The sequence below is a fragment of the Enterococcus quebecensis genome, assembly GCF_001730365.1.
GTDB lineage: Bacteria > Bacillota > Bacilli > Lactobacillales > Enterococcaceae > Enterococcus_L > Enterococcus_L quebecensis.
This window is the reverse complement of the sequence record NZ_MIKB01000014.1, coordinates 57,672-115,342: the sequence shown is the minus strand read 5'-3', so window position 1 is coordinate 115,342 and position 57,671 is coordinate 57,672. Positions and strand designations below refer to the sequence as shown.

General features: G+C 36.9%; 52 protein-coding genes and 1 other annotated feature (2 of these 53 cut by a window edge). Of the genes, 44 read left to right on the top strand and 8 right to left on the bottom strand.

What is annotated here, in order from left to right; translation table 11 throughout:
• A protein-coding gene (locus BCR23_RS08595) for a glycoside hydrolase family 65 protein (RefSeq protein ID WP_069635081.1) crosses the window boundary here: on the bottom strand, window positions 1-1,017 show its start. It extends 1,701 nt beyond the left edge of the window; 1,017 of the gene's 2,718 nt are visible here — the first part of the coding sequence; the start codon lies at window positions 1,015-1,017; its stop codon lies beyond the left edge, outside the window.
• Between the two features lie 206 nt (window positions 1,018-1,223).
• Here BCR23_RS08595 and treR point away from each other — a divergent pair, with 206 nt between their 5' ends.
• Genes treR through BCR23_RS08580 form a run of 3 tightly spaced genes read left to right on the top strand, consistent with a single transcriptional unit; the run spans window position 1,224 to window position 3,210 of the window.
• Entirely contained in the window at window positions 1,224-1,937 is a 714-nt protein-coding gene (gene treR / locus BCR23_RS08590) for a trehalose operon repressor (RefSeq protein ID WP_069635080.1), read from the top strand.
• A 36-nt stretch (window positions 1,938-1,973) separates the two neighbouring features.
• Window positions 1,974-2,759, top strand: coding sequence for a sulfite exporter TauE/SafE family protein (locus BCR23_RS08585; protein WP_069635079.1), 786 nt, complete (start codon window positions 1,974-1,976; stop codon window positions 2,757-2,759).
• 22 nt (window positions 2,760-2,781) lie between these two features.
• Window positions 2,782-3,210 carry a GNAT family N-acetyltransferase gene (locus BCR23_RS08580; protein WP_069635078.1) on the top strand — a complete coding sequence of 143 codons (429 nt, stop codon included), beginning with the start codon at window positions 2,782-2,784 and terminating at the stop codon, window positions 3,208-3,210.
• A gap of 45 nt (window positions 3,211-3,255) precedes the next feature.
• Here BCR23_RS08580 and mscL read toward each other — a convergent pair whose 3' ends face one another.
• Entirely contained in the window at window positions 3,256-3,705 is a 450-nt protein-coding gene (gene mscL, locus BCR23_RS08575) for a large conductance mechanosensitive channel protein MscL (protein WP_069635077.1), read from the bottom strand.
• A gap of 205 nt (window positions 3,706-3,910) precedes the next feature.
• On the opposite strand from mscL, the gene yfmF reads away from it, so the two are divergent.
• From yfmF to BCR23_RS08550, 5 genes are all read left to right on the top strand, one after another.
• A complete protein-coding gene (gene yfmF / locus BCR23_RS08570) occupies window positions 3,911-5,179 on the top strand; it encodes an EF-P 5-aminopentanol modification-associated protein YfmF (protein WP_069635076.1) in 1,269 nt (422 codons plus the stop codon).
• Window positions 5,172-6,464, top strand: coding sequence for an EF-P 5-aminopentanol modification-associated protein YfmH (gene yfmH, locus BCR23_RS08565; protein ID WP_069635075.1), 1,293 nt, complete (start codon window positions 5,172-5,174; stop codon window positions 6,462-6,464). The genes yfmF and yfmH overlap by 8 nt, the downstream gene beginning before the upstream one ends.
• A gap of 358 nt (window positions 6,465-6,822) precedes the next feature.
• Window positions 6,823-7,755 (top strand): helix-turn-helix domain-containing protein, encoded by a 933-nt coding sequence (locus BCR23_RS08560; RefSeq protein WP_240482540.1) that lies wholly within the window; start codon window positions 6,823-6,825, stop codon window positions 7,753-7,755.
• 217 nt (window positions 7,756-7,972) lie between these two features.
• On the top strand, window positions 7,973-8,551 hold the full coding sequence (gene pgsA, locus BCR23_RS08555; RefSeq protein WP_069635073.1) for a CDP-diacylglycerol--glycerol-3-phosphate 3-phosphatidyltransferase: 579 nt from the start codon (window positions 7,973-7,975) through the stop codon (window positions 8,549-8,551).
• A gap of 286 nt (window positions 8,552-8,837) precedes the next feature.
• Window positions 8,838-9,497: a hypothetical protein gene (locus BCR23_RS08550; protein WP_069635072.1), complete on the top strand. Its 660-nt coding sequence runs from the start codon at window positions 8,838-8,840 to the stop codon at window positions 9,495-9,497.
• Between the two features lie 186 nt (window positions 9,498-9,683).
• Here the strand turns inward: BCR23_RS08550 and BCR23_RS08545 are convergent, their stop codons facing one another.
• The gene (locus BCR23_RS08545; RefSeq protein WP_069635071.1) at window positions 9,684-11,102 is read right to left on the bottom strand and encodes a DUF1958 domain-containing protein; all 1,419 of its coding nucleotides are present in this window, start codon (window positions 11,100-11,102) and stop codon (window positions 9,684-9,686) included.
• Between the two features lie 267 nt (window positions 11,103-11,369).
• On the opposite strand from BCR23_RS08545, the gene BCR23_RS08540 reads away from it, so the two are divergent.
• The 4 genes from BCR23_RS08540 to BCR23_RS08525 all read left to right on the top strand — a co-directional run bounded on the left by BCR23_RS08540 (window position 11,370) and on the right by BCR23_RS08525 (window position 14,537).
• Complete coding sequence (locus tag BCR23_RS08540) at window positions 11,370-13,082, top strand: patatin-like phospholipase family protein (RefSeq protein ID WP_069635070.1); 1,713 nt, start codon at window positions 11,370-11,372, stop codon at window positions 13,080-13,082.
• Window positions 13,060-13,278, top strand: coding sequence for a YdbC family protein (locus BCR23_RS08535; protein WP_069635069.1), 219 nt, complete (start codon window positions 13,060-13,062; stop codon window positions 13,276-13,278). Before BCR23_RS08540 ends, BCR23_RS08535 begins: the two co-directional genes overlap by 23 nt.
• 16 nt (window positions 13,279-13,294) lie before the next feature.
• The gene (locus tag BCR23_RS08530; protein WP_069635068.1) at window positions 13,295-14,179 is read left to right on the top strand and encodes a YicC/YloC family endoribonuclease; all 885 of its coding nucleotides are present in this window, start codon (window positions 13,295-13,297) and stop codon (window positions 14,177-14,179) included.
• Window positions 14,180-14,249: 70 nt separating this feature from the next.
• Complete coding sequence (locus tag BCR23_RS08525) at window positions 14,250-14,537, top strand: hypothetical protein (RefSeq protein ID WP_069635067.1); 288 nt, start codon at window positions 14,250-14,252, stop codon at window positions 14,535-14,537.
• A 58-nt stretch (window positions 14,538-14,595) separates the two neighbouring features.
• Here the strand turns inward: BCR23_RS08525 and BCR23_RS08520 are convergent, their stop codons facing one another.
• Entirely contained in the window at window positions 14,596-16,044 is a 1,449-nt protein-coding gene (locus tag BCR23_RS08520; RefSeq protein WP_069635066.1) for a DUF1958 domain-containing protein, read from the bottom strand.
• A 426-nt stretch (window positions 16,045-16,470) separates the two neighbouring features.
• Between BCR23_RS08520 and gmk the strand changes: the two genes are divergently transcribed.
• The 11 genes from gmk (at window position 16,471) to BCR23_RS08465 (ending at window position 28,157) form a co-directional block, all read left to right on the top strand.
• Window positions 16,471-17,085 (top strand): guanylate kinase, encoded by a 615-nt coding sequence (gene gmk / locus BCR23_RS08515; protein WP_069635065.1) that lies wholly within the window; start codon window positions 16,471-16,473, stop codon window positions 17,083-17,085.
• Window positions 17,086-17,089: 4 nt separating this feature from the next.
• Entirely contained in the window at window positions 17,090-17,395 is a 306-nt protein-coding gene (gene rpoZ, locus BCR23_RS08510) for a DNA-directed RNA polymerase subunit omega (protein ID WP_069635064.1), read from the top strand.
• A 205-nt stretch (window positions 17,396-17,600) separates the two neighbouring features.
• Window positions 17,601-20,033 carry a primosomal protein N' gene (gene priA / locus BCR23_RS08505; protein WP_069635063.1) on the top strand — a complete coding sequence of 811 codons (2,433 nt, stop codon included), beginning with the start codon at window positions 17,601-17,603 and terminating at the stop codon, window positions 20,031-20,033.
• A 59-nt stretch (window positions 20,034-20,092) separates the two neighbouring features.
• The gene (def, locus tag BCR23_RS08500; RefSeq protein ID WP_069635062.1) at window positions 20,093-20,587 is read left to right on the top strand and encodes a peptide deformylase; all 495 of its coding nucleotides are present in this window, start codon (window positions 20,093-20,095) and stop codon (window positions 20,585-20,587) included.
• Window positions 20,580-21,521 carry a methionyl-tRNA formyltransferase gene (fmt, locus tag BCR23_RS08495; RefSeq protein WP_069635061.1) on the top strand — a complete coding sequence of 314 codons (942 nt, stop codon included), beginning with the start codon at window positions 20,580-20,582 and terminating at the stop codon, window positions 21,519-21,521. The genes def and fmt overlap by 8 nt, the downstream gene beginning before the upstream one ends.
• 5 nt (window positions 21,522-21,526) lie before the next feature.
• On the top strand, window positions 21,527-22,891 hold the full coding sequence (rsmB, locus tag BCR23_RS08490; protein WP_069635060.1) for a 16S rRNA (cytosine(967)-C(5))-methyltransferase RsmB: 1,365 nt from the start codon (window positions 21,527-21,529) through the stop codon (window positions 22,889-22,891).
• Window positions 22,892-22,906: 15 nt separating this feature from the next.
• Window positions 22,907-23,656, top strand: coding sequence for a Stp1/IreP family PP2C-type Ser/Thr phosphatase (locus BCR23_RS08485; RefSeq protein ID WP_069635059.1), 750 nt, complete (start codon window positions 22,907-22,909; stop codon window positions 23,654-23,656).
• Window positions 23,653-25,833: a Stk1 family PASTA domain-containing Ser/Thr kinase gene (gene pknB / locus BCR23_RS08480; RefSeq protein WP_069635058.1), complete on the top strand. Its 2,181-nt coding sequence runs from the start codon at window positions 23,653-23,655 to the stop codon at window positions 25,831-25,833. Before BCR23_RS08485 ends, pknB begins: the two co-directional genes overlap by 4 nt.
• Before the next feature lie 103 nt (window positions 25,834-25,936).
• On the top strand, window positions 25,937-26,836 hold the full coding sequence (rsgA, locus tag BCR23_RS08475) for a ribosome small subunit-dependent GTPase A (RefSeq protein ID WP_069635057.1): 900 nt from the start codon (window positions 25,937-25,939) through the stop codon (window positions 26,834-26,836).
• Window positions 26,837-26,865: 29 nt separating this feature from the next.
• Window positions 26,866-27,516, top strand: a complete 651-nt coding sequence (gene rpe, locus BCR23_RS08470; protein WP_069635056.1) for a ribulose-phosphate 3-epimerase — start codon at window positions 26,866-26,868, stop codon at window positions 27,514-27,516.
• Window positions 27,516-28,157 carry a thiamine diphosphokinase gene (locus tag BCR23_RS08465; protein ID WP_069635055.1) on the top strand — a complete coding sequence of 214 codons (642 nt, stop codon included), beginning with the start codon at window positions 27,516-27,518 and terminating at the stop codon, window positions 28,155-28,157. The genes rpe and BCR23_RS08465 overlap by 1 nt, the downstream gene beginning before the upstream one ends.
• Window positions 28,158-28,201: 44 nt before the next feature.
• Here BCR23_RS08465 and rpmB read toward each other — a convergent pair whose 3' ends face one another.
• Window positions 28,202-28,390 (bottom strand): 50S ribosomal protein L28, encoded by a 189-nt coding sequence (gene rpmB, locus BCR23_RS08460; protein ID WP_010761898.1) that lies wholly within the window; start codon window positions 28,388-28,390, stop codon window positions 28,202-28,204.
• 266 nt (window positions 28,391-28,656) lie between these two features.
• Here rpmB and BCR23_RS08455 point away from each other — a divergent pair, with 266 nt between their 5' ends.
• From BCR23_RS08455 to BCR23_RS15005, 16 genes are all read left to right on the top strand, one after another.
• Window positions 28,657-29,019: an Asp23/Gls24 family envelope stress response protein gene (locus tag BCR23_RS08455; RefSeq protein WP_010761897.1), complete on the top strand. Its 363-nt coding sequence runs from the start codon at window positions 28,657-28,659 to the stop codon at window positions 29,017-29,019.
• Between the two features lie 65 nt (window positions 29,020-29,084).
• Window positions 29,085-30,758, top strand: a complete 1,674-nt coding sequence (locus BCR23_RS08450; protein WP_069635054.1) for a DAK2 domain-containing protein — start codon at window positions 29,085-29,087, stop codon at window positions 30,756-30,758.
• 106 nt (window positions 30,759-30,864) lie between these two features.
• A complete protein-coding gene (recG, locus tag BCR23_RS08445) occupies window positions 30,865-32,901 on the top strand; it encodes an ATP-dependent DNA helicase RecG (protein WP_083241922.1) in 2,037 nt (678 codons plus the stop codon).
• 220 nt (window positions 32,902-33,121) lie between these two features.
• On the top strand, window positions 33,122-34,120 hold the full coding sequence (plsX, locus tag BCR23_RS08440) for a phosphate acyltransferase PlsX (protein ID WP_069635052.1): 999 nt from the start codon (window positions 33,122-33,124) through the stop codon (window positions 34,118-34,120).
• 143 nt (window positions 34,121-34,263) lie between these two features.
• A complete protein-coding gene (acpP, locus tag BCR23_RS08435; protein WP_069635051.1) occupies window positions 34,264-34,503 on the top strand; it encodes an acyl carrier protein in 240 nt (79 codons plus the stop codon).
• A 228-nt stretch (window positions 34,504-34,731) separates the two neighbouring features.
• A complete protein-coding gene (locus BCR23_RS08430) occupies window positions 34,732-35,739 on the top strand; it encodes an ABC transporter ATP-binding protein (RefSeq protein ID WP_069635050.1) in 1,008 nt (335 codons plus the stop codon).
• On the top strand, window positions 35,739-36,683 hold the full coding sequence (locus BCR23_RS08425; protein ID WP_069635049.1) for an ATP-binding cassette domain-containing protein: 945 nt from the start codon (window positions 35,739-35,741) through the stop codon (window positions 36,681-36,683). The genes BCR23_RS08430 and BCR23_RS08425 overlap by 1 nt, the downstream gene beginning before the upstream one ends.
• Entirely contained in the window at window positions 36,683-37,645 is a 963-nt protein-coding gene (gene opp4B, locus BCR23_RS08420) for an oligopeptide ABC transporter permease (RefSeq protein WP_069635048.1), read from the top strand. Before BCR23_RS08425 ends, opp4B begins: the two co-directional genes overlap by 1 nt.
• A 30-nt stretch (window positions 37,646-37,675) precedes the next feature.
• Complete coding sequence (locus BCR23_RS08415) at window positions 37,676-38,578, top strand: ABC transporter permease (RefSeq protein ID WP_069635047.1); 903 nt, start codon at window positions 37,676-37,678, stop codon at window positions 38,576-38,578.
• A gap of 17 nt (window positions 38,579-38,595) precedes the next feature.
• A complete protein-coding gene (locus tag BCR23_RS08410; protein ID WP_083241921.1) occupies window positions 38,596-40,371 on the top strand; it encodes an oligopeptide ABC transporter substrate-binding protein in 1,776 nt (591 codons plus the stop codon).
• A gap of 220 nt (window positions 40,372-40,591) precedes the next feature.
• Window positions 40,592-40,993 (top strand): nucleoside-diphosphate kinase, encoded by a 402-nt coding sequence (gene ndk / locus BCR23_RS08405; RefSeq protein ID WP_069635046.1) that lies wholly within the window; start codon window positions 40,592-40,594, stop codon window positions 40,991-40,993.
• 323 nt (window positions 40,994-41,316) lie between these two features.
• On the top strand, window positions 41,317-42,009 hold the full coding sequence (gene rnc, locus BCR23_RS08400) for a ribonuclease III (protein ID WP_069635045.1): 693 nt from the start codon (window positions 41,317-41,319) through the stop codon (window positions 42,007-42,009).
• Window positions 42,010-42,032: 23 nt separating this feature from the next.
• A complete protein-coding gene (gene smc / locus BCR23_RS08395; protein WP_069635044.1) occupies window positions 42,033-45,611 on the top strand; it encodes a chromosome segregation protein SMC in 3,579 nt (1,192 codons plus the stop codon).
• A 27-nt stretch (window positions 45,612-45,638) separates the two neighbouring features.
• Window positions 45,639-46,466, top strand: coding sequence for a Cof-type HAD-IIB family hydrolase (locus BCR23_RS08390; RefSeq protein ID WP_069635043.1), 828 nt, complete (start codon window positions 45,639-45,641; stop codon window positions 46,464-46,466).
• A complete protein-coding gene (gene ftsY, locus BCR23_RS08385) occupies window positions 46,467-47,684 on the top strand; it encodes a signal recognition particle-docking protein FtsY (RefSeq protein ID WP_069635042.1) in 1,218 nt (405 codons plus the stop codon).
• 368 nt (window positions 47,685-48,052) lie between these two features.
• Window positions 48,053-48,139 (top strand): type I toxin-antitoxin system Fst family toxin, encoded by an 87-nt coding sequence (locus BCR23_RS15005; RefSeq protein ID WP_420809725.1) that lies wholly within the window; start codon window positions 48,053-48,055, stop codon window positions 48,137-48,139.
• Window positions 48,140-48,668: 529 nt separating this feature from the next.
• On the opposite strand, the gene BCR23_RS08380 is transcribed toward BCR23_RS15005, so the two are convergent.
• Together BCR23_RS08380 and BCR23_RS08375 are read right to left on the bottom strand one after the other, a co-directional pair.
• The gene (locus BCR23_RS08380) at window positions 48,669-49,547 is read right to left on the bottom strand and encodes a YitT family protein (protein WP_069635041.1); all 879 of its coding nucleotides are present in this window, start codon (window positions 49,545-49,547) and stop codon (window positions 48,669-48,671) included.
• 184 nt (window positions 49,548-49,731) lie between these two features.
• Window positions 49,732-50,214, bottom strand: coding sequence for a cysteine hydrolase family protein (locus BCR23_RS08375; protein ID WP_069635040.1), 483 nt, complete (start codon window positions 50,212-50,214; stop codon window positions 49,732-49,734).
• A 214-nt stretch (window positions 50,215-50,428) separates the two neighbouring features.
• Between BCR23_RS08375 and gshAB the strand changes: the two genes are divergently transcribed.
• The gene (gene gshAB, locus BCR23_RS08370; protein ID WP_069635039.1) at window positions 50,429-52,714 is read left to right on the top strand and encodes a bifunctional glutamate--cysteine ligase/glutathione synthetase; all 2,286 of its coding nucleotides are present in this window, start codon (window positions 50,429-50,431) and stop codon (window positions 52,712-52,714) included.
• A gap of 50 nt (window positions 52,715-52,764) precedes the next feature.
• On the opposite strand, the gene BCR23_RS08365 is transcribed toward gshAB, so the two are convergent.
• Window positions 52,765-53,211 (bottom strand): YueI family protein, encoded by a 447-nt coding sequence (locus BCR23_RS08365; protein WP_069635038.1) that lies wholly within the window; start codon window positions 53,209-53,211, stop codon window positions 52,765-52,767.
• A 199-nt stretch (window positions 53,212-53,410) separates the two neighbouring features.
• Here BCR23_RS08365 and fitA point away from each other — a divergent pair, with 199 nt between their 5' ends.
• The 4 genes from fitA (at window position 53,411) to fitD (ending at window position 57,487) form a co-directional block, all read left to right on the top strand.
• The gene (gene fitA / locus BCR23_RS08360) at window positions 53,411-54,358 is read left to right on the top strand and encodes an iron chelate ABC transporter permease FitA (RefSeq protein WP_069635037.1); all 948 of its coding nucleotides are present in this window, start codon (window positions 53,411-53,413) and stop codon (window positions 54,356-54,358) included.
• Window positions 54,355-55,323, top strand: a complete 969-nt coding sequence (fitB, locus tag BCR23_RS08355; protein ID WP_069635036.1) for an iron chelate uptake ABC transporter family permease subunit FitB — start codon at window positions 54,355-54,357, stop codon at window positions 55,321-55,323. Before fitA ends, fitB begins: the two co-directional genes overlap by 4 nt.
• Window positions 55,320-56,078, top strand: coding sequence for an iron chelate ABC transporter ATP-binding protein FitD (gene fitC / locus BCR23_RS08350; protein WP_069635035.1), 759 nt, complete (start codon window positions 55,320-55,322; stop codon window positions 56,076-56,078). The genes fitB and fitC overlap by 4 nt, the downstream gene beginning before the upstream one ends.
• A 446-nt stretch (window positions 56,079-56,524) precedes the next feature.
• Window positions 56,525-57,487, top strand: coding sequence for an iron chelate ABC transporter substrate-binding protein FitD (gene fitD / locus BCR23_RS08345; protein WP_069635034.1), 963 nt, complete (start codon window positions 56,525-56,527; stop codon window positions 57,485-57,487).
• A gap of 109 nt (window positions 57,488-57,596) precedes the next feature.
• Window positions 57,597-57,671, top strand: a binding site (T-box leader); it runs 159 nt beyond the window's last position.

Genomic DNA, 57,671 nt, shown 5'->3' with positions numbered 1-57,671 from the left:
ATTCTCAAAAAAATCTCCTGTTATGTTGGCTGTCTGTCGCACATTTATCTTTGATTGATTGGTTTGAACTTGGATTGTTGACTGGTTATTTTCTGCATGCAACTGAGTGACATGGAAATGTTTGGCTGTTAAATTACGGTATCTTTCGACATTGAAATTATAGACAGAACCATCTGTTACAGTCTTTATTGTGATATTTTTAGAAAAATTAACCGGTTCGATTGAGTATTTGAGACTGTAGTTATTCATCTTAGCCATGTTCACTAGTTTATGGGTAGTTATCTTTAATTGGTGTTGATGTTTATCCTCAATAATCATATGTGAGGTAAATAAACCTGTTTTTAAATCTAGGTTTCTGTGCAAGTAGTGTAAAGTGGCGTTTTCTAGCGATAGCCATTCGTCGGTTCCTTCAACTTGAATACTAATATATTGATTATTCGGTGTATTGACGAAGTCTTCATTTTCTACAATTTGACCAGCAATTTCTGATTTTTCTTCATTGTAGAGTCCTGCGATGTAAGTGGCAGGATAATGATCTTTTGACAGAGTCATTTCAGGCAGCGTACCTCGTAAACCCATAAAGCCATTGCCAATCGTTAATAATGACTCGACAGAATATTCTTCTTTTCCTGGTGTGTAGCCAAAATAATCCAAATTCCAAGTTAATTGTTCTTCTTTTTCCTTAAATGCTGTTATTAAATCTACGGATGATTCTAGCTCAGAATTTGTAATGATTGGAAGATTCAACCCTTCTGAAAAGTACTTGATTAAGCTATCTATACTAACGTTTAATGATGTTACTAGAGCATTTTTAGTATAAAAATTAGTTGGTATTTTGTTAAAAATGGCTCCTTTTGCCGTTGGAAATAGTTTTTTGATCTGTTCAGTTAAAGAATCGGCAGTTTTTGGGAAATCAAAATCAGAGAATGGCAAATCGTGTTCGGAAAGTATTTTTTTTCCTTCTTTTTCTTGAATATGTAATGTATTTTGGGTAAGTGTAAATAGTAGAAAATTCATTATCAGGTCTCCTAACTTAGATTTATTTAACTTGTATAGACATGTTCGTGTTTTCGTTTTCATTATAGTATGGATTGCTTGTAAATACAAGTGTAATCGTAGAAAAGGAATGTGGGTGATAGATGTTTTACTTGAGGAGAACGCTATTTTTTTAAAGGAGAGTGTGCTATCATTTTCTTTGAGTATCATAGGGTGGAGGGGTTGACATGAATAAATTTCATGATATATTTTTAGAACTTGAAAAATCAATTTTAGAAGGGGAATATCAGCCAGGAACGTTGCTGCCAAGCGAAAATCAATTGGTTGAACAATATTCAGTTTCAAGGGAAACAATTCGTAAAGCTTTAAATTTACTGATCAACGCAGGATATATTCAAAAGAAACAAGGCAAAGGATCAATTGTCTTAAATGTCAGAAAATTTGATTTACCGATTTCAGGTGTGATCAGTTATAAAGAGTTACAAGAAGCACAACAAATACATAGTTTGACGAAAGTAGTCGAGCTAGAGGAAGAAAAAGTCAGTGAGACATTAGCGCGATTGACTGGTTGGAAAAAAGATGCTGCGGTGTGGCGTTTAGTTCGTCAAAGAGAAATCAATGGAGAAGTAGTTATTGTAGATATTGATTATTTATTAAAAGAAATCATACAGGAGTTGCCAGTAGAGCGAGCAGCAGATTCTATCTATGATTATTTTGAAAATGATCTAGGATTAGCTATCAGCTATGCTCAAAAAGAAATTACAGTTGAAGCCGTGACAGAAGAAGATCAACGTCTGATGACCATTCAAGAAGATACACATGTGGTAGTTGTACGCAGTGTAGTATGTTTGGAAGATACTCGTTGTTTTGAATATACAGAATCTAGACATCGATTGGACAAATTCAAGTTTGTTGACTTTGCTAGACGAAGAAAAGCGTAAGAAAAAGAGTGGTTATTTCAAGGAGATGAAAAAATTATGTATATCGGTGTAGTCTATTTCATTGTTATTATCTTAGCCAATACAGTTGGAGCAATTTCTGGTATGGGCGGCGGAGTAATCATAAAACCTGTATTGGATACACTGCATTTTCATTCTCTGGCGGCTATTTCGTTTTATTCTAGCGTGGCTGTTTTTACGATGTCCATTGTTTCTACTTTAAGGCAGATGAAGAATGGATTGAAACTAAAAATTCCGATTGCTGTATTTGTATCCTTAGGTTCAGTGATAGGCGGGATTTTTGGGAATATAATTTTTGAGCTATTGCTGCAGCTCTTCTCTGAGGAAAAATATGTTCAGCTCATTCAAATTATTTTAACTATCGTAACTCTCTTATTTGCTTTTTTCTATACAAAAATTGGAAATGAGCGTTCATTTGATTTGTCCCACCCAATTTGGTACGTGACCGTTGGTTTGTTTTTAGGATTTATTTCCACGTTACTGGGGATTGGTGGTGGACCAATCAATGTCGCTTTGTTAATGTTGTGTTTTGGTATTCACATCAAGGAAGCTACAGTCTATTCGATCATTACGATTTTTTTCTCACAGGCAGCGAAATTATTTACGATTGCTAATATAACTGGCTTTGATCGGTTTGATTTATCGATTTTATTTTATGTAATTCCAGCGGCGATTGTTGGCGGTTTTATGGGGGCATTAATTAGTGGTAAAATTTCCTCCGAACGAGTGGTACAAGTTTATCAGCTTGTGATTCTTCTAGTGTTATTACTTAATTTATGGAATGGTCTGCGGTTATTTATATGAATCGTTGAGAGGAATGAATAAAATGGAGTATTATGTAAAGAAATTTTCGGAATTGACGACCAAAGAATTTTTTGAAATCGTTAAACTTAGGATTGCTGTATTTGTAGTGGAGCAAAATTGTCCATATCAAGAAGTTGATGATAGCGATGAAAAAGCTTGGCATACTTGGCTTAAAGAAGAGGCTGATATTGTCGGTTATACTCGGATTATTGATAAAGGAGCAACAGTTTCTTTTGGCAGAGTCATAATAAATCCAAGTTATCGTGGGAAGAAATTAGGCAATAAACTTCTAGAAGAAACACTAAAAGTAATCGAGGGAAAATATCCAAATCGACCAATCATTATTGGCGCTCAAGCACACCTTACCGATTTTTACGGATCTTTTGGTTTTAAAGAGAGTTCTGATATGTATTTAGAAGATGGTATTCCTCATATTCAGATGAGAAAATAAAAAAGTTGGCAAGCACATATAACATGTGTCTGCCAACTTTTTTATTTATTTTTCGATAGAATCTTTTGTTGTAACAGATGTTTTTTCAGCATTTTGCGCCGCTAATAAATCACGGATTTGCTCTAGATAATCATCAGTTGTAAGAAGTGCTTCTTCGATTGTTTCTACTTCTTCATCTTTTGGAGTCTTCTTCATCTTATTAACAGCTTTGACGATTAAGAATAAAACAAAGGCGGTAATTAAAAATGTAATAATAGCACTGATCACATCACCAATGTTAAATGCCACACCTTTTACTGTGAAAACTAAGGCGCCTAATGCGTCGTTTGCACTTTTTTCACCAGTAGTTAAGACAAATACAAGACTTACCAAAGGTGTAATCAAGCCATTAACGATCTGTGTAACAATCGCAGTAAAAGCAGAACCGATAACGACCCCAACAGCCAAATCCAGTACACTTCCACGCATAATAAATTCTTTAAATTCTTTAATCATAAGTTTACCCATCCTTTCTCAGATTTCAGTATACATAAAAAATTAAAAAAAATGAAATGAAAGACTCTTACATAAAGGAAAGACTGCTGAGCTGTGCTATAATTAAATAGATGCAGAAAATCTTAAAAAAACATTTAAAAACAGCCAGATGATTGTATTTCAGACTGGGCTTTATTATGATAAAAAACAAAGAGGAGCTGACAAGATGCCGATTGAATTAGCACGAGGAGTCAACTTACATGTTGTTCCAACAGAAAAATATAAAACGGTGCGTATTTTGGTTCGTTTTAATACGCGTTTGAATAGAGAAACGATAACGAAGCGGACACTTTTATCTAGTTTATTGGAAACGAATAGTTTGAATTACCCAGATCAAGTAAAGCTCAGTGAAAAATTAGCAGAATTATATGGTGCCAGTTTTGGAATTAATGTGAATAAAAAAGGCAATTTACATTTGCTGAATCTTTCATTGAATTTAGTTAATGATAAGTATTTGGAAAGCGGTCATGTCTTGGCTGAGGCTGTAGATTTTGTAAAAGAAATTTTATTCTTTCCAAACATCATTGATGGGAAATTTGAAGAGGAAACGTTCCAACGTGAAAAAGAAAATCTGAATGCCTATTACGAAAGCATCTCAGAAGATAAGCAAGTCTATTCTTCGTTGGCTTTACAAAGTCTATATTTTGGACGCTCTGAAGACCAAAGAATTCCAAGTTTTGGGACTATTGCAGACTTAGAAAAGGAAACGACCGAAAGCGTTGCTTCCTATCATCAACAAATGATTCGAGAAGATCAAATAGATATTTTTGTTCTTGGTGATGTGGATGAAGCAATTGTGACCTCACTATTTAGCAAATTGCCATTTGAAGATCGAGCATCAGGAATCGCTGATATTTTTTACACACAACCGTCTAGAAATGTAATTGAAGAACGTTCTGAACAAGAAAAATTAGCACAGTCGAAATTGAATCTGGGCTACCATACGGATGTTTACTACGGGGACGAAAACTATTTTGCGTTGCAAATTTTCAACGGTGTATTTGGTGGATTTCCTCATTCTAAATTATTTATGAATGTCCGTGAAAAAGAGAACTTAGCTTATTATGCATCTAGCAGTATTGATACATTCCGTGGATTATTAAGTGTTCAAACTGGAATTGATGGCAAGAATCGGAATAAAGTACTGCATTTGATTTCAGCCCAATTAGAAAATATCCGTCAAGGCAAGGTGACGGACTTAGAAATCCAACAAACCAAAGCAATGTTGAAAAATCAATACTTGCTGTCTTTAGACAATGCAGGGGCTGTTTTGGAAAATGAGTATTTGAATGATTTAATTCCTCACCTTCGCTTAAAAGATGACGAGTGGATTCGTCGAATGGAAGCTGTCACATTAGCTGATGTTCAACGAGTTGCTAAATTGATCCAATTGCAAGCCATTTTCTTTTTGGAAGGAGAAAAAGTCGATGAATAAAAAAGAATACCCACAAATCAACGAAGTTCTCTATACAGAAGTCCTAGAAAATGGATTAACGGTTTATTTGTTGCCGAAAAAAGAGTATAACAAAACATACGGATTGTTTACGACAAATTATGGTTCAATCGATAACGAGTTTGTTCCAATTGGTGAAAAAGACTTTGTGAAAGTACCAGATGGAATTGCTCATTTTCTGGAACATAAAATGTTTGAGAAAGAAGATGGAGATATTTTCCAACAGTTTGGGCAACAAGGTGCTTCTGCCAATGCCTTTACAAGCTTTACAAAAACCAGTTACCTATTTTCAACAACAGATCATGTAGAGAAAAATCTTGAAACATTGTTAGACTTTGTTCAAGATCCTTACTTCACAAAAGAAACCGTGGACAAAGAAAAAGGAATTATCGGACAAGAAATCCAAATGTATTTAGACGATTCTAATTGGCGATTATTTTTTGGAACACTAGGGAATCTTTACCCGAAACATCCATTGCACATTGATATTGCGGGGACTGTGGAGAGTATAGCAGAAATTACTGCAGAAGATTTATATACGTGTTACAACACATTCTATCACCCAAGTAATATGACATTGTTTGTTGTTGGAAAGATGGAGCCAGAAGAAATGATGGATTTTATCCGCAACAATCAATCTGCCAAAAAATTTGCTAAAGCAGAACCAATTAAACGCCATTTTCCCAAAGAAACAGCTTCAGATATCATTAAGGAAAGTTCTCTTTCCATGGCAATCAGCCGTTCAAAGGTTATTGTTGGCTTAAAAGGGTTAGATGAAGTGCCGACAGATGGTAAAGAATTGCTTAAATACAAACTGACAGCCAATCTGTTGTTGCAATTGCTATTTGGCAATACATCACAAAACTATTTGAGTTTATACAATGAAGGTCTACTTGACGACAGTTTTGGTTATGAATTCAGCTTGGATCGGAGCTTTCACTTTGCCGATTTCGGTGGAGATAGTGACCATCCTGAACAATTAGCAGAGCGTATCGAGGAGATTCTTCTAACGGTTGATCAGAGCTTGGAGATAACAGAAGAAAACTTATCACTCTTGAAGAAAAAAATGATTGGTAAATACTTCCAATCTTTAAATTCACTGGAATATATCGCGAATCAGTTTTCACAATCCCTTTATGGGGAAACGACTTTATTTGATACGCCAGAAGTAATTGAAAGTGTTCAATTAGCTGACGTGAAAGACTTGGCAAAAACATTTATCAATAAAGAAGGATTAAGTCGCTTTTATATGTACCCAAAAAAATAATTTTTTGAAGCGGCTAAGTTAGTATGTGAGAGTAAGTGTTTGAAGAGATTGCTGTTTCCGTTTCAGTAATCATTGAGAAGGCTTGCTCCAGATACTATTGCTAAAATCAAAAAAAGTCCGATATTTAGTCAAAAACTTTCGCAAATAGTACCCTCAGCAGTATTTTTTTATGGTATCCTTAGATAAGTTAGATAAAAAAATTATCTGAGGTTTCAATTGATTTATTTCAAGAAAATGGAGTATTGTTACTTAACATTTTTACATAAAGTGGTAGTATGTATGATCGGAATTGTCGCCTGATATAATCGGGTAAAATTGATAAAATAGAGAGACTGGAGAAGATGGACGAGTGGCCAGCGTGAATATAGGAAAAAAATTAAGAGATGCACGACTGCAGCAGAATATGTCATTAGACGAACTGCAGCAAATTACTAAAACACAAAAACGTTATTTGATAGCAATTGAAGAAAATGATTTTGATTCTATGCCAGGAACCTTTTATGTACGTGCATTTATTCGACAATACGCAAGTGCAGTAGGGTTAGACGGCAATGAATTAGTAGAAATTTATGATGGAATAGATGAACCAGAAGACATAGAAACAGCTATTCAATATGAAACGCTAGATGAATCACGGACGCAAATGTATGACGAAGACAGTCAAACTAAACGCTTTATGAGTAGTTTACCTGCGATTGTTTTTTCTTTAATTGGGTTAGCGATTGCTGTCGTTGTTTTTTATATTACGTGGCAAGATCGTCAGTCAAGTCCGATGATTCAACCACCTGCATCAGAAATAATCAGAGAGTCTTCTTCTGAATCAAGTTCTGAATCAAGCCAAGCACCTGTTTCAAGTAGTACAGAGTCTTCGACTAGCTCCACATCGGAGCCTAAAGCTCCAACAGAAGTTAAATTTGAAAATGAATCTGGTGTGACTGTGAACATGAGTGCAATCAATGTAGCAAATCCAGCCAAATTTGAATTTAGTGCTGTAACAGGTCCGTGTTGGGTTGGTATTTATATCGCAACAGCGGCTAATAATGACAATGGCTATTTCTTCCAAGAAACTATTCAGCCAGGTCAACCAAAGTCTGTTGAGATTCCAGCAGGAACAACACAAGTAGTCATTAGTTTAGGTGCGTCAGAATATATGGAATTCAAATTAGACGGTCAAAAAGCGGAATTCAATCCGAACAATACTGGAATTGGGCCAAGAAATATCAATATGACTTTAGCGTACGCACAACAGTCGCAAACGGGGCAATCGCAACAGTCACAACAACCGCAATAATAGAAAAATAACCAGTTTTATTTGCTCACAGATGAGAGATGAGCGAGAAAAATTTGCGATGGACGACAAGTCATGGCAAGCTTTTTTCTCGCTCATTTATTACGAGCATGATTAAATAGACTTGAATACTTCTTCAAAAATAAAAATAATGTCATTTTTCGTGACACCGTCTGTGAGATAACGTAAAATGAGTAGGAAAAGAGAGGGGTAACAGGCATTGAACTTACCAAATAAATTAACAGTAATTAGAATATTTATGATTCCGATTTTTATCGCTGTTGTCAGCATTCCCATGGATTGGGGTACGATTACATTTGCGGGAACATCCTTAGCAGTCACTCAATTGGTTGGGGCCGTTATTTTTGCGGTGGCAAGTATTACCGATTGGTTAGATGGAAAAATCGCTCGAGCGAGAGGGTTAGTGACAAACTTCGGTAAATTTGCTGATCCATTAGCAGATAAAATGTTAGTAATGACGGCTTTTATCGTTTTGGTTGGGCAACAAAAAGCACCTACTTGGGTAGTGGCAATTATTGTTTGTAGAGAATTAGCAGTCACGGGATTACGTTTACTACTGGTGGAAGGCGGCGAAGTGATGGCTGCTGCTTGGCCTGGTAAAGTGAAAACTGCGACACAGATGGTTGCTATTATATTGTTGTTTATCAATAATATTCCATTTACAGCAATTGGTTTTCCTTTAGATCAAATCATGTTGTATGTTTGCTTGTTGTTTACTATTTATTCTGGTGTGGATTACTTTGTGAAAAATGCAAATGTTTTTAAAGGCTCTATGTAGCCAGTATTTAAATAATGAATAGTAAAAATCTAACTTTCTTACTCTATTTTGAGTAAAAAAGTTAGATTTTTTTATTATTTACAAATTATATCCGAAAATTATAGTTCTGTAATCGTTGATAAATCAGCCTTTTTCATTTTTTTCCAAATATATATAAATATTTGATACTACTGTTTATAAGATAATAGTTTACTTTTTTTAAAACAGTGGGTATAATCTGTGTATCGGAACTATTATTTTATGAATAGTAGCATTCGAACAAAAAAATAAATTGGAGGAATTTATAATGAACAAATTTGTAAAAGGTGCAGTAGTTGCTGGTTTAGCATTATCTATCGGAGGGACAGGATTTTTAGCAACGGCGACTCAAGCGCATGCTAATTCAGCTCAACTTGTAGATAATACTGCAAAAATCAACGCATTGATCCAAGAAAAACAAGAATTGATCAATAAGAAAAAATTCAGCAAAGACTGGCAAGAACAAAAAGCATTAGGAATCCGCATTGGTGAAATCGAACGTGAAATTCAAGCATTGAAAAACGGTTCAACAAGCGGTTCTACTGGAAGTACAACAACACCATCTAAACCAGTAGAAGACAATGCATCAAAAATCAACGCATTGATCCAAGAAAAACAAGAGTTGATCAATAAGAAAAAATTCAGCAAAGACTGGCAAGAACAAAAAGCATTGGGAATCCGCATCGGTGAAATCGAACGTGAAATTCAAGCATTGAAAAACGGTTCAACAAGTGGTTCAACTGGAAACACAACAACACCATCTAAACCAGTAGAAGACAATGCATCAAAAATCAATGCATTAATTCAAGAAAAAAAAGAATTAATCAATAAGAAAAAAGTATCTCGTGATAAAAATGAACAAAAAGCATTAGGTAAACAAATTGATCAAATTGAAAAAGAAATCAAAAAGTTACAAAAAAATAAATAAATCGTTAAAATACTAATTTCCAACTTTCTTACCCAAGTTTGTGTGAATATTTTTTAAAAGTATATCATTTGTCAAGTCATAGTGATAAAGATAAAAAAATGGTGAAGACTCTCTCCAGAACCATTTTTATATAAATACGCAAAAATGCAGCTCCTATATTAGGCAGCTGCATTTTTTAGTATTCAACTAAATCCAAGGACCAACTATTATTGTATAGATACTCAAACCAATTCCTACAAGAGTAAGAACAGTACCTAAAGTGAAGAAAAGCCTAATTTTTTTTGAAGGTGCTTTTTTTAATAGTTTGGATAATGCTATGAATAGTAACCCAAAGATAATTATTAAGCCATTAACAAAGAAAGTAGATAATTTATTCTTTTTCTTCCCAGTTTTTAAAAGAGCTGATTGTTGCAAGGCTTTTAATTTTTTAGCATATTTAAAGTTGACGCTTGGTGCTGCAATGGTCGAAGAAACTTGAGGTAGACCATTATCAACTGTTAATTTATCCGCAGATAATGCAAAGGTTGGTTCAAGATTTTTTTGAACAACGTCATAGAAATCTTGATCTAGAGTGATTTTTTCTTCATTTACAGTATTGTCACCTTTAGACAGTACTTTTTTGTATTCATAAGACGCAAATGAGTAATCGAAAATTGCATTACCAAAGGCATGACGTTGAAGTTCGCCTTCTTGATCTTCCCAGTCTCCTACACCTAAAATGATTTCGATCAAACGAGTATTTCCACGATTTGCAGTAGCGGCGTAATTAAAACCACCAGTTGGGCTAGAACCTGTTTTAAGTCCATCTGCACCTTCGTAGCCATAGGCTAGTCCTGGTAAAGAATAGTTGTGATTTTCTAAAACTTCTGCATAAGGTGTGTTTTCCATAATGGTGATTTGTGTTGGACTAGTATAGGTTACTGTATCTGGATAATCTTTCAGTAAATGATAAGCTAAAATAGCTAAATCTCGAGCAGTAGATATGTTATCTGCACTTTGATTAATTCCTTCAGGCTTGTAGTAACCATTGAATGAGCCTGTTTCAGCACCACTGGCATTGTAAAAGGTTGAGTTGGTCATACCGAGTTCTTTCGCTTTATCGTTCATCATATGGACGAATTTTGCTTCGTCATGAGCTGTTACTGCATTTCCCAACATCACAGTTGCGACGTTGGATGATTGAACTAGTGTAGCGTAAAGTAAATCTTTTATAGGGTATTCTACGCCAGAAACGATGTTGTTGTTACTTAATTCATAGATTTGAGAAATTGCTTGATCGCTGTCAGTGGCTTTAACCAGTGTATTTAAAGTGATCTTATCTTGTTTTATTGCATCAAAAACAAGATAAGCAGACATCAATTTTGCAATACTGGCTGGATTCCATTTTAAATCAGGATTGTCTTCCCAAAGAACTTGGCCGGTTTGTGCTTCAATAACGATCGATGATCTGGGTTTATACAATTCATTCGTTTGATAGCCTGCGTTTTGTGTAATGGTCAGAATATCCTCTTTGGCATAGGCTTTTGAGGTTGCGAACAAACCTGAAAAGTAGCCTATAATTACTATCAGTGCACAGATCCTCAATAAAATATTTTTTTTCTTCATATAAACATCCTTTGTGTTTAGTCTTTCTTTTCTATACAGATTAGCTAGATCTGATTAAGTGAGTCAATAGATTCAAGCTCAGGTTGATAAATCTAAAATTCCATCTTCTATTAAACTATCGTTTTTTGGTAAAGTCAATGTTAAACCAAAAGCACAATATACCTATTTTACGTGAAAAGGAAACAAAATTGTATATTTTTTGAATATTTTAATAAAAAGTAATTTTTGTCTAATTTTGATATACTTTAACAGATGGGGGTGTTAGTCATGAGAATTGAACGAATGGTTGCTTCTGAATGGGCAATTTTTTCTAAAATAATTTCTGAAAGTGTTCAGTTATTGCCTTTTTATGATACACATACTTTAGCGAGACGAGTATTTAGAGAAAGAACGCAGGAGAATACAGGAAGGACGTATGTCATTTATAAAGGGAAGAATCCCTATTTGTTTGTAGCGGTTGAATCAGAGCAAGTGACGAATATATTGATTCGAGAAACGGATAAAATAAGATGGACAGATGTCTTTTTAGCTGTGGATAAACTACTTAAACAAAGTGTTCAGCAAACGAGTGTTTTCATTTTTCCACAATCACTTACTCTCCATTTGCAAGAGGTATTTGTAAAACATGGATATACATTGAAGGAAAATAAATTAGCGAGTAAAGAGTTAGTGTATCATACTGGTTTAGTTTTGGGTGGCGGAGGTGCAAGAGGTGCTTATCAGATCGGTGTTTGGCAAGCGTTGAAAGAATTAGGCATCCCAATTAAAATTATTACTGGTACATCTGTGGGTGCGTTGAATGGTGCGTTAATTTTGCAAGATGATTTTGAGGCAGCCAAAAATATGTGGGAAAAAATAGATACGCAAAAAATCCTTTCTTTTTCATCATCATCATCTAATGATACCTTAAGTGGAATGATGAGTCAGATTGGTTCATTTACATTGAATGCGATTCAATCAAACGGAGTTTCCACGCAACCGTTGCAAAAGTTGATTGGTGATACCTTTTCACAAGAAAAAATGGCACAAGTGACTACAGACTTTTATTTAGTAACCACTGAATTACCAAATATGCAGGAAAAGAATATTCATTTCAACAAGTGTCAAAATAAACAGTGGCAGAGTTGGTTGTTGGCTTCGGCTTCTTTCTTTCCAGCAATGGCTGCAACCAAAATTGCAGATCATTATTATGTAGATGGTGGTTATCGTAATAATATTCCAGTCGATATTGCAATACGTAACGGAGCAACAGAATGTATCATTGTAGATGTGAAAGGCCCTGGGATCACGAAACCGATAAAAATACCGCCAGCTGTACACTGTGTAACTTTGCAGACACCGTGGTCAATGGGAGCGGTTCTATTATTTGATGGCACCCGTTCTGCTCAAAATATACAATTAGGATATCTAGAAACGATGAAAGTGCTAGGTAATAAATACGTTGGGTATTGGTACACCTTGGATGAAACATTAGAGCAGCTAGAACAGTTTCAACAAGCATTTTTTTCCTTTGTCAACGAAGCCTATCAAATAAAATTATGGACTTCTGCTGAACAACAAAATAAAATATGTAAAAAAATGCGTAAAGTTTATAAAGACAGGGTGTATACTGAGAATATTGGGTTGGTTTTAGTAGAGTTATTAGCGAAAAGTCAGGAAATTCCTGCATCTAATGTATATAGGCTTCAAGAATTGGTGGGACGTTTACAGCTAAAAGAGCAAACAAAAACCGAGGTAGAAAACACGATTGGAATGATTTCTGTCCAAGAGTGGTTGAGAAAATATTACGAAGATTACTTTTTACTTTCTGACAAACAACAGGTATCATTAATGACTGATCTGTTGAATGCAGATGCAAAAGAAAAAACGCAACGTATGGCTTTTTTACTAGATAAATTACCAGTACAAACGTTGCAAATTTTAATGACAGAATTTATACAACAAGGAGTGATAAATCATGGCACAAGAATTTTCATATGAAATCGTAGAAGAAATCGCAGTTTTATCAGAGAACACACAAGGCTGGCGTAAAGAATTTAATTTAGTTAGTTGGAATGGGCGCCCGCCAAAATTTGATTTAAGAGACTGGTCTGCTGATCATGAAAAGATGGGCAAAGGAATCACACTGACAAACGAAGAATTTGCGATTTTATCTAAAGCAATAAAATCCATGTAGAGAGGACACCCTGTCGATGAAAAGTATGACTGGTTTCGGAAAAGAAACATTTTTAAATGATATGTATCAAATTGATGTAGAAATCAAAAGTGTCAATCAACGATTTTTGGATATTCAATTGCGAATGCCAAAAGAGGTTAATCCACATGAAATGGCCATTCGTCAATTGATGAAAGAGACATTACAACGTGGTCGTATTGAAGCCTATATTAATATTAAACAAACGGGCAGCGGAAACAAAGAAGTGCTTGTGCACTGGGATATGATTCATCAGCTTTTAGGAGAAGTACAACAAGAATTGGCAGCCAATTATCCACAAGCTCAATTTGATCCTGTGCAAAATATCAATCAACTTCTAAATAATTCAGACTATGTTGAAGTCACAGAAAAACAAGAAGTCGATGATACGTTTGGTACGTTGGTTTTAGAGACTGTAAAAAAAGCAGTTGAACGAATTGATGCTAGTCGTTTGCAAGAAGGCCAAAAAATCCAACAAGTTTTGACTACTTATGGTTGTGATTTTAATAATTTAGTGAACGAGTTAACAGGATTTGTCGCTATTTATGAGAAAGATTACCGAGAAAAGTTTGAGACTAGGCTAAATGAGTGGTTAGGCGCTCAGGTTGATGAGACTCGTTTGTTGACGGAATTGGCCATTCTACTTGAAAAAGGAGATATCCATGAAGAGCTGGATCGTTTGGCTATTCATGTGGATAAGTTACAGGAATTATTGCTGCAATCAGAACCTGTCGGTAGAGAGTTAGATTTTTTGATGCAGGAAATGAATCGTGAAGTGAATACGGTTGGTTCTAAATCAAGTTCTATTGAAATTAAAAACATTGTTGTCCAGATGAAAACGATTCTTGAAAAAATTCGTGAGCAAATTCAAAATGTTGAATAATAGAAAATAGTTTGTGGTTCTATCGATTAAAGTTATAATTAAAAGGGTGAAGGCGAAGAGGTGAATAAGTATGTCAAACTATTACGATGTAACATTCCATGAATTAAGTGGGAAATCAGTGGTAAAAAGAGAAGTTATCTCTGATAAAGAGCCATTTGATGCATGGCAAGATGCATGTGTATCATTTACAGATGAAGTCTTAAATATTCGTGTAAACGAAGAAGCTTTTGTATCGTTGAATCGTCGTTTTATTGTACGAATTGATACGCAAGAAGTTGATGGACCTGTGGATAAACAAATCAAACGCCATGATGAAATTATGGGTGTTGTGAATACCTTGTCTAACATGGGTTTTTAGCTGAATCAAAATAAAAAAGGTGAGGGAAATGAACATTCGTTTTCCTCACCTTTACTGTTTATAAAAAGATCAATGTGCCAACTGCTGAAAGAAGTAAAAGTATTCCCGATGTGAGTAACAGACGAGAGGTCAAGGTCGGTGTTTTTCGGCTACGGCGACTAACGTCACTATTACGTTTTTTAAATGCTTTTGAAAAGAGAAGAAATAGTAAACCTAAGCCGGCTAGAATACTACTCAACACATAATTACGTGCAGATTTTTTTGCTACTTCGGTGTGGAGGGGCTGCTTTTTTTTCACCTCAGAAGAGGGAAGCTTTTCAGCTTTTTTTTCAGATTCCTGATAATTAACACTTTGGGCAGAAATCTTTGGTGAAACTTGACCTAATTCACTATTCAAAGTCAGTTGCCCATTTTCTAAGGAAAAACTAGGTTCAGAATTCTTTTTAACAAAGCCATAAAAATCTTTATCTAAGTGGATCTCCTTTTGATCAATAGTATTTAATCCTTTAGAAAGTAGTTTTTTATATTCATAAGTAGAGAAGGCATGATCTAAGATAGCATTACCAGCAAGATGCCGTTCATATTCTCCTTCTTGGTCAGACCAATCACCTACGCCTAAGACGACTTCAATTAGGCGTGTTTCCCCTTTTTTAGCTGTAGCAATGTAATTGAAGCCACCAGTGGGACTTGATCCTGTTTTCAAGCCATCTACCCCTTCATAACCATACTTTGCACCAGGTAATGAGTAATTATAGGTTTCAAAGGTTTCCTCATAAGGCGTATCTGCCATAGTAGTGACAACTGGTTTATTAGTAAACTGCAGAACATCAGGGTATTTTTTTAGTAGGTTATAGGTCAAAATAGCCAAGTCTCTGGCAGTTGATTTGTTGTCTCCTTCTGGATCGATACCTTCTGGCTGATAAAGTCCACCAAAGGCACTGATTTGCGCACCGCTAGAGTTATAGTAAGTGCTGTTTGTCATTCCTAGTTCGGCGGCTTTTTCATTCATCTTATGGATAAAACCAGCTTCATCATTGTCCGAAACTAGGTTTGCCAACATCACCGTTGCGACATTTGAGGAAGGGACGGCAACCATAGAGAATAAATCACGAACAGGATAATCCACACCTAGAGAAATTTTATTATTGCTTAGTGCATAGATTTGAGAAATACTAACATCTTTTTCAGTTGCTTTGACGGTTGTATCTAGATTGAATTTTCCTTGCTCCATTGCTTCAAAGGCTAAATACATGGTCATAACTTTACCAATACTTGCAGGGTTCCAAGATAAATCAGGTTGCTCTTCCCATAAAATTTGTCCTGAGTCAGCATCGATAACGATTGAAGCTTTTGGACGATAACCTTCTTTGATCGGATAGCCAGATTTTTTTGAAAATTCCATGAGATCATCTTCGGCATAACTTATTTGCACGAAGTTTCCGAGTGAAATACAGGCAGCAAGTAAAAAAGTAGTTATGGTTTTCCAAAATAGTTTGTGTGTGAACATAGATTTAAATCCCTTCGTTTTTTATACATGGATTAGTTTGAATGAGTGAAACTCATACAAGTAAAATGTGTAATAATATCATTTTACTTGAAAACCAGGTCTGCTGTATACTTTTTTACAAATATTTTTGTTAAACAAGAGGCTATTTTGATAGGAGTATAGTGAATTTTCGGTATATAAAATAATTTTCCGAATATTCGAATAAAAAAGTCTGTTGTTTTTTCGAAAATAATAATAATAAAGTCTTGAAAATTACTAAAAAAAAGTGCATTATAGAACTAATACTCTATTACTATCTAGCTTCACGGGTTGGCAATTCGGAAAAAAGATGGAAATGGGATGAGGTAAACAGCTCCTCAGTCAATTTCCCCTATTTTTCAATCAGAGCTAACAAGTTCGTGTAGCTTTTAACGAAAGGAAGTCATCATGTCAGAGCGTGGATTATTAATTGTACTATCGGGTCCTTCTGGAGTTGGTAAAGGAACAGTACGAAAAGCAATTTTTGATAGTGAAGAGAATGATTTTCAGTACTCAATTTCTATGACCACCCGTAAAATGCGGGAAGGAGAAGTAGAAGGGGTAGATTACTACTTCCGCACGAAAGAAGAATTTGAAGCAATGATCGAAGCTGGGGAAATGTTAGAATATGCGCAATATGTAGGGAATTACTACGGAACGCCGCTTTCTTACGTTAACCAAACGCTTGATAAGGGAAAAGATGTCTTTTTAGAAATCGAAGTTCAAGGTGCTGAACAAGTGAAAGAACAAGTACCGGATGGTGTATTTATTTTTCTGACACCACCAGATTTATCTGAGCTTAAATCACGAATCGTTGGTCGTGGTACCGATGACCATGAGGTAATTGAAGAACGGATGCGTGTGGCTCGCGAAGAAATCGAAATGATGGCATTATATGATTATGCAGTTGTTAACGATGAAGTGCCGCTAGCGGTAAAACGAATTAAAGATATTATTGCGAGTGAACATTTTCGCGTTAATCGAGTAATTGGTAAATACATTAAAATGTTGAAGGAGATGTAGCCTTATGATGCTAAAACCATCTATTGACTCATTATTGAAAGAAGTACCATCAAAATATTCACTTGTTATCTTAGCAAGCAAACGTGCCCATGAATTAGATGAAGGCGCACAACCAACACTAGAAAGTTTTGAATCTGTAAAAAGCGTAGGACAAGCATTGGAAGAAATCGATGCAGCAACCGTGATCAATGATCCTAGACCAGAAGAAAAACGTGAAAGAATGCGTTTAGCTAAAGAAGAACAAAAAATGAGACATGAACAAGAACAAAAAGAACTTGAAAATCGTATCCGCGACGAAAAAAGTTTATAAAACATAAGATAGGCTGAGATAAAACTCTTTAAAGTTTTATCTCAGTTTTTCTTTGCTGCTGATAACAAGTAGTGAGCAGAATGAGTTAATTTTTTGTAATAGAGATCAGAGGAACAAGACAAATACCAGATTCTTTAGTACAATAAGCAAAGAAATGCTGAATCAAGAAAAGAGTAGGACTATTGATAGAAACGGAGGAATGTTTATGAGGAAAGCGGCACAAGTAATTGTTGATGTACCAACGATGCAGACAGATCAACCGTTTACTTATTTGATTCCTTTTAACTTAGAAAAACAATTAGCGGTCGGTATGCGTGTGGAAGTTCCTTTTGGGAATGGAAATCGACATCTACAAGGATTTGTTTTAGCGATGGATGAAGTTTCTGATGAAGTGATTGCAGCGCAAAAGTTTGAATGGAAAGAAATTCTTTCTGTTTTAGATTTAAAACCAGTGCTGAATACTGAATTATTGGAACTTGCTGACTACATGAAGGAAAAAACGTTTGCCTTTAAAATTACTTGTTTACAAACGATGCTGCCAAGTGTGATGCGGGCGGATTATCGGAAGTACATATATTTAACAGATGAATTAGAAGAAGAGCTTCAAGATGAACTATTCTATGGATTAGAAGAAATTGCTTGGGATGACGCAGAGGATCGGGCTATTTTGCCTCAATTGATGCAACTTAGAAAGCAGCAAAAAGTCGATATTCGTTATGAAGTCAATACACGTAACAAAGTAAAGACGATCCGCTACATCCAAGCACTTAAAAATTTTGAAGAATTAGAAGAAGCGCGGATGGAACTTAGAAAAGGCTCGCAAAAAAAAGAGCAGCTGATTAACTATTTGCAGCAAGTGGGTTTAGAACAAATGACCACTGTCAAAGAGATGAAAGAACTAGGATTTAGCACAGCGATTTTAAATGACGGAGCGAATAAACGGTGGTTGACATTTATCGAAGCAGAAGCATATCGAGATCCTTTTGCGGATCATACCTTTGAGAAAACGACGGCCCTATCTTTGAATGATGAGCAACAAAGTGCTGTGGATAAAGTTCTGGGATCGGTGAATCAAGGAATAAGTAAAACGTATCTATTGGAAGGGATTACTGGTAGCGGGAAAACAGAAGTGTACCTCCAAGTAATTGCAGAAGTGTTGAATCAAGGGAAAACGGCAATGATGTTAGTACCGGAAATCTCGTTAACACCACAAATGGTTCATCGTTTTAAGAGTCGTTTTGGTGAGCAAGTAGCTGTTATGCACAGTGCGTTGTCTCAAGGTGAAAAGTATGATGAATGGCGGAAAATTGAACGTGGTGAAGCGCAAGTAGTGGTTGGTGTACGTTCAGCAATTTTCGCGCCACTGGAAAATCTTGGTGTAGTGATTATTGATGAGGAGCATGAAGCAAGCTATAAACAAGAAGAAACCCCTCGTTATCATGCGCGTGATTTGGCTATCTGGCGTGGAGAGTACCATCATTGTCCAGTGGTGTTAGGAAGTGCGACGCCTTCATTGGAATCGCGAGCTCGGGCACAAAAAAAAGTGTATGAACGCTTAGTATTGACTAAAAGAGCGAATCAGACTGCGACATTACCGACAATCGACGTAGTGGATATGCGTGAAGAGATTCAAAATAAAAATACTTCTTCATTTTCACTAGCGCTTCAAGAAAAAATACATGATCGATTGGCTAAAAAAGAACAAAGTGTTTTATTGCTAAATCGTCGAGGCTATTCTTCTTTTGTTATGTGTCGAGATTGCGGGTATGTGTTACCATGTCCAAATTGTGACATCTCCTTAACCCTACATATGGATACAAAAACCATGAAATGTCATTATTGCGGTCATGAAGAACGGATTCCTTATCATTGTCCAAATTGTGGCGGAGATAAAATTCGTTATTATGGTACAGGGACCCAAAAGGTGGAAGAAGAACTAAAAGCTCTTTTTCCTGAGAGCCGTGTTTTGCGAATGGATGTGGATACGACCAGAAGAAAAGGGGCACATGAAAAGATTTTAACAGCTTTTGGTAATCATGAAGCGGATATTTTGTTAGGCACGCAAATGATTGCTAAAGGACTGGATTTCCCCAATGTTACACTAGTAGGTGTGTTGAATGCAGATACTGCACTTAATTTACCTGATTTTCGATCGAGTGAACGAACATTTCAGTTATTGACTCAAGTCAGTGGTCGAGCAGGACGTGCAGAAAAACCAGGGGAAGTGATCATCCAATCCTTTAATCCAGAGCATTATGCCATTCAATTGGCTAAAGCTCAAGACTATGAGGATTTTTACCAAAAAGAGATGTACGTACGCCACCGTGGTGATTACCCACCGTTTTATTTTACAGTGCAAATCACAGCTAGCCACCCAGAAGAGAATCAGGCAGCAAAGCAGATGTTTGAAATAGTCAAAGAGTTGCAAGAAGGTTTATCTGATCAAAGTATTTTACTTGGCCCAACACCCAATGCCATTATGCGGGTTAATAATCGTTACTTTTATCAGGTAATCATTAAATATAAAAATGAGCCAAACTTACAAGCCATTTTAAAGAAAATATTGACTGACACCCAAAGAGCAACGGCTAATGGATTGAAATTATCCATTGATGCTGAGCCGATGAATTTTATTTAAACTAGCCGTAGGTTTACTGTTGACGCCACTAAATGTTGTTTTTTAAGAAAGGAAATTTAATGCGCTATCCTATAGTTATACACCCTAATGAACGCTTGAAACAAAAAGCAAAACCAGTAACAATGATTACTGATGAAACCATCACCCTTTTAGAAGATATGTATGAGACCATGATTGCTCATGACGGAATCGGTCTTGCTGCACCTCAAATTGGTAAAAATCTTCAGCTTGCAGTGATCGAGGTAGATGAAGAAACAGGGTTATTTGAATTGATCAATCCTGAAATCATCGAGAGTAAAGGAACTGATATCGATGTTGAAGGGTGTTTAAGTATCCCAGAAACATACGGAACAGTGGAACGAGCGGATGAAGTGACGGTTCGTTATTTTGATCGTGAAGGAGACGAAATTGAAGTAACTGCTTATGGCTATCTTGCTAGAGCATTTCAACATGAAATTGACCATCTAAACGGTGAGCTATTTATTGATAAAATTATTGAATCAATTAAACCAGAAGATTTAGATGCATATATGGAGGAACATTTTGATGACTAAAATTATATTTATGGGAACACCCGCTTTTTCTGTTCCTGTCTTAGAAGGACTAATCGAAAATGGTTATGACATTCAAGCCGTGGTGACTCAACCAGACCGACCTGTGGGACGAAAAAAAGTAATTACCCCAACACCAGTAAAAGAAGCCGCTTTGAAACATAATTTACTTGTGTTACAACCTGAAAAAATCTCTGGATCGCCTGAGATGGAGAAAATCATTGAACTTGCACCAGATCTTATTGTGACGGCAGCTTTTGGTCAGTTTTTACCAGAGAAAATTTTAAACGCACCGAAATTTGGTGCAGTCAATGTCCATGCGTCGTTATTGCCAAAATATCGCGGTGGTGCGCCTGTTCACTATTCAATTATTGAAGGAGAAAAAGAAACAGGAGTTACAATCATGGAGATGGTGAAAAAAATGGATGCAGGAGATATTCTTTCTCAAAAAGCAATCCCGATTACTAAAACAGATGATGTCGGTACAATGTTTGATAAATTAAGTGTTGTAGGTAAAGACTTGCTGTTGGAGACATTACCTAAAATTTTAGCGAAAGAAATCACTCCAATTCCTCAAGACGAAAGCCAAGTGACTTTTTCGCCAAACATTACCAGAGAGCAAGAAAAAATCGATTGGCACAAAACTGCTGAACAAGTGGATAACCAAGTTCGCGGCATGCGTCCGTGGCCGACAGCTTTCACAACATATAAAGAAATCAATTGGAAATTATGGGACGTTACACCTTTAGAAGAAACAACTGAGGCTGTTCCTGGTACGATCATTAAACGCAGTAAAAAAGACTTGTGGATTGCTTGTGGAAAAGGAACAGTTCTTTCTGTGAATAGCCTGCAGCCATCTGGAAAAGGGAAATTATTCATTCAAGATTTCCTAAACGGAATTGGCAAAACAGTCGTAGAAGCAGATAAGGTGGGCTAATCAATATGGGCAAAAAAATACCAGCAAGAATAAAAAACTCTGTTCGTTATGTGGCGTTAAGAACGATTGAACGTGTAGATAATGGCGGAGCGTACTCGAATTTATTATTAAATGAAATGATCAATAAATCTGCTTTAGGAGAAAAAGATAGTCGCTTATTCACGGAACTTGTATATGGCACAATCAGTCATAAGTTACTGTTAGAGTATTATTTGACGCCTTTTATTCAAAATCCTAAAAAAGTAGACAGTTGGGTGAAGAATTTGCTCAGTTTATCCGTTTATCAATTAGTATTTTTAGACAAAATTCCAGACCATGCGATTATTAATGAAGCAGTAGAGATTGGCAAACATAGAGGCAATAGCGGGATTGGTAAATTTGTTAATGGTATTCTCCGAGCATTTCAACGAGAAGGCGTTCCAAGTTTAGATAAAATAAAAGATCCTATCGAGCGATTGTCGGTAGAAATCAGCATGCCTAAGTGGTTAACAGAAAAGTTAATCAAACAGATGGGGATAGAAGAAACCCGAAAACTAGGTTTGTCGCTTTTTGAAAAAAGCCATGTTAGTGGACGTGTAGACACTCGTGAAATCAGTATTTCTGATGCGTTAGAAGAATTGCAAAAAGATCACATTGAAGCCTCAGCCAGTCAAGTTTCTCCATATGGTGTGGTAGCAGACAAAGGGTTTTTAGCAGGTAGTTACTTGTTTGGAATGGGGAATTTAACCATCCAAGATGAAAGCTCTATGCTAGTGGCGCCAGCCATGCAGATTGAAAAAAATCATGTTGTTTTAGATGCGTGCGCAGCTCCTGGTGGAAAAACGACACATATTGCAACTTTCCTTGATTCTAAACAAGGCGGACGTGTAAAAGCGTTAGATATTCATGATCACAAAATAAAATTAATCAAGCAAAACGCTGAGCGTCTTCATGTAAAAGACGTGGTGGACACTGAAAAATTGGATGCACGTAAAGTTGGAGAAGAATTTCCAACAGAATATTTTGATCGAATCTTAGTTGATGCACCATGTTCAGGTTTAGGGTTAATGCGTCGTAAACCAGATATCAAATACCATAAATCAGCGCAAGATTTTGAACAATTACCTAAAATCCAATTAGAAATTCTAGAAAGTGTTGCGCATACATTGAAACAATGGGGTATAATGGTCTATAGCACATGTACAATTGCCGAAGAAGAAAATCAGGAAGTTGTTGCAGCATTTTTAGAGAAACATCCCGAATTTAAAAAAATCGATGTTGCGGTGAATGAAGCTGTTCAGTCTGCTATACAGGATCAAATGCTTACATTATACCCACATCAATTAGGAACGGATGGCTTTTTTATTTGTTGTATGCAGAAAGTTTGTTAAACGAGGTGAAGCATAGTGGAAATCAATTTTCAAACAGATGTCGGATTGAAACGGAATACGAATCAAGATTATGCAGGTTTATTTGAGAATCAGGCAGGTGTTTCTTTAGCTATTTTAGCTGATGGTATGGGCGGTCATCAAGCAGGAGATGTGGCAAGCCAGATGGCTGTCAATAATTTAGGTGTGCGTTGGCAAGAAAGTTCTATTGACACATCAGAAAAAGCAGCTCAATGGATGATCAAAGAAATTCAGGATGAAAATGAGTTGATTTACGAAAAAGGTCAATCCCATCCTGATTATTTAGGTATGGGTACGACCATCGTTAGTGCAGTATTATTAGATCAGTCATTTGTGTTGGCTAATATCGGCGACAGTCGAGCTTATTTAATACGTAATGGGCAATTGCGTCAACTGACAGAAGACCATTCTTTAGTCAATGAATTAGTGAAGTCAGGTGAAATTACTCGTGAAATGGCCGCAAATCACCCGAGAAAGAATGTTTTGACCCGTTCATTAGGCATGCCAGGGATGGTGGAAGTCGATGTAACGAATCATCTTTGGGTACCGAATGACTATATTTTACTATGCTCAGATGGACTGACAAATATGGTTCCTGAGGAAGCTATTTTGGCTATTTTACTTTCAGAAAAAACATTAAATGAAAAAGTTGCTACATTAATTTCTACAGCTAATGAAGCTGGTGGAGCAGATAATATTACGGTCTTAGTGATACATTTTGACGAACAGAAGGAGGAGAACCAATGATCGAAATCGGCAGAAAATTGAATGGCCGATATCACATTATTGGCAATATTGGCAGTGGTGGTATGGCAAATGTATTTCTAGCCCATGACTTGATTTTGGATCGTGACGTAGCTGTCAAAGTATTGCGTTTTGATTTCCAAAATGATCAAGCAGCGATTCGCCGCTTTCAAAGAGAAGCCTTGGCTGCTACTGAGTTGGTTCATCCTAATATCGTCAGTGTGTATGATGTAGGAGAAGAAGACGGCTTGCAGTACTTAGTGATGGAATATGTAAAAGGAATGGATCTAAAAAGATTTATTAAAACACAATATCCAATTCCATACGCAAAAACCGTTGATATTATGGAACAAATTTTATCAGCAGTTTCACTTGCCCATGAACATAGAATTATTCATAGAGATTTAAAGCCGCAAAATATATTGATGGATGAAAGCGGCGTTGTAAAAATCACGGATTTTGGGATTGCGATTGCGTTGACAGAAACGTCCATTACACAAACGAATACGATGTTAGGTTCCGTCCATTACCTATCTCCTGAACAAGCAAGAGGTAGTATGGCCACGAATCAATCAGATGTATATGCAGTGGGGATTATCTTATATGAAATGCTGACAGGAAGCGTACCGTTTGATGGCGAATCTGCGGTAACAATTGCTTTAAAGCATTTTCAAGAAGAGATGCCTTCTGTTAAAACCTTCGATCCAAATATTCCTCAGTCATTGGAAAATGTGGTGTTACATGCAACGGCTAAAGATCCAGCTGATCGATATAAGACAGCAGAAGAAATGTCACGTGACTTATACACAGTCTTAGCAGCAAATCGCTTGAATGAACCAAAGTGGCAACCAACAGGTCTGATGGGTGAAACGAAAATTTTAACACCAATCACTGATGAAATGGCTATGCCGTCTTCGTTTAATACGATGGAAACACCACCAGAAGAACGCAATGAACATGAAGAAATTGAACAACAAGAAGCTGCAGCGAAAAAGAAAAAGAAGAAAAAAAAGCCGTTGATTATTTTCCTGATTTTACTAGTACTAGCATTACTCATTGGTGGTGGTCTTTATCTTGCTGGCAGAGGCAGTAGTGAAGTTAAAATTCCTAATGTGGAAGGAAAAAGCGAAGCTGATGCACGAAGAATCTTAGAAGATGCGGGACTAAAAGTCAAAAATGCGACGAAAGAAATCCCAGATGATTCTATTGAAGAAGGAAAAGTAGTGAAGACCGATCCATCTGTAGATTCAACAGTGAAAAAAAATCGGGAAGTCGAACTTTATATAAGCTCTGGCAATAAGAAAATCAAGCTAGATGATTATGCTGGGCAAAATTATAAAGATGCTATCGAATCACTAGGAAAATATGGTTTTAAAGAAAGTCAAATCAAGATTACTAGAGAAACTAGTTTAAAGGTAGACGAAGATAAAGTCATTAGTCAGACGCCGAAAAAAGGCGAAGAAGTTGATCCTAAGTCAGATGAGATCACTTTAGTTGTTAGTGGTGGGCCAGAGGATGTTTATCTAGATAATTACGCGGGTTATAGTTATGAGAATGCTGTAGCAGCATTAGAAGCATTAGGTATCAAAGAAAACCAAATTTCACGTTCTGACGAAGAGAGTGATACCGTAGACCCAGGAGTAGTGATCGGACAAACACCAGGTGCAGGATCGTCAATAAATCCTAAAACAGGTAAAATAACATTAAGTGTAAGCAAAGGAACAGATAAAATTGTTTTAGGCAATTATGCTGGTTATAGTTATGAAAATGCTGTAAATGCTCTAGACTCGTTAGGTGTTAAAGCAAACCAAATTTCTCGTTTAGAAGAAGCGAGTGACACAGTAGAAAAAGGGGCAGTTATCTCTCAAACGCCAGCAGCAGGCTCTTCATTTAATGTAAAAAACGATAAAATCACTCTGACAGTTAGTAAAGGTTCCGACAAAGTAACTTTAGATGATATTAGTGGCTACTCTAAAAAAGAAGCTCGTGATTATTTATCAAGTAAAGGGTTGAAAATATCAGAGAAGACAGAAGCTTCATCCAGCTACGATAAGGATCGAGTAACCCGAACAACACCTGGTGGCGGAACAAGTGTCACCGCAGGCAGTACGGTAACTGTTTACTTCTCAAGTGGACCAGATTCAACGAAACCCACTTCAGATACTTCTGTTCAAAACTAATCAACATATAAGAGGCAGCAAGAAACTATTTTTAAGAGGTTTCTTCTGTCTCTTCTCTTTTCTTTTCAACCTATGGTAAAATGAAAACAATAGAAACAAGGAGGTGGCATTTCTGAAAGGTCAAATCAGAAAAGCATTAAGTGGTTTTTACTACATTTATGCAGATGGAGCAACATTTCAAACAAGAGCCAGAGGGAACTTTCGAAACCGTAAAATCACGCCATTAGTTGGTGACGAAGTGATGTTTGAAAGTGATAATCCAACCGATGGTTATTTATTGGAAGTTTTTCCTAGGCATAATGAATTGGTGCGTCCGCCGGTGGCTAATGTAGATCAAGGCGTGATTGTCATGAGTATGGTGGAGCCTAATTTTTCATATAACTTGCTAGATCGTTTTTTAGTTACATTAGAGGATAAAGGTATCGCACCCATTATTTATTTGACGAAAGTTGATTTAGTAACTGGAACAGAAGCGGTTAGTGTGGCAGACGTTAAAAAAGTTTATGAAAAAATCGGATATCCAGTAATTGCTGCAACAAAAGCTAATGACGACGAAGCAGTTCAGCTGTTGGAACAGTATTTTCCAGAGTGTTTGACCGTTTTTATGGGTCAGTCGGGCGCTGGGAAATCAACCTTATTAAACAAAATTTCTCCTGAGTTACAGTTGGCTACTGATGAAATCTCTGAATCATTAGGGCGAGGGAAACATACCACACGTCATGTAGAACTGTTGCCTTTATATGATGGGTTAGTTGCAGATACACCAGGATTTAGTTCTATCGACTTTTTAGAAATGGAAACAACGGAACTGCCGAAACAATTCCCAGAGTTTGTAGAAGCTTCAGTATCCTGTAAGTTTCGTGAATGCATGCATCGCAAAGAACCAGGTTGTGAAGTTAAAACTCGTGTGGAAGAAGGAAATATTGCTCAATCACGTTATGATAATTATCTACAATTTTTATTAGAGATAGAGAACCGTAGACCTATTTATAAGAAAAAATAAAAAAATCAGATACATAAGGAGAGAGTTCAATGAAACTAGCACCATCGATTTTAAGCGCCGATTTTGCCAATTTAGAAAGAGATATTCAATTAGTAGAAAAACTAGGGGCAGACTATATTCATGTGGATGTGATGGATGGTCAATTTGTTCCTAATATTACGCTTGGTCCTAACGTGGTTTCAGCGATTCGACCAGTAACAAAACTACCATTGGATGTCCATCTAATGATTGTTCAACCAGAAAATTACATTGATGCCTTTGCTAAAGCTGGATCAGATATTATCACGGTTCATGCAGAAGCAACGCCTCATATTCATCGTGCTGTGCAAATGATTAAAGATTCTGGCGTAAAAGCGGGTGTAGTGATCAATCCAGGGACACCGTTGTCAGCTATTGAATATGTGTTGGATTTAGTAGATCAAGTCTTGATCATGACAGTTAATCCTGGTTTTGGCGGACAATCATTTATTGAAAGTTCATTAGATAAAATTGCTCAATTAAAAGAATGGAAAGAGTCTAAAGGTTATAGTTACGATATTGAAGTAGATGGCGGTATCGATCCTTCAACTGCGAAACGTTGTAAAGAAGCGGGAGCGAATGTTTTTGTAGCAGGCTCTTATATCTATAATTCAGAAAGTCCTAAAGATCGCATTGAGGCCTTAAGAGCTGCGTTGGACTAATGAAGATTATCCTTGTGGCTGGCGGTTCGCCCAATGAGTGGCCGCAGTTAAATTGGGAAGACTATGATTATGTTGTAGGGATTGATCGAGGAAGTTTATTTATTCTGGAACAAGGTTTGTCATTGGATTTAGCGGTAGGAGATTTCGATTCTTTAACCAACGATGAAAAGCAATTTGTTCAAAAACAAGCCAAAGAATTGAAACAGGCGCAAGCAGAAAAAGACGATACAGATACTCAACTAGCTTTGCAGTTGGCACTTGAGAAATTCCCAAAAGGGGATGTCACGATTATCGGTGCTACAGGTGGTCGATTGGATCATTTTCTGTCAAATCTTTGGTTGCCATTGGAACCTCGCTTTCAATCTTTCGTGGGACAAATCAGATTAGAAGATCGACAAAATAGCATCGCGTATTATCTACCAGGAAGCTATGTTGTGAAAAAAGAATCTGAAATGACTTATCTAGCATACTGCTGTTTAACACCTGTGACGAATCTAACGTTAACGGCAAGTAAATATACCTTAGATCACAAGGATGTAGCTATCCCGACATCATATGCAAGTAATGAGTTTGTGGGAGAGACAGCCAAGTTTTCATTTGATACAGGCGTGATAGCGGTGATTCAAAGTCGAGACAAATAAAAAAAGCTGAACGGCACGCCGTTCGGCTTTTTGATTACGTTCTATTAAACACGCTCGATTTTACCAGATTTCAAAGCACGAGTTGACACCCAAACTTTTTTAGGTTTACCGTCTATTAATACACGAACTTTTTGCAAGTTAGGTTTAACAGTACGTTTAGTAGCGTTCATTGCATGTGAGCGGTTATTGCCGCTGCTTGTCTTACGACCAGTAAAATAACATACTTTTGCCATTTTTAGTTTCCTCCTTTGCTTTGATCTTGGAGCGATAGTTTTCAGCTCATACTAACTTAATTTATCATAGAAGGTGTTTTTTTGCAAGAAGATTTTCAAATCAGTTTGACATTTCCCATCAAACGATGTAAATTATACAATTATTGGTAAATTCGATGAGACTCTCTATAATAATCTGGCTAACTTCCTTTTCATTGAGGTACGGCTATGTTAAAATACTATAGAAGAAAATAGGGCAATTGTGCTCTTTAAGGAGGCTTTCATCAATGGCTGTAAAAATTAAAACACCAGCAGGTACCATTGAGATTACCAATGAGGTTATCGCCACAGTTGTTGGCGGTGCTGCGACAGATATCTACGGAATCGTCGGTATGGCTAGTAAAAACCAAATCAAAGATAATTTAAATGGCATTTTGCGTAAAGAAAATTATTCCAAAGGTGTTGTCGTGCGTCAAGAGGAAAATGGCGTTGCGGTCGACGTATATACAATCGTAAGTTATGGAACAAAAATTTCAGAAGTTTCTCGTAATGTGCAAGAAAAAGTAAAATATAACCTTGAAACACTTCTAGGTGTGACAGCTAATTCGGTCAACGTATTTGTGCAAGGTGTTCGTGTGTTGCCTGACTAGGTAGCCAGCTGTCAAATAGATGAAATTTCATTTATTGGCAGGAATCTCAAAGGAGGATTTTTTAGGTGAATGTAACAGAAATCAGTGCAAGTCAGTTCCAAGAGATGGTTCAGGCTGGTGCGAGTCGTCTGCATGTGAATGCAGAATATGTCAACTCATTGAATGTTTTCCCTGTGCCAGATGGTGATACAGGAACAAATATGAACTTATCTATGACCAGTGGAGCGAAGGCTGTAGCAGATTCTCGTTCCGAAAAAGTTGGAGAATTAACAACGATTCTTTCAAAAGGATTATTGATGGGTGCCAGAGGGAATTCTGGTGTTATCTTATCTCAATTATTCCGTGGTTTTTCTAAGCAAATTCCAGATGTTGAAACATTAAATGCCAAAGACTTAGCAGCTGCATTTACACACGGTGTGGAAACTGCTTATAAAGCAGTTATGAAGCCTGTTGAAGGGACAATTCTGACTGTTTCTCGTGAGGCTGCACGTTCTGGGGAACGTAAAGCAAAAGAAACGGATGATTGTATCGAAGTAATGGAAGCTGTTGTTAAAGGTGCTAAACGCGCTTTAGCTAAAACGCCTGATCTTTTACCTGTGTTAAAAGAAGTCGGTGTTGTTGATAGTGGCGGCCAAGGGTTGTTATTTATCTATGAAGGATTCTTGGAAGCTTTATCAGGTGAATTTTTAGCTACCGAAATCTATGAACCAAGTCCAGGAGAAATGGACGAGATGGTTAATGCTGAACATCATCGTGGTGTTAGTGGTCATGTAGCAACTGAAGATATCAAATTCGGTTATTGTACCGAAATCATGGTTCAAATCGGAGAAGGTCCGACTGTAGACAGCGACTTCGATTATGAAACGTTCAGAAATTATTTGAACGAATTAGGTGATTCTTTACTTGTCGTAAATGACGATGAGATCATCAAAGTTCATGTCCACACGGAACATCCTGGTGAAGTCATGAATTACGGTCAGAAATTCGGTTCGTTAGTAAAAATCAAAGTTGATAACATGCGTTTACAGCATGAAACATTAGTAGAACATGATGCTCAAGCGGCAGTAGCTCAAAAAGCGCGCGTACCGTATGCTGTGATTGCAATCGCAGCAGGTGAGGGTGTACAAGAATTGTTCCGTAGCCTTGGTGCAAGTTACATTATCAGTGGCGGTCAAACAATGAACCCGAGTACAGAAGATATATTGAAAGCTGTTAAAGAAGTTAATGCTGACCAAGTGATTATTTTACCTAATAATAAAAATATTTTTATGGCAGCTGATCAAGCCGCTGAAGTAGCGGATATTCCAGTAGCGGTCGTACCAACAAAAACGATTTCTCAAGGAATGACAGCAATGCTTGCTTTCAATGATCATCAAACGCTTGAAGAAAATAAAGCAACAATGACAGAAATGATCGAAAGTGTTGTTAGCGGACAAGTAACAACCGCTGTACGTGACACAACGATCGACAATGTTGAAATCAAAAAAGACGACTATCTAGGGATGATCGATGGAAAAATCGTTGTTTCTGAACCAGATATGTTTGAAGCATCATTGGATACACTAAAACGCATGATCGATGAAGATACAGAAATCGTAACGATCATTGTAGGCGACGGTGGAACAATGAAAGAGGCTGAGAAATTTGTCGAAGCATTAACTGCTGAATATGAAGATTTGGAAACAGAACTTCATGAAGGTGGACAACCTGTATATCCGTACCTATTTTCAGCTGAATAAATTGAGATTAACGAAAAAGGCCAGACACTTGTTGTTTGGCTTTTTCTATAGAAAATAAACAAATAGACAGTAAAACACGTATCTATTAATGAGAGGAGGAAAAGTGGTGAACTTAGCAGATGATATCGGTGTTCTATCAGGTGTTGGTCCCAAACGTGCCGAAAACCTGAAAGAGATTGGTATTCAAACGATCGAAGACTTGTTATCTTATTATCCTTTTCGCTATGATGATATTCAGGAAAAAGAATTAAATGAAATCCAAGATCAAGAAAAAGTAACCTTAAAAGGGCTGGTTGTTTCTGAGCCTGTTGTCAGTCGCTATGGCTATAAAAAAAGTCGAATGATGTTTCGTATGATGCAAGATCACGCTGTAATCAATGTTTCCTTCTTTAATCAACCTTATTTGAAAGATAAAATCGTTATGTCTGAGGAAATTGCAGTTTATGGAAAATGGGACGCTAAACGAAAATCACTAAACGGTATGAAAATTTTGGCTGCTAAAAATGACGGCGAAGATTTTGCACCTATTTATCATGTGAATAAAAAAGTTCGGCAAAGTAGCCTGATTCAATTAATTCGTACTGGATTTGATAAATATGGAGAATTGATTTCGGAGATTTTACCAAAAGAATTATTGGAAAAATATCGTTTGATGCCTAGAAAAGAAGCGATGTTTGCGATGCATTTCCCAAGTAATCCAGAAGAAAGTCATCAAGCAAAGCGTCGTGTTGTTTTTGAAGAGTTCTTTTTATTTCAGTTGAAAATGCAAGGCTTGAAGAGGCAAGAAAAAGCAGAAAAAAATGGCTTAAGTATCCATTATGATGTGGATCGCTTAAAATCATTTACACAAAAATTACCTTTTGAGTTGACTGCTGCCCAGAAAAAAGTAACGAATGAGATTTGTCGAGATTTAATGAGCTCTAATCATATGCAGCGTTTATTACAAGGCGATGTAGGAAGTGGGAAAACGGTAGTTGCAGCGATTGCTCTATATGCAACGATGACGGCTGGTTTTCAAGGCGCTTTAATGGTGCCGACAGAGATTTTAGCGCAGCAGCATATGGAAAGTCTACAACAGTTGTATGATCCCTTAGAAGTTCGGACAGCGCTCTTGACTGGATCAACAAAGACGAAAGAACGCCGAGAAATTCTGGAGCAGTTAGCGACAGGCGAAATCGATATTATTATTGGAACTCATGCATTGATTCAAGAAGATGTTATTTTTCATAAACTAGGCTTAGTTATCACTGATGAACAGCACCGTTTTGGTGTAAATCAGCGTCGGATTTTAAGAGAAAAAGGCTTGAAACCGGACGTGTTGTTTATGACAGCGACCCCGATTCCCAGAACATTGGCGATTACCGCTTTTGGGGAAATGGACGTATCAATTATTGATGAAATGCCGGCTGGCCGTATTCCGATAGAAACCCGCTGGATTCGTCCGCCGCAGTTAGATACAGTATTAGAATGGATGCAAAAAGAACTGGCTCGTGGTCACCAAGCGTACATCATTTGTCCGTTGATTGAAGAATCAGAAGCACTTGACGTTAAAAATGCCACTGAGATTTTTGAGCATATGACTGCATTTTTCAACCCTACTTATCAAGTTGGTTTACTTCACGGGAAAATGAAAAATCAGGAAAAAGAAGAGATTATGCAAGAGTTTAAAGAAAATAATTTGCAGCTTCTAGTTTCTACTACAGTAATCGAAGTCGGCGTCAACGTTCCAAATGCAACAGTCATGCTAATCATGGATGCAGATCGTTTTGGACTAGCGCAATTACATCAGCTACGCGGCCGTGTTGGTAGAGGATCAGAAGCTTCATATTGTATTTTGGTTGCTAACCCTAAGAATGAAATGGGTGTGGAACGAATGAAAATTATGACGGAAACCAATAATGGTTTTGTGTTAAGCGAAAAAGATCTGGAATTACGAGGCCCTGGTGAAGTATTTGGTGCCAGACAGTCAGGGGTTCCACAATTTGCTGTAGGTGATATTGTGACAGATTTTAATATTCTAGAAGTTGCTCGCCAAGAGGCAAGTGCAATTTGGAAAAAAACACAATGGTGGGTACTGCCGGAATATCATGGAGTGGCTGAAAAAATTAAACCAAACGATGATGAGCAGCAGTTCTTTGACTGATAGACGATTTGATGTGAAAAGTACAAGGATCGAAGCAGTTCGTTCCGCTTTTCGTGTAGTCTAGCTCCACGAACCAGACCTCTCAACAAATAGATAAAATTCTGAAAAGATAGAAAGCATCTTTCCAGAGTTTTTCTAATTTGTTCAAGGTCTAAGCGGTTCGTTCCGCTTTTCGATGTGTTATACTACTTATTGTAATTTATCTAGGAGGGACTATTTTATGAAGATTGCAGTTGATGCAATGGGTGGCGATCATGCACCTCAGGCTATTGTTGAGGGCGTTATGCTAGCTAAACAGGATTTTCCAGAGATTGAGTTTTTACTTTATGGAAAAGAAAATGAAATAAAAAAATATGTAACAGATGAAACGAATATTACTATTATCCACACGGACGAAAAAATCAATAGTGATGATGAACCAGTGAAAGCAATTCGTCGTAAAAAAACAGCTTCGATGGTTTTAGCTGCGCAAGCGGTAAAAAATGGCGAAGCAGACGCTATTTTTTCAGCAGGGAATACGGGGGCTTTACTGGCTGCTGGATTATTCATCGTTGGACGAATCAAAAATGTCGAACGTCCAGGTTTGATGTCAACATTACCCGTAATTGGTCAGCCGAACGGTGGGTTTGATATGCTGGATTTAGGTGCTAATGCAGACAATAAACCAGAACATCTTGTACAATATGCTGTGTTAGGTTCTTTTTACGCTGAGAAAGTGAGAAACATTAGCAAGCCTCGAGTAGCACTTTTAAATAACGGTACTGAAGAAACAAAAGGTAGTGAGTTAACTAAAAAAGCTTTTGAGTTACTGTCAGAAGAAGAAACGATCAATTTTATCGGTAATGTGGAAGCTCGTGATTTACTGAGTGGAGCAGCTGATGTTGTTGTAACAGATGGTTTCACAGGAAATGCTGTGTTGAAATCGATTGAAGGAACGGCATTGAGTATGATGGGTCTTTTGAAATCTTCGATTCTTGGAGAAGGGCTTAAGGGGAAAATGGGGGCATTACTTTTGAAAAATGCCTTACGTGGGATGAAAAGTGAAATGGACTATTCTAAACATGGCGGAGCCGTTTTATTTGGCTTAAAAGCACCAGTCGTTAAAACACATGGATCGACTGGGCCTGAAGCGGTTCGTTACACGATTCGTCAAATTCATACAATGTTAAAAACAGAGGTTGTACCCCAACTTGTTAGCTATTATGAAACGAAAGAATAAGTATGTTCGCAACTTGATTGCAATCAATTTGTAATGAATTTGCAAAAAAAGATGGACAAATCGATCATTTGTGAGTACAATGTATCATAGCGTTTAACTCATTAGTGAGGAACGTTGTTCAAAAACAGTGGAGGTGAATACAGTTGACTCGTGAAGAAGTACTTGGAAAAGTAGCGAAGATAATCTCAAACCACTTTGATATTGAAGCTGAGAATGTGACAGATCAATTAAACATTAAAGATGACTTGAATGCAGATTCAATTAGTGTAATGGAATTTGTTTTAGAGCTTGAAGATGAGTTTGGTACAGAAATTTCTGATGAAGATGCAGAACAAATTGAAACAGTTGGTGCTGCTGTAGATTATATTATGAATCATTTATAATTTAAAACAAAAAAAGTGAAGCAAAACAAATCCCGTTTTGCTTCACTTTTTTGCGTATATAGATATAATTGGATTACCAAAATGTTGCAATTTTTACAAATATTATATACAATTGCTTAAAAATGAGTACAATGAGAATATAAAGAGAAAAGTTAAAAAAAACGAGTTTTTTTTAAGTTTTTCTGTCGTAATTATGATAGTTAACTGAGCATGGAGGAGTGTATTAAAGTGAGTGATGGAAATCAATTATTAGACGTTCAACATCTGCACACAGGTTTTCGTATTAAAGACGAGTATTATGATGCAGTTGATGATGTATCATTTGAGTTAGGGAAAAATGAAATTTTAGCGATTGTTGGTGAATCTGGTTGTGGAAAAAGTACTTTAGCCACAACTATTATCGGGCTGCACGATGAAAATAATACACGTGTAACTGGTGAAATCCTTTACAAGGACTTGAACTTAACTACTTTTAATGAACAACTATATAATAAAGTCCGCGGCAATGATATCGGTATGATTTTTCAAGATCCTTTGTCAGCACTGAATCCATTAATGCGAATTGAAGATCAGATTAAAGAAAGTTTAACCTATCATACAGATATGAATGCCGAGCAAAAACAAGCTAGGGTAATTGAATTGTTAATGCAAGTGGGTATTCCTAATCCTGAACGAGTAGGAAAACAATATCCTCATGAATTATCCGGTGGAATGCGTCAGCGTGTCATCATTGCCATCGCTATTGCATGTAAACCAGCAATCATTATTGCAGACGAACCAACAACTGCACTAGACGTGACGATTCAGGCACAAATTTTAGATTTACTTAAAGACCTACAAGAAGAGACAGGTTCAGGGATTATTTTGATTACGCATGATTTAGGCGTTGTAGCTGAAATGGCAGATAAGGTAGCTGTGATGTATGCGGGGCAATTTGTAGAAGTTGCATCTGCTGAAGAATTGTTTAACAATCCAAAGCATCCATACACACGTTCTTTATTACAATCAATTCCACAAGAGAATTCAGATGATAGCCAACTGCATGTAATTGAGGGTGTCGTTCCGTCACTAAGTAAATTACCAAGAGAAGGTTGTCGTTTTGCGCCAAGAATTCCTTGGATTCCAGAAGATGCTCACGAAGAAACACCAGTGCTGCATGAAGTATCAGAAGGACATTTTGTCCGTTGTACATGTTATCAGCATTTTCATTTTAGAGACGAACGGGAGGAAGTATAATGACGGAAATTATTCAAATCAAAGACTTGAAAGTTCATTATCCTATCCGTAGTGGTTTCTTCAATCGAGTCACTGATCATGTGTTGGCAGTGGATGGTGTTGATTTTATTATTGAAAAAGGAAAAACATACGGTTTAGTTGGTGAATCTGGTTCTGGGAAGTCTACCACAGGGAAAGCGATTATCGGGCTGGAAAAAGTTACCAACGGTAGTATTTTATATGAAGGTAAAGATGTAACCAAACATCATAATCGTAAAGCGTTGAAATACAATAAAGATGTCCAAATGATTTTCCAAGATTCAATGTCTAGTTTAAATCCTAAAAAACGAGTATTGGATATTATTGCTGAGCCGATCCGCAACTTTGAGCGCTTGAGTGATCAAGAGGAAAAGAAAAAGGTCAAAGGGCTTTTGGATATCGTTGGAATGCCGGAAGATGCGTTGTATAAATACCCTCATGAATTTTCAGGTGGGCAGCGTCAACGTTTAGGTGTAGCTCGAGCAGTAGCAACTAGTCCTAAACTGATTATTGCTGATGAACCAGTTTCAGCGTTAGACTTATCTGTTCAGGCGCAAGTATTGAACTTTATGAAAAATATTCAAGAAGAATATGGCTTGAGCTATTTATTCATTTCCCATGACTTAGGTGTGGTAAAACACATGTGCGATAATATTGCGATTATGTACAAAGGGCGTTTTGTAGAGATTGGCACACGTCAGGATATTTACACAGATCCTAAACATATCTATACCAAACGTTTATTGTCAGCGATCCCTAAAATCGATGTTGCTAATCGGGAAAAACATAAGGCTGAGAGACGTAAAGTAGAAAAAGAATATATTGAGCATCAAAAAGATTATTACGATCAAAATGGGCGTGTGTACGATCTGCGCAAAATTAGTGAAACACATCAAGTAGCGTTGAAAGATGGAGGTGCAAACTAATGTGGAAGACGATTTTACGACGTGTACTCTTTATGATTCCTCAAATTCTGATTTTAAGCGTACTAATTTTTGTCTTGGCTAAAATGATGCCGGGTGATCCGTTTACTGGATTGATTAATCCAAACACAGATCCTGCTGTTATTGAAAAGATGAGAGAAGCGGCTGGATTAAACGATCCGTGGACAACGCAATACATGCGGTGGATTGTTAATGTGTTTCATGGGGATTTTGGTGAAAGTTTTATTTTCAAACTACCCGTTTCAACGCTAATCGGTAGTCGCGCAGTTAATACGATCCTGCTGTCTTTAGTAACCGTTGTGATCATGTATGCAATTGCGTTGCCATTAGGTGTTTTATCTGGACGTTATCAAAATTCTATCTTAGATAAATTTGTAGTGGTGTATAACTTTTTCAGCTTTGCGGTGCCGCCATTTATTTTTGCATTAGTTATGCTATTTATTTTTGGGTATCGTTTAGATTGGTTCCCAACAACGGGTTCAGTTTCCAGTGGTGTTGAGCCGGGGACAGGCGCATATATTTGGGATCGGTTTTATCATTTGATTTTACCAGCGCTTTCCCAAGCCTTACTTGGAACAGCAATTACGATTCAATATTTACGTAATGAGGTTATTGATTCTCAGTCGTTGGATTATGTACGGACTGCTCGTTCAAAGGGCGTGCCGACAAATAAAGTATATACAAGACATATTTTCAGAAATGCTTCTTTACCAATCGTTTCTCAACTAAGTTACGAAATTACCGCTTTGATCAGCGGCTCGGTGGTTATTGAAAAAATCTTTGGTTACCCAGGTATTGGTAAATTATTTATCGACTCCATCGGACAACGAGATTACGCAGTAATCACGGCCTTAGTATTGATTTTAGGAGTTGCAACACTCATTGGGAATCTGGTGTCAGATATTGTGATGAGTATTGTAGATCCAAGAATTCGAGTTCAATAGAAAATCAATTTAAGGAGAGGAAGAAACGAGATGGACAAAAATAAAGAAAATACAGTTACCGTAACGGAAACAATCCCTCCAATGGGATTTCGAATGATCGGAAGAGAATTCAAAAAAGATAAATTAGCTATTTTTTCACTTGTAGTGTTAGTTGCTATTCTGTTGGTTGTTTTTATCGGTGCATTATTGACTGATCAAGACAAAGTAATGACAGTCAGTATTTTAGATAAATACGCAGAACCTGGCGGAAACTTTATTTTAGGAGCTGATGAAGGCGGCCGTGATGTTTTAGGCCAATTGATCATTGGCGCTCGTAATTCAGTTGTGATCGGTTTTGCGATTACGATTCTTACATCGATTATCGGTGTAGGTATCGGAATTATTTCAGGATATTATGGCGGAATGTTTGATAATGCAGTGATGCGTGTGGTTGACTTTATCATGATCTTGCCGATTATGATGATCATCATTGTGTTTGTAACAATCATTCCTAATTATAATGTTTGGTCTTTCGTTTGGATCATGAGTGCGTTTTACTGGGTTGCCAAAGCTCGACTATTTCGAAGTAAAACACTATCAGAAGCAAGAAGAGACTATGTGAGTGCCTCAAAAACGTTAGGAACAAGCGATTTTAAAATCATGTTTCGAGAAATTATGCCAAATTTAAGTTCATTGATCATTACGAATTTAACGATCAACTTTGCGGCAAATATCGGGATCGAAACAACGTTAACGTTCTTAGGATTTGGTTTGCCGACAAATGTACCAAGTCTTGGAACATTGATCGGATATGCTAGTAATGGCGATGTTTTAGCAAATAAAACATGGATCTGGGTACCTGCATCAGTACTGATTTTAGTAATGATGTTATGTATAAATTATATTGGCCAAGCGTTTAAGCGTTCAGCAGATGCAAGACAACGTTTAGGTTAAGACGAGGAGGAAGAAGTGTGAAAAACAAGAAACTTTTGGGTTTAATTACATTAACAGCAGTGATGGCAGTAACATTAGCCGCATGCGGAGGCAAGAAGTCGGGTTCTGATAACAAGAATGTAAAAACAGAAGATATCAGTAAATTTACAATGAAGGTCAAAAATGATAAAGAAGCTATCAAAGGCGGGACGTTGGATGTAGCTGTTGCGTCTGATACTCAATTTAAAGGATTGTTTTCAGAAGTCTATTATGAAGATGCATATGACAATTACTATATGAAACCCTCTCATGAAGGATTATTCTCTTATGATGATGACTTCGTGATTACAGGTGAAGGTGTTGCAACCTTAGATTTAGATGTCGATGCTAAGAAAGCGACAATTAAACTGAAAAAAGATATCAAATGGTCAGACGGTCAACCAGTAACTGCAGATGATTTGAGTTACCCTTATGAAGTAATTGGAAATAAAGATTACACAGGGATTCGTTATGACGATGACTTTATGAATGTAGTAGGCATGGATGAGTATCATGCTGGTAAAGCTGATACTATTTCAGGAATTAAAAAAGTAGACGATCAAACGATTGAAGTGACTTACAAAGAAATGAATCCAGGGATGCTTCAATTAAGTGGTGGTGTGTACACTAACGCAATGCCAAAGCATGTCTTTAAGGACATTCCAATCAAGGATCAACAAGCGAGCGAAGCTGTTCGCAAAAATCCTGTAACATTTGGCCCTTACTACATGAGCAAGATTGTAACAGGAGAGTCAGTAGAATATCTACCAAATGAACACTACTATAAAGGGAAACCTAAATTAGATAAGATCGTATTTACAAACGTACCAACAGCTTCAATTGTTGAAGCGGTGAAAGCTAAAAAATATGACATGGTTTACTCAATGCCAACAGATAACTACCCAACTTATAAAGATTTAGAAGGGTACCAAATGTTAGGTCGTGAAGAATTAGCCTACACATATATTGGGTTCAAACTAGGAACGTATGACAAAGAAAAAGGCGAAGTTGTTATGAATCCAAACGCAAAAATGGCGGATGTAAAATTACGTCAAGCAATGGGCTATGCGATGGATAACGATGCAATCGGTCAAAAATTCTATAACGGCTTACGTTCTGGAGCAACAACGTTGATTCCACCAATCTTTAAAACATTACATGATACTGATGTAAAAGGGTATCAATATGATTTAGATAAAGCGAAGAAAATTTTAGATGATGCTGGCTATAAAGATACAGATGGCGATGGTTTGAGAGAAAATCCTAAGGGTGAAAAGCTAACAATTAACTTTGCTTCAATGGCAGGGGGAGAAACAGCGCAACCATTAGCAGATTACTATCTACAACAATGGAAAGAAATTGGCTTAGATGTTAAATTAGCAACTGGCCGTTTGATTGATTTCCAAGCATTCTACGATAAAATTAAAAATGATGATCCAGAAGTTGATGTTTTCCAAGCGGCTTGGGGTGTAAACAGTGCACCATCTCCTGGAGGGTTATATAGCCGTAACGCAGCATTCAACTACTCTCGTTTTGCTTCTGAAGAAAATGATAAGCTGTTGAAAGACATCGATTCAAAAGCATCTTTCGACGATACAAAACGTAAAGAAGCATACGATGCGTGGCAAAAGTATATGTTTGAAGAAGCGCCAGTTATTCCAACATTATACCGTAATCAAATCATGCCAGTTAACGAGCGTGTGAAATCATTTACTTGGAACTATGAAGAAACTAGCGATTTCTATGATGTTGAATTAACAGCTGAAAAACGTTAATTCGATCATTTGAAGAGCAGAGGGTGAGACAAAAGTGAAAAGCACTTTTGTCCCAACCTCTGTTTTTGTTTATCATTGATGTACCATTGTATCCAGTAATGACAAAGCAGAAACTTTTTTTGTCACTTGTACACTAGACAGGGATTGTTAAGAATGATAACCTCTTTGTTAAGCGCTTTCAATTCTGCGTTTTTAATAAATGAAAACAAGGAGAGATTAAATGGAGCAAACACTAGTTATTATCAAACCGGACGGCGTCAAACGTAAATTAGTCGGAGAAATCCTTCAACGATTCGAAAGAAAACAAATGACACTTGCAAAATTAAAAGTGGCTAAGATGTCTCGGGAATTAGCAGAGGAACATTACGCTCATGTTAAACAATTCGATTTCTTTGAAGAGATGATGACCTATATGACGTCATCAGAAGTTGTTTATTTGGTCTTAGAAGGGACTGAGGTCATCAAAACGGTAAGGAAGATGATCGGTGCAACAAATTGCTTACAAGCCGAACCAGGAACGATTCGTGGGGATTATGGTGCTAATAGTTACCAAAATGTTATCCATGCCTCAGATTCGCCAGAAGCTGCACTCACAGAAATTAAACGGTTTTTCAACGAATAAAAATAAATAAAAAGCGTATTGAGATTTTATTAGCGCACCAAAGAGAGTTGTTTCTTTCTTGGCGCTGATTATCTTAAGCGCTTTTTTTATTTATTACTAAGTAAAAAACTAGATTAACAAGATAGTTTCTCATAAGAAAAATCTACAATTTTCTTAGTTTATGACAGAAAGTCTCATACTATCAGTAAAGATAATGAGGAAATCATGCCAAAATGATGAATCCGCTAGCTAATTTGGGGTAATTCCCGTCCTAACCATTTAAAAATGTTTCAAAAAAAAGTATAATAGAGAAGGTTGTAAATAAATTTAAAGGAATGTAGCAAATGGACAATCAGTTAACTACCGAATTAAAAGAACGTTACGGCATTGTTTTCCATGATGTCAACCTATTAGAACAGGCTTTTACACATTCATCCTATGTGAATGAGCATCGCTATTTAAAACTATCTGACAATGAACGATTGGAATTTTTAGGAGATGCCGTCTTAGAATTATTGGTTTCTCAATATCTGTATAAACAATTTCCAGAGATGCCAGAAGGTAAACTAACTAAAATGCGTGCAGCAATCGTACGTGAAGATAGTTTATCTAAATTTGCGAAAGAATGCCATTTTGACCAATATATTCTTCTTGGTAAAGGAGAAGAAAATTCTGGCGGACGGGGACGTCCAGCATTGCTATGTGATTTATTCGAAGCATTTTTGGGTGCTTTATTCTTGGATCAAAAGGTAGATGCAGTCAAGAAATTTATTGGAGAAGTCATTTTTCCTAAAATCGATGCCGGTGCTTTTTCACATGAGATGGATCACAAAACACATTTACAAGAAGTCTTGCAACGTCAAGGGGACGTTACTATTGAGTATCGTTTAGTCAATGAAGAAGGTCCTGCTCATGATCGGATATTTTTTGTTGAAGTTTATGTCAATGAAAAAATGATCGGAACAGGACAAGGTAAGTCAAAGAAATTAGCAGAACAGGATGCGGCTGAAAAGGCGTTGAAACAAAATCCTGAGTAAGCTTGGAAGGAGCCGTTTTATTCGTGTATTTGAAACGAATTGAGATCGCAGGATTTAAATCCTTTGCGGATCGAACCGTTATAGATTTTGAAAATGGTGTTACGGCTGTTGTCGGACCTAATGGCAGCGGGAAAAGTAATATCACTGAAGCGATTCGTTGGGTTTTAGGCGAGCAGTCGGCTAAAAGTCTTCGCGGAGGCAAAATGCCGGATATTATTTTCGCTGGTTCTGAAGGTCGCAAAGCGTTGAATATTGCCGAAGTAACGGTTGTATTAGACAATAGTGATCATTTTTTACCACTAGATTTTACCGATATCAGTGTCACACGCCGATACCGCAGAACAGGTGAAAGTGATTTTTATATCAATAAACAAGCCTGCCGTTTGAAAGATATCCATGATTTATTTATGGATTCTGGTTTAGGAAAAGAATCCTTCTCGATTATATCTCAGGGGAAAGTCGAAGCGATTTTCAATAGTAAGCCAGAAGATCGTCGCGGTATTTTTGAAGAAGCTGCTGGAGTATTGAAGTACAAACAACGTAAGAAAAAAGCCGAGCAAAAACTCTTTGAAACAGAAGATAACTTAAGTCGTGTGCAAGATATCATCTATGAGCTAGAAGATCAATTGACGCCTCTTGCTGCACAAAGTGAAGCGGCTAAAACTTTTTTGAAACTAAAAGAGACATTGACCGAAATCGATGTTAGTTTGACAGCAACTGAAATTGAAGCGGCAAAAGAAATCTGGGAAATCAAAACAGCTGAACTTGCGACGATTGAAGAAAAGTTGCAGACAGCTAGCAAAAAGATTCGTCATTCAGAAGATGAGTTGTTCCAACTGCGGGGCAAACGTAATAAATTAGATGAACAAATCGAAACAGAACAACAACAGCTTCTACAAATTACAGAGGCGTTAAAACAAACTGAAGGACAAAAAGATGTCTTAGTTGAACGTTCAAAACACACGATGCAGACAACTAGTGAGTATCAACAATCACTAGAAGAAAATGCGGAGAAAATCACGCGCTATCGTGAAGAAGTCCAAGACTTACAAGCAAAAGTTACTGAGAAAAAAGCCCAACGTGAATCACTAGTTGAAGCAATTAAATCCTCAGAAATAGAAGTTGAAAAGTATAGCAAATCTTCAAAAGAATTATTGGAAGAGTTACGCAGCCAATATGTTGAAGTGATGCAAGAACAAGCCAATACAACGAACGATCTAAAATATTTAGAACGTCAGTATCAACAAGAAACAGCTAAAAATCAACAATCTATCCAAAAACACGAAGCTTTAGAGAAACAAATGACAGATGCCTTAGTTGAAAAAGAACAATTAGAAGAAAAGTTATCTGCATCAGATCAGTCATTAGTAGAACAGAGAGAACAATATACACAATTCAAGAATCAGCTGGATCAAAAGCAAGGACAATTGGCTGTAAAACAGAAAAACATGTATCAATCCATGAACCAAGTCCAACAAGCTAAAGCACGTCAAAAAAGCTTACAGGAAATCCAAGAGAATTACTCTGGATTTTATCAAGGAGTTCGTGCGGTTTTAAAACATAAAGACCAATTAACTGGCGTTGTTGGGGCAGTTGCAGAGTTGATTGATGTACCTAAGGAATATACGTTAGCCATTGAAACAGCTTTAGGCGGAGCTGCTCAACATGTGGTTGTAGAAACGGAAAAAGACGGTCGTGCTGGGATTACGTTCTTAAAACAACAGCATAGTGGTCGAGCAACATTTCTACCATTGACAACAATCAAACCTAGAAATGTTTCAAGTGCTGTTCGTGATCGGGTCCAAAATATCCAAGGATTTCTAGGGATTGCTAGTGAGTTAGTCCATTTTTCTGATGATGTGAGCAATGTTATCCAAAACCTTTTAGGTGTGACGTTGTTAGCAGAAACATTAGAAAGCGCCAATCAATTAGCAAAAGCCGTGAACTATCAATACCGAGTTGTTTCTTTAGATGGAGATGTAATGAACTCGGGTGGTTCTATGACGGGTGGTGCCAATAAACGAGGCAATCAAGGCAGCCTGTTTTCTCAAACCCAAGAACTTCAAACGCTGACTGAACAAATGGAACGACTTGAAAAACAATTAACAGTCAACGAAAAAGAAGTTCAACAGCTGACGGATGAAGTCAAAGAACTTAACGAAAAATTAGAGCAATTGCGTTCAACTGGCGAAACAAGCCGTTTGAAACAACAAGAGTTGCAAAATAAACTGACGAATCAAGAAGAAGCGATTACTCGTTTAACCAAAGAAAAACGTCTGTTTGAATTTGAAGCTCGTGAATTGCATCAATTTTTAACAGAATATCAAGCTAGAAAAGAAGAACTGACAGAACAACAACAAGAGCTTAATCAAACCAAAGATCGCTTAGATCAAGAAATGAAGCAAGTGGATCAAGAAGCGAGCCAAATGGAAACCTTACGGGCAGAAGCGTTTGAGCGTTTCAACCAAATACAAGCAGATCAAGCCGTTGTGGCAGAGCAGTTAGCACATTTAACAGAACAAACAGCAGAAAGACAAACGCAATTAGATGAATTCTTGGCTAGAGAAACAGCCTTACGTCAACAATTACAACAATTGAATGACAACTCAACAGATCATCAAGTAACAGAAGAAAGTTTAGGGGTTCAGTTAGAACAACTAGCGGAGAAAAAAGAGCAATTGCAAACCAGTATTCAAGAAGCGAAAGCCGCTCGCCAACAATTGCAAGAACAAGTCGATCAAATCGATACAGGTTTAGCAGAAGAAAATAAACAGCAACAACATTTATTGACCGAACAAACCAAAATCGAAGTTGAGAAAAACCGTTCAGAAATTAAGCTGGATAATTCCTTACAATATCTACAAGAAGAATACAGTTTGACCTTTGAACGTGCGAACGAAGATTATCAATTGACGATCGACAAAGAGCAAGCCAAAATTGAAGTGAAACGCCTAAAACGTGAAATCGAACGCTTAGGTCCAGTCAATTTAAATGCTATTGAACAGTTCGAGCAAGTCAATGAACGCCATGAGTTTTTAGTCTCTCAACGTGATGACTTACTAGATGCCAAAGAGCAGTTATTTGAAACGATGGGGGAAATGGATGAAGAAGTCAAAGCACGCTTTAGCGAAGTCTTTGAAGCGATCCGTGCCCAGTTTAAAGTTGTATTTCCAAATATGTTCGGTGGCGGTCGTGCGGAATTGATTTTAACCAATCCAGAAGATTTATTAAATACTGGGGTAGAAATCGAAGCACAACCTCCTGGCAAAAAATTACAAAACCTAAGCTTACTTTCTGGTGGTGAGCGTGCTTTAACAGCGATCGCGTTATTATTCTCTATTATCCGTGTTAGACCTGTGCCATTCTGTGTCTTGGATGAAGTTGAAGCAGCATTAGATGATGCCAACGTTTCTCGTTTTGGTCATTATTTAAGTGAATTTGAAGATGATACGCAATTTATTGTGGTGACTCACCGTAAAGGAACGATGGAAGCCGCTGATGTGTTGTATGGTGTGACGATGCAGGAATCGGGTGTATCGAAGATTGTTTCTGTTCGTTTAGAAGAAGTCAAAGAAGGCGGCGCGATTGTTGCCGAAACGTAGTTTTATATGATGGAGGGACGAGACAGATTGATTAAATTAGTCGCTATCGATTTAGATGGTACATTATTAAATAGTAACAAAGAAATCTCTGCAAGGAATAAAGCAGCTTTAGCACAAGCCAAAGCTGCAGGCGTTAAAATTGTTATTTGTACAGGTCGGCCACTAGCTGCAATCGGCATTTATTTGGATGCCTTAAACTTGCGGGACAATGGAGATTACAGTATCACCTTTAATGGTGGTTTGGTTCAGAAAAATGATACAGGTGAGATCATTGAAAAAGCTTCTATGCCTTTAGAAAATGTCCATGACTTATTTCAATTGGCTTCATCATTGAATGTGCCTTTAGACATTTTATCTGATGGGCTTGTGTTGCAATTACCAACAACACAAGATTACGAATCATTGTATAGCCAGCTAAATAAATTATTGACATACGAATCGTATGAAGTAGCTGAACTAACAGCTGATAGGATTTACAATAAAGCAGTTATTGCAGTAGATGAAACATATTTAGATGAGCAAATCAAAAAAATACCTAGCGCCTTTTACACACGCTATGAAGTCATCAAAACTAGAACCAATCTACTAGAATTTATGCCAAAAGGAATCACTAAAGCATACGGTATTTCTTTGTTAGCTAGAGATTTAGGGATTAAACAAGAAGAAATTATGACCATTGGCGATGAAGAAAATGATCTACCGATGATCGAATATGCAGGGCTTGGTGTAGCAATGGAAAATGCGATAGATAAGGTTAAAGACTTAGCAGATGTGATCACAGATACCAATGACAATGACGGTGTAGCACAAGTCGTAGAAAAATTTGTTCTAGAACCATTGAGAGGAGGGAATTAAATGGGGTTTTTCGATAAAATAAAAAAGGCTTTTATGAACGAAAAAGAAACAGAACCAGCTGAAATCGAAAAAGATGACACGCTGAAAGAAGTTGGCGAAGAAGAAGCAATAACTGAAGAAAAAACACAAGCAGAGCAAGAAACAACTGAACAAGAACAACCAGATTCTCTTGAACCTGTAGAAGAACCAGAAATTGATCCACTGATTACTGTAAATCCTGTTACACAAGCAGAAGAACTTGTTGACCCTGCAATTATTGAAGAACAAGAAGAAGAAATAATCCTTCAAGAAAAGTATGAAAAAGGGCTGGAAAAAACCCGTAAAACATTTGGGGAACGCTTGAATGAATTATTCGCTAATTTCCGTTCAGTTGATGAAGACTTCTTTGAAGAACTAGAAGAAACATTGATTGGCGCAGATGTTGGCTTTGATACAGCTATAAAAATCACAGAATCTTTACGTCAAGAAGTAAAGCTACGCAACGTGAAAAAACCAGCCGCTATTCAAAATACGATCATTGAAAAAATGGTTGATTTATACGAAGCAGAAGGTATTGAAGAAAATAATGCTTTGAATATTCAGGAAAACGGACTGACTGTGATGTTATTTGTGGGAGTCAACGGTGTTGGGAAAACAACCAGTATTGGAAAGCTTGCCCATGAATTCAAACAAGACGGCAAGAAAGTCTTAATGGCCGCGGCCGATACTTTTAGAGCAGGAGCCATTGATCAATTAGTCGTTTGGGGCGAACGTGCAGGTGTAGAAGTTGTCCGTGGTAATGCTGGTGGCGATCCAGCCGCTGTTGTCTTTGACGCAGTTGATCGTGCCAAAGCTGAGAATGCTGATATTTTACTAGTAGATACAGCAGGACGCTTGCAAAATAAAGTTAATTTGATGAATGAATTAGATAAAATCAAACGCGTGATTCAACGTGAATTGCCGGATGCACCCCATGAAGTGTTACTTGTGGTAGATGCAACCACAGGGCAAAATGCGATGTCACAAGCTAAACAATTTAAAGAAACGACAGATGTTACTGGATTAGTTTTAACGAAACTAGATGGTACAGCAAAAGGCGGAATCGTTTTAGCGATTCGTAATGAGCTGCATTTACCGGTGAAATTAGTCGGACTTGGCGAAGGTATTGACGATTTAGAGCCATTCGATGCAAATGATTTTGCGATTGGCTTGTTTAAAGGATTGTTGAAAGAAGAATAAGAAAGTTAACTGCTAGATGATGTATATTATAACTCTTTGAATGAGTTTGTCTTTAAACAGACAATCATTCAAAGGGTTATTTTTTTAAGTCAAAAGTATTGGAGACGAGGTAGCTATAAAACGGTGGAAATTGGTTGAAAGAGAAAGATAGAGCAGCATATATTTAAAAGTCTTCTTCTTTCGTAAAAATAACAAAAAATTTTATGAAGGAAATTGGTGTGCAATTTCGATGATTAAACAGATTTGATGGTCAATACAATCCTTACCAGACTCTCAGGAAACAAGAGGAATAATGTAATGAATGCAAAGTAGCGTATTTTATATTGTCGCCTATCTAACAGTCTTGCGACTGGAAGGAGGTGTATCTTATGCTTTTAGCATTTCTCTGCCCTCTTCTTGTAGGGATATTGGTCTCTTTGTTTGAATATTGGCTAAATACCAAAAAGAATAAGTAAAACAAATGACGGCGACATTAGCCCACGAAAAACCCCTAGAGATCCGACTCTCTAGGGGTTTAGTGTATCTTATGCTTTTTTTCTGCATGTTAATTGTATCATTAAGGATACATGATGTACAGAGGAAATTGATTATTCGAGGTCTAAATGGTTTGTTCCGCTTTTCTCTGGTCCAGCTGCATGAACCAGCTCTTCGGAAAAAAGATGAATCCTATTAGTGACAAAAAGCGCCACGAATAGGATTCCCTATTTTTCTGTCAGAGCTAAACGGGTTCATTCCGCTTTTCTCTTGATCCAACTGCATGAACCAGACCTCTCAACAAATAGACAAACTGTGGGGAAGATAAAGAGCATCTTCTCCACAGTTTCCTAATTTGTTCGAGGTCTAAACGGTTCATTCCGCTTTTCTTGATCCAGCTGCACAAAGCAACTCTCAAGGAAAATAGACAAATCTATGTAAAGATAAAGAGCATCTTTACATAGATTTCCTAATTTTCATGAGAGCTAAGCGCTTTGTTTCGCTTTTAGTTTACAAGTTATTCGTTTCGATTCCATAGTCTTCGGCAATTTTTTTCAAACTAAATCCTTTACCGAAAACCTCGCTGGCATTCATTGAAACAATAAAGGCTTCTTCATCAATTGCTAACACATTTTCTTTGATGCGGGCAAAATCTTTTTCGCTAATGACGGTCATCATTAGCATGCTTGGATTGTTTTGATAGCCACCTTCAATTGGAACCAGTGTTAATCCTTTATCCATATCCACCAAGATTTTCTCTTTGATTTCAGCATATTTTGGTGAGATAATCATCACATTTTTCGAGCGGACGAAACCGACTTGAACCATATCTACTACGCGTCCAATAAGGTATAAACAGATCAATGAGAATAGGACGGTATCAGTATTGAAAACGAATAAAGCTGATAAAATTACTAATCCATCTACAAATAAAATCGATACACCAAGTGAAATTTTAAAATATTTATTGACGATTTGTGAAATAATAGCTGTTCCACCTGTTGAAGCATTTCCTCTAAATTCCAGACCTAAACCAATACCTGTTAAGATCCCACCAAATATTGTTGCTAGAAAAATATTATGGGTAAGTACAGGTAGATGAGTAGTAATACCCACGAAGAATGGATAGATCAAGCTACCATAAATTGTTTTGATCCCAACTTCTTTTCCCAAAAGTAAAAAGCAGAGACCCAATAAAGGTAAATTAATCGCATATAAAACCAAGGCTGGATTGATGCCGAAAAGGTAGTTGATTACCACACTAATTCCGTTGGCACCGCCGGCAACAATTTTGTTTGGCAGTAAAATCGAATTGATTGATACCGCTAAAATAAAAGATCCAATCGTCACGTATAAGGTGTCTTGGATTTGTCTTTTGGTAAATTTCATTTCTTACATTCCTCCATTTTCAAAGAATAATGGTGTTTCAATGTTGAACGGGAAATAAGAGCAATAGAAAATAGTTCAACAAATAACCCCTAGTTATACTATCATGAATGACTAGGAGATACATGAGATAATTTTAATTTTTTATGTGATGATTGTGGTAAGCTTATATAAAGCAGAAATTGAATCAAATAAAGGTTAAAAAACGCCCATTCCAAAGATTTTCATGGTGTTGGATAATTGTTTTAGCGTCTAATAAATCATTATTAAAGGTTGTGCTTAATCCTTTTTTCATAAAATTACGGTAGCCTAAGCCGTGAGCCATCCGGATGGTTGTGTCCACACAGTATTCTGTTTGAGCGCCACAAAATTCTAGTTCAGTGATGTTGTGTTCATCCAATAGTTTTCTTAACGTTGTTTTGAAAAAAGAATTAGCATGGGTTTTACCAATATAGAAATCTTCCTCTCTGGCATCCAGTTCATCAAACAATTGCCATGCAGGGCTGTTTGGAACCAATTCTTCATCTTCATGTTGAATAAAAATAATTGGCAAGTGATTTTTTCGATAATCAGTGATACGTTGGTTGACACTAGCGAGTACTTCATTTAACTGAAATAGGCCATTTAAACCATTTTGCAAATCAATTACGATCAAGGCTTTGTTTTTCATTGTTAGGCTCCTTGTGTACAATTATTTTTTCTAGTATACAGTAAAAGATGTGTATAAAAAAGACTAACGATTCATATGAAAAAGTGATCAATTTTCATAAGGATTAAAAAGTTTGTTTGAATTTAACAAAATTTAAGCTAAAATATTCTTTTTACCTCTTTTTTTCTATATAATGGTTGGTAATGGAATAATAACGGGGAAGAAAGGCGACAGTATGAAATTTAAAGAGTTGTTACAACAAAAGAGTGTGCGCCCATATGTGATGGCAGCACGTTTTGGATTAGAAAAGGAAAGTCAGCGTACGACGTTTGATGGGCAATTAGCGGTAACCGATCATCCAGAGGTTTTGGGGAATCGCTCTTACCATCCGTATGTCCAAACAGATTTTAGCGAAACACAAATGGAATTGATTACACCAGTGGCTAATTCCATCAACGAAATGCTGCGTTATCTTGCAGCGATTCATGATGTAGCTTTACGTTCAATGAATAAACATGAAATGCTTTGGCCGTTAAGTATGCCGCCAAAACTACCACTAAAAGATGAAGATATCAAGATAGCCAAGCTTGACCAATTTGAAGGGATTTTGTATCGCCGCTATTTGGCACGAGAATATGGTAAGCGCAAGCAAATGGTCAGCGGTATTCACTTTAATTTTGAGTATGCCATTGAATTGACTCAACGACTGTTCTCAGAACAAACAGAATATGAAACAATCGAAGAGTTCAAAAATATTTTATACATGAAAGTTTCACGTAATTATTTACGTTATCGTTGGTTGATTACTTATTTATTTGGCGCTTCTCCAGTGAGTGAAACAGGCTACTTTGCTGATCAAGAAGATCGTCCTAAAGAGCCAGTAAGAAGTATTCGCAACAGCTCATTTGGTTATAAAAACCGAGAAAATGTCAAAGTATCTTACGAGTCCTTACAACATTACATCAAAGATATTCATCGAATGGTTGAAAACGGCATATTATCGGAAGAAAAAGAATTCTATTCAGCTGTCAGACTACGTGGTGGTAAACGAATGGCTGATTTGCCTAAAACCGGCGTTCGCTATATTGAATTAAGAAATTTAGACTTAAATCCGTTTACTCCTTTAGGTGTAGATGAAGAAACGCTTGAATTTATTCATTTGTTCATGTTGTATTTATTGTGGACAGATGAAAAAGAAGCACCAAATGATTGGGTAGCTACTGGGGACTTTTTAAATGAGCAAGTAGCTTTAGGCCATCCGTTTGCTCAGGTAAAACTTCTAGCTGAAGGTGACCGGATTTTTGCTGAAATGGATGAAATGATTGAAGCATTAGGTTTATTTAGAGCTAAAAAATCAGTGGATGTTCATCGCACGCAGCTTAGGACACCAGATTTAACCGTTGCGGGGAAAATGTGGACAATCATTGAAAGTAATTCTAACCAAGATTTAGGGATTGTTTTTGGGAAAGAGTACCAGTCAATGGCTTTTGAACGTCCGTATCAATTAGCTGGCTTTAGAAATATGGAATTATCCACACAGCTGTTTTTATTTGATACTATTCAAAAAGGTGCGGAAATAGAAATACTGGATGAACAAGAGCAGTTTTTAAAACTTCAACACAATGACCATATTGAATATGTTAAAAATGCCAATATGACTAGTAAGGACAGTTACATCGTTCCGTTGATTATGGAGAATAAGACAGTCACTAAAAAAGTCTTGGCAGAAGCTGGATTTAATGTGCCAGCTGGAGATGAGTTTCATACAATAGAGGGTGCAGAACAGGCTTACGTGAAGTATTCAGAAAAAGCCTTTGTAATCAAACCTAAAACAACGAATTATGGGCTAGGCATCACGATTTTTAAAGAAGGAGCTTCACTAGCGGATTATACGGAAGCATTGAATTTAGCCTTCAAAGAAGATTCAGCTGTTTTGATCGAAGAGTTTCTGCCGGGAACGGAATATCGTTTCTTTGTTTTAGATGACCAAGTGCGGGCAATTATGCTGCGTGTACCAGCAAATGTGATAGGCGATGGCGTTCGTTCTGTTGAAGCTTTGGTTGCAGAAAAAAATCTTGATCCATTACGAGGAACTAATCATCGATCGCCATTGGAAGTGATCCAGTTAGGTGATGTAGAACGATTGATGTTAAAAGAGCAAAATTTATTGACAACCTCTGTTCCTGAAAAAGATCAAATCGTTTATCTGAGAGAAAATTCAAATGTCAGCACAGGTGGGGATTCCATTGATGTGACAGACGATTTTGATGAGAGTTATAAACAAATCGCAGTTGAAGCTGTGCAGGCTTTAGGAGCGAAAATATGCGGAATTGATTTGATCGTGCCAGATAAATCAATTAAAGGAAGCAAGGACAGCCAAACATATGGAATTATAGAAGCAAACTTCAATCCAGCGATGCATATGCATGCTTATCCTCATGCAGGTCAAGGTCGCCATTTAACGATGGATGTATTGAAGATGTTATATCCGGAGTTGTTTGAGAAAGAAGAGAACAAATAAAGAAAATACCTGTCAAAACCGATAGTTGGTTTTGACAGGTATTTTTATTTTTAGCGGAATAATTTGTGCCAGAAACTTTTTTTAGGTGTTTCAGCTTCAGTATCTGGAATTTGTTTAGGGTATTTTTCTTCAATATCAATAACTTCTTCGTTTACTGCTTCTTTAGCTGTTAAAACCAAACCTATAGCATCTGGTGTATTGCTTACAGAATCATTAACGACAGTGAACTTCATTTGTTTGTCATTGATTAACTTAATGTAGTTGGATTGTAGTGTAATATCCATTGCACCATTTAATAGGATCGTTGCATCTGGATGTAAAGTTAGTTCTTGTATGAAGTTTACTTTATCATCAGTATTTTTCATCTGTGTAATCGTCATAGTCAGGTAACAGCGTTCACGAAAAGTACCCATGTATTTTCGCTGTTCTTCTGGTTTAAGCAATGGGGTGCCATACATCGCATTATCTAAATGTTTCTGTAAGTCATCTTGTGCCATTTATTATCTAACCTGCTTCCATTTAATAGTCTTGATTCAGATTATAGCATAGAACGAGTAAGAAGGACCTGGAAGAACTGAAAATCTTCGCTAAATGAGAATGGAAAAAGACAGAAAAGTGTTGCTTTTATTGTGATTTTCGCATAGACTAGGAAATAAGAATGAAAATCATTCTCAATTAGAAAGACGGAGCGAGTATATGAAAAAAATAGGCCTATTTGTTCTCTTACTCCTTTTGATTGTAGCCTCTATTTTTGTCGGAGTGAAAGATATTTCTCTGGCACAATTATTTCAATGGGATTCACAGCAACAATTAGTATTGTTAACAACGAGGATACCTCGGACGATTAGTTTGGTGATTGCTGGAAGTACGATTAGTATTTCTGGATTGATCATGCAGCATCTAACACAAAATAAATTTGTTTCGCCAAGTACGGCAGGTACAATGGACAGTGCACGCTTAGGGATTTTGGTCGTGATGGTTCTTTTTCCTAGCGCACCATTATTGTTTCGTTCATTTGTCGCGTTCTTATTTGCGTTTGGCGGCACGTTAGTTTTTATTTATTTAACACGTTTTTTACCTGCGAAAAATCAAGTCATGATTCCGTTGATTGGCGTAATGTTTGGAAATATCATCGGATCGGTAGCGACATTTTTTGCGTACCAATTTCAGCTAGTTCAAAATATGTCTTCTTGGTTGCAAGGGAATTTTTCGACAGTCATGAAAGGCAATTATGAACTACTTTATCTGACGATTCCTTTATTGATCGTTACCTATTTGTTTGCCTATCGTTTTACAGTAGTCGGTATGGGAGAAGATATGGCGACGAATCTGGGATTGAATTATCAACGTATTCAGCTATTTGGTTTGGGCATTGTGGCTTTATCTAGTGCGGTGGTCTTGATCATGGTGGGAAATATTCCCTTTTTGGGTGTGATTGTACCCAACCTTGTCTCAATGCGATATGGAGATCATATGAAAAATACCTTGGCGATCACAGCTGTGGGTGGAAGTATCTTTTTACTGGCATGCGATGTATTAGCCAGAGTCGTGATTGCGCCTTATGAAGTACCGGTGAGCGTGGTTGTAGGAGTACTAGGCAGCTTTATTTTTATCGCACTACTGATGAGGAGGAAAACAGCATGAAAAAATTCTTCCAGTCATCAGCAGTAAAAATCAGTTTATTGTTGATTGCAGTAATTGCGGTTTGCGCCTTGTACCTATCGTATAAAACCTATGGAAATTGGGAATTTGCTTTAGAACTTAGAGGAAAAAAACTATTAGCTTTTGTTTTGGTGGGAGTCGCTGCAACATTTTCAACAATCAGTTTTCAGACGATGACACAAAATCATTTTTTGACACCCAATATTTTAGGGTTGGATTCTTTATATGTCTTTATTCAGACCTTGTTATTTTTCTTTTTAGGCGGACAGCAGCTTTTAGGGAAAGAAACCATAGCAACTTTTCTTTTCAATGTATTATTAATGGTTGCAGCTAGTATTGTTTTGTCTCGTTTCTTGTTAAAAAAAGGCAGTAATGATCTGTTTTTATTATTAATGGTTGGTATTATTTTAGGTACGTTTTTTAATAGTATCAGTACTTTTTTACAAGTAGTGATGGATCCAAATGAGTATGATTTGCTGCAAGGAAAACTATTTGCAAGTTTCGGTAATGTAAATAGTCAGCACTTACTAGTTGCAGGCGTTTTGATTACCTTATTAGCAGGTTTCTTATGGGTGAAAAGTCATGCATTAGATGTGTTGCATTTGGGAAATGATCAAGCAACGAGTTTAGGAATTAATGTTCCAATATTTCAATTTGTATTGTTAACTGTGGTCAGCGCCTTGATTGGGTTATCCACTGCATTAGTTGGACCTGTAACATTTCTTGGATTCATTGTAGCTAATATGAGCTATCAGTTGATGGGGACGTATAGGCATCGTGAATTATTCCTAGGCGGAAGTTTATTATCGATTTTACTGTTGGTCTTCGGTCAATTCCTTGTAGAGCAAGTCTTCCAGTTGAACACGACGTTGAGTATTGTAATTGAATTTGGCGGGGGCTTATATTTTGTTGGGAAAATCATTAGTGAAAGGAAGCAGCAACGATGATAGAAATCAAAAATGTATCGAAAAGATACGGTGAAAAGATAGTTGTTTCAGAAGTTCAATTACCAATTACAGAGCAAAAATTAACTGCCTTTATTGGTCCAAATGGAGCAGGGAAAAGTACGTTGCTTTCGATGATGAGCCGTTTGATTCCTAAAGATACTGGTGAGATTTATTTAGATCATAACGAAGTGAAAACGTGGAAGCAAAGTGAACTGTCTAAAAAATTATCGATTTTAAAACAAGCAAATGGCATTAATTTGAAAATCACGGTTAGAGAATTAGTGAATTTTGGCCGTTTTCCTTATAGCAAAGGTCGTCTGAAAAAAGAAGATCACGAAAAAGTTGAAGAAGCCATGGAAAATTTAGGGTTGTTGGATTTAGCTGATGAACTGATTGATACATTATCGGGCGGACAACTTCAACGTGTTTATATTGCTATGGTTTTGGCTCAAGATACCGATTATATTTTGCTAGATGAACCGTTGAATAATTTAGATATGAACTTTGCAGTTCAAATGATGCAAACATTACGACGATTAGTGGATGAATTTGGAAAAACAGTGGTCATCGTGTTACACGACATCAATTTTGCAGCGAGTTACGCAGATGAAATCGTTGCAATGAAAGACGGACGCTTATTTACACATGGTAGCACCGATGAAATCATCCAGTCAGAAGTATTGAATAAACTCTATGATATGAATATCCGAATCTGTGAGATTGAAGGCAAACGATTCTGTATGTATTTTAACTAGAAAAGCGAAACACGTTTGCCTAGCCTTTGAGCAATATAAGAATAAAAATTATAGCAGAATGCCCTTCTCTGCGAATTTTTCTTCGTTATTGCCGATAAGGCTAACGTGTGTAGCTGGATCAAAAGAAAAGCGAAACACGTTTGCCTAGCCTTTGAGCAATATAAGAATAAAAATTATAGCAGAATGCCCTTCTCTGCGAATTTTTCTTCGTTATTGCCGATAAGGCTAACGTGTGTAGCTGGATCAAAAGAAAAGCGAAACACGTTTGCCTAGCCTTTGAGCAATATAAGAATAAAAATTATAGCAGAATGCCCTTCTCTGCGAATTTTTCTTCGTTATTGCCGATAAGGCTAACGTGTGTAGCTGGATCAAAAGAAAAGCGTAGCACGTTTGCTCAGTCTTTGAGAAATATAAGAACAAAATAATAATCCATTGGAGGAAATAAAATGAAAAAGAAATTCTTGGCAGTGGCAACAATATCAATGATCGCACTTCTTACTTTAGGTGCTTGTGGAAATGATAGTAAAAAGACAGATGATTCAGCTTCTAAAGAATCTGATTCAAAATCAGCGACAACGATCACGGTAAAAGATTCAAATGGTTCAATAGAAGTACCTAAAAATCCGAAGAAAGTTGTTGTTTTTGACAATGGCTCATTAGACACAATGGATGCCTTAGGAGTTGGTAGTACAGTTATTGGTGCTCCTACTAAAAATTTACCTAAATATTTAGATAGCTACAAAAAAGTAGAATCTGCAGGTGGAATCAAAGAACCTGATCTAGAAAAAATCAATCAAATGAAACCAGACTTGATCATTATCTCTGGACGTCAACAAGATTTCCAAGACAAACTAAGCAAAATTGCACCAACGATTTATCTATCAGTAGATGCTAAAGATACTTGGAATTCTACAAAGAAAAACATCGAAACCTTGGCAGAAATTTTTGATAAAAAAGACGAAGCGAAGACAAAGATTGCAGATTTAGAAAAAGAAATTTCAGCTGTTAAAGAAAAAGCGCAAGCAAGTGATGAAAAAGCGTTAGTTGTTTTGGTAAATGAAGGACAACTTTCAGCTTATGGCAAAGGTTCTCGTTTTGGTATTGTTCATGATACATTCGGCTTCAAACAAGCAGACGATAAAATTGAAGCATCAACGCATGGTCAAAGTGTGTCATATGAATATGTATTAGAAAAAAATCCGGATATCTTATTTGTAGTTGATCGTACCAAAGCAATTGGTGGCGATGACAGCAATGATAATGTAGCAAACAATGAATTAGTTAAACAAGCTAACGCTGGTAAAAATGGTAAAGTGATTTCGTTACAGCCAGATGTTTGGTACTTAAGTGGTGGTGGATTAGAATCTACTCATTTGATGATTGAAGATGTGCAAAAAGCATTGAAATAAGTTAAATAAAAAGAAGCCCAGATCGACAGGTGCTTCTTTTTTATTTACTTACTATTGACGCTGCTTCTGCCTTCGTGCTACAATCCATATAATACATTATCTATTAAAATTAAATGTGAAGATAAGGAAAGTATTTTTCAGATAACTCAAAGAGAGTCTCGGTTGGTGGAAAGAGACAGTGAAT

Excerpts from the sequence above, each read along its gene's own strand:
- BCR23_RS08525 (WP_069635067.1), top strand. The coding sequence starts at position 14,250 with ATGTCAAACTATTACGATGTAACATTCCATGAATTAAGTGGGAAATCA.
- opp4B (WP_069635048.1), top strand. The coding sequence starts at position 36,683 with ATGTGGAAGACGATTTTACGACGTGTACTCTTTATGATTCCTCAAATT.
- fitA (WP_069635037.1), top strand. The coding sequence starts at position 53,411 with ATGAAAAAAATAGGCCTATTTGTTCTCTTACTCCTTTTGATTGTAGCC.
- BCR23_RS15005 (WP_420809725.1), top strand. The coding sequence starts at position 48,053 with ATGCTTTTAGCATTTCTCTGCCCTCTTCTTGTAGGGATATTGGTCTCT.
- BCR23_RS08455 (WP_010761897.1), top strand. The coding sequence starts at position 28,657 with ATGGCTGTAAAAATTAAAACACCAGCAGGTACCATTGAGATTACCAAT.
- priA (WP_069635063.1), top strand. The coding sequence starts at position 17,601 with ATGAGGAAAGCGGCACAAGTAATTGTTGATGTACCAACGATGCAGACA.
- BCR23_RS08365 (WP_069635038.1), bottom strand. The coding sequence starts at position 53,211 with ATGGCACAAGATGACTTACAGAAACATTTAGATAATGCGATGTATGGC.
- yfmH (WP_069635075.1), top strand. The coding sequence starts at position 5,172 with ATGAATAAAAAAGAATACCCACAAATCAACGAAGTTCTCTATACAGAA.
- treR (WP_069635080.1), top strand. The coding sequence starts at position 1,224 with ATGAATAAATTTCATGATATATTTTTAGAACTTGAAAAATCAATTTTA.
- BCR23_RS08465 (WP_069635055.1), top strand. The coding sequence starts at position 27,516 with ATGAAGATTATCCTTGTGGCTGGCGGTTCGCCCAATGAGTGGCCGCAG.
- fitD (WP_069635034.1), top strand. The coding sequence starts at position 56,525 with ATGAAAAAGAAATTCTTGGCAGTGGCAACAATATCAATGATCGCACTT.
- fitB (WP_069635036.1), top strand. The coding sequence starts at position 54,355 with ATGAAAAAATTCTTCCAGTCATCAGCAGTAAAAATCAGTTTATTGTTG.
- BCR23_RS08585 (WP_069635079.1), top strand. The coding sequence starts at position 1,974 with ATGTATATCGGTGTAGTCTATTTCATTGTTATTATCTTAGCCAATACA.
- rpmB (WP_010761898.1), bottom strand. The coding sequence starts at position 28,390 with ATGGCAAAAGTATGTTATTTTACTGGTCGTAAGACAAGCAGCGGCAAT.
- BCR23_RS08415 (WP_069635047.1), top strand. The coding sequence starts at position 37,676 with ATGGACAAAAATAAAGAAAATACAGTTACCGTAACGGAAACAATCCCT.
- BCR23_RS08545 (WP_069635071.1), bottom strand. The coding sequence starts at position 11,102 with ATGAAGAAAAAAAATATTTTATTGAGGATCTGTGCACTGATAGTAATT.
- BCR23_RS08425 (WP_069635049.1), top strand. The coding sequence starts at position 35,739 with ATGACGGAAATTATTCAAATCAAAGACTTGAAAGTTCATTATCCTATC.
- gshAB (WP_069635039.1), top strand. The coding sequence starts at position 50,429 with ATGAAATTTAAAGAGTTGTTACAACAAAAGAGTGTGCGCCCATATGTG.
- rsmB (WP_069635060.1), top strand. The coding sequence starts at position 21,527 with ATGGGCAAAAAAATACCAGCAAGAATAAAAAACTCTGTTCGTTATGTG.
- yfmF (WP_069635076.1), top strand. The coding sequence starts at position 3,911 with ATGCCGATTGAATTAGCACGAGGAGTCAACTTACATGTTGTTCCAACA.
- BCR23_RS08375 (WP_069635040.1), bottom strand. The coding sequence starts at position 50,214 with ATGAAAAACAAAGCCTTGATCGTAATTGATTTGCAAAATGGTTTAAAT.
- BCR23_RS08550 (WP_069635072.1), top strand. The coding sequence starts at position 8,838 with ATGAACAAATTTGTAAAAGGTGCAGTAGTTGCTGGTTTAGCATTATCT.
- ftsY (WP_069635042.1), top strand. The coding sequence starts at position 46,467 with ATGGGGTTTTTCGATAAAATAAAAAAGGCTTTTATGAACGAAAAAGAA.
- BCR23_RS08380 (WP_069635041.1), bottom strand. The coding sequence starts at position 49,547 with ATGAAATTTACCAAAAGACAAATCCAAGACACCTTATACGTGACGATT.
- fitC (WP_069635035.1), top strand. The coding sequence starts at position 55,320 with ATGATAGAAATCAAAAATGTATCGAAAAGATACGGTGAAAAGATAGTT.
- rpe (WP_069635056.1), top strand. The coding sequence starts at position 26,866 with ATGAAACTAGCACCATCGATTTTAAGCGCCGATTTTGCCAATTTAGAA.
- plsX (WP_069635052.1), top strand. The coding sequence starts at position 33,122 with ATGAAGATTGCAGTTGATGCAATGGGTGGCGATCATGCACCTCAGGCT.
- rpoZ (WP_069635064.1), top strand. The coding sequence starts at position 17,090 with ATGATGCTAAAACCATCTATTGACTCATTATTGAAAGAAGTACCATCA.
- BCR23_RS08520 (WP_069635066.1), bottom strand. The coding sequence starts at position 16,044 with ATGTTCACACACAAACTATTTTGGAAAACCATAACTACTTTTTTACTT.
- BCR23_RS08530 (WP_069635068.1), top strand. The coding sequence starts at position 13,295 with ATGAAAAGTATGACTGGTTTCGGAAAAGAAACATTTTTAAATGATATG.
- def (WP_069635062.1), top strand. The coding sequence starts at position 20,093 with ATGCGCTATCCTATAGTTATACACCCTAATGAACGCTTGAAACAAAAA.
- BCR23_RS08535 (WP_069635069.1), top strand. The coding sequence starts at position 13,060 with ATGGCACAAGAATTTTCATATGAAATCGTAGAAGAAATCGCAGTTTTA.
- ndk (WP_069635046.1), top strand. The coding sequence starts at position 40,592 with ATGGAGCAAACACTAGTTATTATCAAACCGGACGGCGTCAAACGTAAA.
- rnc (WP_069635045.1), top strand. The coding sequence starts at position 41,317 with ATGGACAATCAGTTAACTACCGAATTAAAAGAACGTTACGGCATTGTT.
- BCR23_RS08580 (WP_069635078.1), top strand. The coding sequence starts at position 2,782 with ATGGAGTATTATGTAAAGAAATTTTCGGAATTGACGACCAAAGAATTT.
- fmt (WP_069635061.1), top strand. The coding sequence starts at position 20,580 with ATGACTAAAATTATATTTATGGGAACACCCGCTTTTTCTGTTCCTGTC.
- gmk (WP_069635065.1), top strand. The coding sequence starts at position 16,471 with ATGTCAGAGCGTGGATTATTAATTGTACTATCGGGTCCTTCTGGAGTT.
- BCR23_RS08540 (WP_069635070.1), top strand. The coding sequence starts at position 11,370 with ATGAGAATTGAACGAATGGTTGCTTCTGAATGGGCAATTTTTTCTAAA.
- mscL (WP_069635077.1), bottom strand. The coding sequence starts at position 3,705 with ATGATTAAAGAATTTAAAGAATTTATTATGCGTGGAAGTGTACTGGAT.
- pknB (WP_069635058.1), top strand. The coding sequence starts at position 23,653 with ATGATCGAAATCGGCAGAAAATTGAATGGCCGATATCACATTATTGGC.